This is a genomic window from Microcoleus sp. Pol14D4 (assembly GCF_036701245.1).
Classification (GTDB): Bacteria; Cyanobacteriota; Cyanobacteriia; order Cyanobacteriales; family Microcoleaceae; genus Microcoleus.
Genome location: NZ_JAUBQM010000042.1, coordinates 1 through 53,708, shown reverse-complemented (window position 1 = coordinate 53,708; position 53,708 = coordinate 1). Strand labels below are relative to the sequence as shown.

The following is a 53,708-nucleotide window of genomic DNA, read 5'->3' as shown; positions in this document are numbered from 1 at the left end:
TGATTGTCGGTATGATCGAATCAATGACGTGGCGATCGGCTAGCTCACTCTTTTAAGATACAAGGGGCGGGTTTTACAAACCATCTTTGCCTAACACTAATAATCTCGAAAACCCGCCCCGCCCAATGTTAAATCGCAATCTACCTTTTTGTTTTTTAATACCAATTATAAATTATGTGTGGACGATACACTTTAACTACTTCAGGTCAAATCATCGCCGAATTCTTCAAACTGTCGGAAGTTCCCGATATCAAACTGCGATACAATATCGCCCCCACTCAATCAGTTGCCACAGTAACAGTTGAAAAAGAAAAAATGCAGCGACAGTTTCAATTTATGCGGTGGGGTTTGATTCCCAGTTGGGCAAAAGACATGAAAATAGGTAGCAAGATGATTAACGCGCGATCGGAAACTGTAGCCGAAAAACCTGCTTTTCGCAGCGCCATCAAGCACAGGCGATGTTTGATAGTCGCTGACGGTTTCTACGAATGGCAACAGCAGGGAAAGAACAAACAGCCTTACTATTTTCAAAAGGCAGACGGCGAACCTTTTGCTTTTGCCGGTTTGTGGGAAAATTGGGAATCTCCAGAAAAAGAAAACATTGTATCTTGCAGTATAATTACTACCGCTGCTAACGAAACAGTGCAGCCGATGCACGATAGAATGCCAGTGATTCTCCCCGACAGCGATTGGGAACAGTGGCTAGATCCTGCTGTTAAAAATGCTCAGGAAGTTTTGCCCCTGTTAAAGCCGTATGCTTCGGAAGCTATGAAAGCAAAAGCCGTAAGTGCGATCGTCAATAGTCCAACTAGAGACAGTCCCGAATGTATTAGCGATCGGCAATAAATCATTGCAGCGGACAAAACCGAGATAGTTTGAGTTATGATGTAAAATGATGTTTGAGTTGTAGCTTGGGTTTTCTAAATCGCAGTTTAACTCAGTTGTTATTTGCTCAAACATTTTTTAAATCTTAACATCAGTTAGAAGACAAAAAATATGATCGGATATGTTACACTGGGTACCAACGATATTGAAAGTGCAGCAAAGTTTTATGATGCTTTGCTTGCTGAAATTGGCGCTCGAAGATTCATGGAATTCGACGGATTTATCGCATGGAGCGTTTCTCCCGCTCGACCAGCACTTGCTATTACAAAACCCTTTGATGGTAACACAGCAACTGTTGGCAATGGAGTAATGATAGCTCTTCAAGTTGACAGTCCAGAAAAAGTCAACTTAGTTTATAACAAAGCGATCGAACTTGGGGCTAAGGATGAAGGGGCGGCGGGGCCAAGAGGCGTGTTGCCGGGGTTTTATGCGGGATATTTTCGCGATCTTGACGGGAATAAGCTGAACGTGTTTTGTATGACTGAGCCAAACACTTAAGATTTTTATTTTTCGTGAGGCTCTCAGAAAAAAAGCTCTTTCCGATAGTTAGCTATTAGTTATCAATCCATAAATAAGAGTTGATAACTAATAACTAATGACTAAGGACTAAACTAACTGTCGTACATCCGCGCTTCAGCCGCCTCGGGATTTTCCTCGCAATACTCGTCAAAAGCCGTTTTCTCAAGCTTCATCGATCGCTGGTGAGAAGCCTCAGCCTGCATTTCCTCTACAATATCCCACGCTACCGCGCACTCTCTAGAAGTAGCGCCTTTCTCGGCACAGATAGTTCTGGCATCTGCGATCGCCTGTTCGATTTGTTCCTCAAATAAAATACTCTTCGGCTTCTCCAGAAAATCGCTTTTTGTCAAGATATCCGTGACCGAAATAATGCCCACTAGCTCGTCCTTAATCACCGGTGCCCGACGGATGCGGGTATTCGCGAACAACCTAGCCACGTATTCCACGCCCAAGTCAGGATTCACCGTAATGCAAGGTTTGGTCATAATCTCGAAGACGCGGACTTTTTTCGGGTCTACTCCGTAGGCTGCTACTTTATAGACAATATCCGTTTCTGTCACAATGCCGTAAGAATCTTGTTCGTGGCGGCGTTCCACAATCAACGCGCGCAAACACAGATCGTTCATCATCGCCACTGCTTCAGCTACAGTTGCTGAACCGCGAATGGTAACAACTTCTGTGGTCATAATATCTTGGGCTTTCATCATCATTTTTTATTGCTTCCTGCTTATAAAGTCTAGTGCGTCCCGATTGGCGGCTGTCCATGTGATTCGTCATCATTAGGACTTACCCTCAGAAACCCGATTTGTACCAAAATATTGGGTTTAGTAACGATAAATCCGGTTAGCAACCGGGTTTCTGAGAAATCGTGCGATCGCAAACTAATCATAAAACCTTTAACGGCATTCGGGATGACAAGTTGCCTGAAATAACCGCTCGCTGCCCCGGAACCTCTGGAGTCCGGGATTTAGGGCTAATAAGACGGGGCTAGCGTGCGATCCTCCAAGCAAGAGTGAAGTATTGGGGCGATCGATCTTTGAGCTTGTTGGGATCGGATTTTCCAGCCCCAGTCTCAAAGAAGCAAAAGTTAACACAAACTAAGCAAGTGCTTGCGCTCGCAGAGATCCCCGCCTCTGATAAACTTGATGGCTGGGAGTGCAAAAGAGCACAAGGCACGCATCAGCAGTTGGGAGGATCTAGTTCGTGGACAATGTAATCGGTTTAGAGATTATCGAAGTAGTTGAGCAGGCAGCCATCGCCTCCGCTCGCTTGATGGGCAAAGGCGAGAAAGATGAAGCCGACAGAGTGGCTGTAGAAGCCATGCGGGAGCGCATGAACAAAATTCATATGCGCGGCCGCATCGTGATCGGCGAAGGCGAGCGCGATGACGCACCAATGCTTTACATCGGCGAACAAGTAGGTATTTGTACCCGCGAAGATGCCAAAGATGTCTGCAACATAGATGAATTGATCGAGATTGACATCGCTGTTGACCCCTGCGAAGGTACTAACCTGGTCGCTTACGGTCAAAACGGTTCGATGGCAGTTTTGGCAATCTCTGAAAAAGGTGGTTTGTTTGCGGCACCGGATTTCTACATGAACAAATTGGCTGCTCCTGCGGCTGCTAAGAATCATGTAGATATTCGCAAAACGCCGACTCAAAACCTCAAAATTATCTCTGATTGTCTCGGCCGCAGTATTGAAGATTTGGTGGTGGTGGTCATGGATCGCCCCCGACACAAAGATTTAATTAATGAAATTCGGCAAGCGGGTGCAAGAGTTCGGCTGATCAGCGACGGCGACGTTTCGGCAGCGATTTCTTGCGCGTTTTCTGGTTCCAACATCCACGCACTTATGGGTATTGGCGCTGCACCCGAAGGTGTGATTTCCGCTGCAGCAATGCGCTGCTTGGGCGGTCACTTCCAAGGGCAGTTAATTTACGATCCGGCAGTTGTAAAAACTGGTTTGATCGGTGAAAGCAAAGAGAGCAATATCGCTCGACTTAAAGAGATGGGCATCACAGACCCAGACAAGATTTACAATGCTGAAGAGTTGGCATCGGGAGAAACAGTTCTGTTTGCAGCTTGCGGGATTACTCCCGGAACGCTGATGGATGGAGTTCGCTTCTTTGGCGGTGGCGCTCGCACTGAAAGTTTGGTAATTTCTTCTCAGTCGAAAACTGCTCGGTTTGTGGATACAATCCATATGTTTGACCAGCCGAAATCTTTGCAATTGAATTAGTGATTAGTTAGTGGTTAACAGTTAAATGTTAACAATTAACAGTTAACGGTTAACAGTCACCGATGATTAGCAATTAGCGATAAACTAAGAACTAATAACAGGTGACTGTTAACAACTAAGAAAGAAATAGTGACAAATCACAGATATGAATATTGCAGTCGTAGGTCTCAGCCACAAAACAGCGCCGGTAGAAGTTCGCGAAAAACTAAGCATTCCAGAACAGAAAGTTGAAGCGGCGATCGCCCAATTGCGCGGCTACCCGCACATTCAAGAGGTTGCCATCCTCAGCACTTGCAACCGCTTAGAGATTTATATTGTTACCAGCGAGTCGGAGCCGGGTGTACGAGAGGTTATTCAGTTCCTTTCAGAATGCAGTAAAGTTCCTTTGCAGTCTTTGCGTCCTCACCTGTTTATTTTGCTGCACGAAGATGCGGTGATGCACTTGATGCGAGTGGCTTCTGGTCTCGACAGTTTGGTGCTCGGTGAAGGACAAATTTTGGCTCAGGTGAAACAAACTCACAAACTAGCCCAGCAGTACAAAGGTGTAGGCAGAATTTTAGAGCGCTTGTTCAAGCAAGCTCTTACAGCAGGGAAGCGAGTTCGCACGGAAACTAGCATCGGTACCGGTGCAGTTTCGATTAGTTCGGCAGCTGCAGAATTGGCTCAAATGAAGGGTCAGCATTTAGCAAGCAGCAAAATTGCAATTATTGGTGCTGGCAAAATGTCGCGGCTTTTGGTACAGCATTTGCTCTCAAAAGGAGCTAGCCATATTTCGATCGTTAACCGCTCTGTGCGTGGCGCCCTGGAGTTGGCCGGTCAGTTTAAAGATGCTGAATTGCACCTGTATCAGCTCTCGGAAATGATGCAGATAATTGCCAGTTCTGACTTGGTTTTTACCAGTACGGCAGCTACCGAGCCACTGTTAAATAAAGCTAAATTGGAATCGGTTTTAGACCCGAATCGCCCTTTGATGTTGGTGGATATTTCTGTGCCGCGCAACATTGACTCGGATGCGAATGAACTCGCTAATGTGCGATCGTTTAATGTGGACGACTTGAAAGCAGTGGTAGCTCAAAATCACGAAAGCCGCCGCAAAATGGCAATGGAAGCTCAGGGCTTGCTGGAACAGGAAGTAGAGGCTTTCGATCTCTGGTGGCGCAGTCTGGAAACAGTTCCTACTATTAGCTGTTTGCGGGATAAGATAGAATTGATTCGGGAACAAGAGTTAGAAAAAGCTTTATCGCGTCTGGGTTCGGAATTTTCGGAGAAACATCAAGATGTGATTGAATCTTTAACAAGGGGGATTGTGAATAAGATTTTGCACGATCCGATGGTACAGTTGCGCGCTCAGCAGGATATTGAGGCGCGGCGGCAAGCGATGCAAACTTTGCAAACACTGTTTAATTTGGATGTGGATGTCAATCAGCAGTACAGCTAGTTTGTCATTAGTCATCGGTCATTAGTCATTAGTTCAGTTGACAGGAAAGCAGTTAGCCGTTGACTGGAAAGCAGAAGTCATATTATGTCCGGTCAATTACCATGAATAAAAATGCCTCCAACCCTTGTGGCAAAAGCATCATTCGGGAGGGTAAATTGCTCGAACCTGATATCAGTTATCATTCAACCAATAACTAATGACTAATAACTAATGACTAATAACTAATGACTAATAGGCGAATTTATCAAATAATCCTACTGATTGCGGGGCTATGGCTGGTTTTTGAATTGGCATCCCGCATGGCTGCAGAAATTCTGTGGTTTCAGGAAGTTGGATATCTTCAGGTTTTTTTGTTAAAGCTGAAAACTCAAGGGTTGCTGGGGACGATCGCAATTGCTGTTTCTTCTGTCTTTTTGCTCGGAAATTTGGCTTTAGCCAGCCGCCTGCAACATCCCGCAGCAGAAATGAAATCGCCGGTTGGGGGGGCGCTATTCGCTTCACTGAAGGCGAACAACACCGGGAAGAATACCGGGAAGAATTACAAATTACCTCTTGCTAAATCCCAAATTACTTTTTCCTGGCTGCTGTTGACGGTATTCGGATTGAGTTCGATCGCAACTTTGACAGTAATTCACTGCGGGCTGTTAGCTGGAAACAGCCTCACCTATTTCGGTATAGCTGACAATTTGCCTGCACCGCCCGTGCAGTTGGGAATTGAGTCAATCCAGCATGGGGCGGTGCAGCTATTTTCTCACTGGTGGCAGTTGGGCTTGCTGCTTGGGACAATGTTAGCTGTGGCAATTAAGCCTGATTTTTTGCTGCGGGCGATCGCCCTTTTTCTCAGTTTAGCGATCGGGCTTATTTTCGCCAGTCGCTGGACAAATGTTTTGCAATATTTTCACCCTATTAATTTTAACACAACCGACCCTCTTTTTAATCAAAATATTAGCTTTTATGTATTTATTTTGCCAATCTTAGATTTGCTAGGATTCGGGCTGACAGTTGTATTTTTGTACAGTTTAGTATCTTGTGCTTTAACATATTTGCTGTCGGGAAATAGCCTGAGTCAAGGGATATTTTTGGGGTTTTCTCGATCGCAGCAGCGGCACTTGTACGGGTTGGGTGCAGCTTTAATGCTAGCTGTCGCATTCCGCTACTGGCTGGGGCGCTACGCATTGCTCTATGCGCGGGGAGACGTTAGTTACGGGGCGAATTATGCTGACGTGACTGTGCGGCTGCCCTGTTATGAATTTTTGAGTATTTTAGCGGGGGCGATCGCACTTTTGATGCTGTGCCAGGTTTACCCATTCAAAATAAAAAATGAACTCATAAAAAAGATTATTTTAGGGTGGCTAACTTTAAGTTTTTTGGTAACTTGGCTGCTGCCCGCAATTGTGCAGCAACTCCTAGTTAAACCCAACGAATTAGCACGAGAAAAGCCCTACATCCAGCGCAGCATTGCCTTCAGTCAAGAAGCGTTTGACCTCAAAAAAATCGAAATAAAAACATTCGACCCCGCCGGCCAACTCACTTATGCCGACTTAGAAAAAAATAAACTTACTATTAGCAACATCCGGTTGTGGGACAAGCTGCCGTTGCTGCAAACCAATAGACAGTTACAGCAAATCAGACCCTATTATACCTTCCCTGATGCCGATATCGAGCGCTACACAATCAAAAATGAAAAAGCAAAAAAGGGAGATTCTGAAAGCCAACAAGTGTTTTTGGCAGCGCGGGAATTAGATTACACAGCAGTTGCCCCCGAAGCTCAAACTTGGGTGAACAAGCACCTGGTTTACACTCACGGTTACGGGTTTACTCTTTCTCCGGTAAATACAGTCGGTGTCGGCGGTTTACCAGATTATTTTGTCAAAGATATTGGAGTTGCAGCCCACAAAGGAAAGACTGCTTTGGAAGTAACTAGCGATCAAATTCGGGCCAGTATTCCGATCGGCTACCCGCGAATTTACTACGGCGAAATCACCGATACAGACGCCATGACGCCCACAAAAGTCAAAGAGTTTGATTATCCTAGCGGCGAAGAAAATGTTTACAATACTTACAACGGTAGGGGCGGAATTGCGATCGGTTCTATGTGGCGGCGCTGGCTGTTTGCTAATTATCTTAAAAATTGGCAAATGGCACTGACGCGCAATTTTACGCCAGAAACTAAATTGCTGTACCGTCGCAATATTAATAAAAGAGTCCGGGCGATCGCTCCTTTTTTGCGCTACGATTCCGACCCGTATTTAGTAGTAGCAAACGCCAATCTTAGCAATGATGATATAGAAAAAGAAAGAGATGAAAAGGGCAACGAGATTAAACCTTCACCCTCAGCTACTGATAAATCCCCCAACTATCTTTACTGGATTATCGATGCCTATACAGCGAGCGATCGCTATCCGTATTCCGATCCGGGCAGTCATGAATTTAACTACATCCGTAACTCCGTCAAAGTAGTGATTGATGCCTACAACGGGTCTGTTGACTTCTACGTTGCCTATCCCTCCGATCCGATTATTAACAGTTGGATTGCTATCTTTCCCGGACTCTTCAAACCCCTTGACAAAATGCCTCCCGCTCTCCGAAAACATATCCGATATCCAGTAGATTTGTTAAGCATTCAATCAGAACGCTTGCTAACTTATCATATGGAAGACCCGCAAGTATTTTACAATCGAGAGGATTTGTGGCGAGTTCCCAATGAAATTTATGGCAGCGAACAGCAGCCCGTAGCACCGTATTATTTGATTACAAAACTGCCAACGGAAACAGCAGAAGAATTTATTTTGCTCCTCCCATTTACACCAGTAAGTCGCAATAATTTAATTGCTTGGATTGCAGGGCGATCGGATGGTAGCGAGTACGGAAAATTGCTGTTGTATTTATTTCCCAAACAGCGATTGGTTTACGGTCCGGAACAAATAGAAGCTTTAATTAACCAAGATCCCATTATTTCCGAACAAATATCTCTCTGGAATCGCCAGGGTTCCAAAGCACTTCAAGGAAACTTATTAGTAATTCCCATAGAACAATCTTTACTGTATGTGGAACCTCTTTATTTAGAAGCCGAACGCAATAGTTTGCCAACTTTAATTAGAGTTATTGCTGCCTACGAAAACCGCATCGTCATGGCAGAAAATCTTGAATTGGCACTCAAGGCACTTTTTCAGCAACAATCTACTAATAAACCAGTCATTATTCGACCTCTAGAAGGAACAGCACCAGCGTTAAATAAATGATATCAATTCGGGTTGCACTCATCATGATTGTTGAATATTGACTGTTGACTCTGGGCTGAAAAACTGAATGGTTGAGTGTTAAGTATTGACTCGATTTTATTATTCCGATGCCAGCGGAAACGAGATAAATTACTGCGATTTCTGTTCGCTAGCAGCCTTAATATCCTGCCACCACACATCGACATAGGGCCACGTCAATCTCTCGTCTCTTCCAGAATCTAGTTTCACTGTCACCTCATAACGGTTAATATGCGTGAGTTCGCCTGTTTTGCCATTCAAATACAATTGTTTGGGATTGTCGGTGATAATTTCTACCCTTTGATTTAACAGCGGTAGCATCTGGGTAGAAGAACCCTGAAAGGGGTTTTTGCCTTTGAGCAGATAGCCGCCAATCAAAGAAAAGTACATTGAAGCTAGGAAAAAAGCTGTACATAAACCCACAATTACCAGTGTTTTTTGTTGTGAAAAACTGGTATAAACGCCCGTATATCCTACGATCATAGTTCCAAAAAACAACAAATTTGGCAGGTACAGCCCATCTTCCAGAAACACGCTACCAAAAAGCATCAGGGCTACCTGAAAACCAAATAATGCAGCCACCCAACTCCAGCCAGTTAACAACGATGCAGATAGTAGCCAATTCATTGCAATAGTAAGGGCGATCGCCATTGCTATTGCCCCAAGTGGTGCTGCATAATCGTAGTGTCTGAAGGGAAGAAGTACAAAAAATACTAAAGCATAAGCAAAACCCGCCAAAGCCAGTGCTAATCCACTAATTATTTCGTTCCAGTTCAGCATGGCGATGGATTTTTGGAGCGGTAAAGTGAAGCGTTCATCTTCTGTTGTTATAAGCCGTTGAAAATTCCCAGCGGACTAAGGCCAGAAATTCTAACCCTAGGGGACGCCACAAGAACCTTACCGCTATATTTAGGGGAGGGAAGCGATTTGTGAACCAAGCGTGCTATCCCAGTTTCCCAAGGTGCAAGATTAACGATGACCGCAAGCACAACTTAGCCGGATCAGAAGGTGATATTTTCAGAAAAGCAGATTATTTAGGGTCGATCGACTTAACAAATTGTTGCACAGGCTGCGGTAGAGCCGGCACAAAAGTCTTTCTAAAACCCCTAACATCGAACACTCGCCACAAAATACCTACCGCTACCGTTAAGAAAAATAACGCTCCCAAAAAATTGAACACAGTAGACAGAAAACCGCTGTTCCTTTTTTTCGGAGGTGTAATATGTTTTATGCGATATACAGCCGGCTCGTAATCTCTCGACTCCTCGCGATTGCGCCGCGGCGTTTTGGGTCGCGAACTCGCACTGCGCTTCTCAGTCAAACCCGTTTTATGAGTTTTAGTAAAACTGCTGGCCGACTTCAATTCAGAAGCGCCACGGGTTCCCGTTAACTTGCTAACAGAAGCCCCCGTTTGACCAACAGCAGCATCCTGAATTCTGCTGTTAGGGCGCTGAGTCGATTTGCGTTCGGCGAGGGTACGCATCAAACTTTGCAATTGCTGAGTCGCCGCCGGCGGGCGTTCTCCTTTCCTCGCCCAATTTAACAGCATCGCCCCGGTAATCCCGCAGAGATTCGTAGCGCCTACAGAAGCCAGCCGCTTCAGCAGAGGCTGGCTGTTGGACACAAAAATCACCAATGCCTCCGGGTGTTCGGTCGCCAAACCGTAAACGCACTGAGCCGTCGCCACTACCAGCATTGCTGGCTTGCTTTGATTTTTGATCGAAGGTTCGAGAGCTCGGTGTGTTTCCTGAGCGTCAGTTGCAATCCAGCCACTGTCGGCAAAAAATCGCATAAACTCTCTAGCTACTTGCTCTTGCTCTTTTTCCACCGCTTGCCCGGTCAGACGATCTATTTCGTCGTACACTACTTCCGGGATATAGCAAGTTCCCACCTTGGCATATTCTTGCCACACTTGGGTTCTGCCAGTCATTAAAACATCTGCATCAAAAGTTACCAATACAGGAGGAAGTTGATTAGCCATGACTTTATCCTATAGGCTTAGATAAGTTATTTAAACTTAATCGATCAAGTTTAAACAAATTTTGGGTTATAAAAAAATCAACTTTTGGTAGTAGATAAATTGCCCTGGGCGGCGGTCTTAATTGGAAATTAGTAGTTAGGAACCCGATCGCCCTTCAGTTCCCCAGTTCGATCGGTCAATTCCTAGATTCCACTAATTTACCGCAACCCAAGAGCCTATTACCAAAGATGCCAGACTACTGTTAGTTCCCGATGCCCAGACGGCCCGCCAAAGCCGGAGTCAACGGCAACAGGGCAGCAATCATCAAGAACAAAGCTAGCAAACCCAAAGCCGCGCGAGCGTCGTCAGGCTCAGTCAGCTCGTTGAGGCTTGGCCGTTCCAGATTCCGCTGTAAAATCAGAATCACGATCGCCCAGTACAGGGCCAAAGGATTAACTAAAGAAGCTATCGCCAGGACCACAAATGTCGCCAAAGTAGCGCGGCTTGCTATTTTCCGACCGTAGATGGCTTGCACAATTCTACCCCCGTCCAACTGTCCCGCCGGCATTAAATTAATTGCCGTTATTACCAAGCCCAACCAACCGATAACTACCAGCGGGTGAACGTCAACTATCTGCTGCTGCAACCCCGAACCCAAAACCACTTTTGCCAAAGTTCCCACCAAAACCGATCCCTTAAAAAATTCTGCGGGAATTTGAAACAGACTGCCGGGGTGAGACAGCAGCAAACCCGTTACCAGCATTAGCAGAGAAACTATTCCCCCAGCCGCTGACCCGGCAAAAGCGATGTCAAACAAAACTTTACGGTTGGGCAGCAGCGACTCAAAACGGTCGATCGCTCCAAAACAACCTATCTGCAAAGTTGGTATAAAAAACGGCCAACTCAAGCGAACTTTGTACCGGTTAGCCAGCACTCGGCGAGCAATTTCGCCAGAGCCTAAAACCGCCCAAATTCCGGCTGCAATTGGCAGAACTTCTAGATATCTAGCCGGCGAGTTAAAGAAATCGAAACCTAGCAGTAAACCGCCTGTCTCTAAGCTAGTAGCAATTGTTGCCAGCAGCAGCACGACGGCTAGGATTTTTTGAGACACGGTTGTTGGCTGCGGGTCGTTGGTGCTGGGCAAGATAATAACTATCGGCTTATCGTCCTGATTTTCTACTAAAAATAGGCGGTAGCGATCGTTTAATCTTTCTTCCAAACTTGCCGTCAAACGTGAGTGTACTTGTTCTGGGTCTCCCCGGAGATTGCCTTTCAAGATTACCCCATCTTGATAGGGAATCGTTTCTGTGGCAAAGAAAGTATCAATTCCAAATATGCCTTTAATTGCCTTGAGGTCTTCCACTGGAACGGGAATTATTTCTGATTCATTATTCGCAGGCGAGGAAGTGACGATTTTAATGGTTTCTTGGCCTGGTGGTCGCTGCGACTCAGGAGCGGAGAAAGCATCGCTTTGGGACTTTACCTCAGCAGTATCCGGGCGCGGGAGAACTGTATCGGATGCAGCCTTACGCAATTGCCGGCCCAGATAAATGTACAATCCCGTGGAGACCACGAGCAGCAACAATACCGCAACTAGATTGAGGTAAATTCCGGCGGCGAACAAACCAAAGAACAGCAGCCAGGGACTCATCAGCGCAACAGACTGCAACCAAGCCAAAATTCCCAGTTTGCCAAAAGGTCTGGCGCGATAAAATCCCCAACCCAGAATTCCCAGAGCAACCAATACGAGCGCAATTGTTGCCGTATTTTCCGATGCAACTATAGGCATTCCGGTTGCTTGCGCCAATAAGGGCTTTAATCTGTCGATCGCGCTGCGGTCGAGTAATAGCATTAAATTTTGGGGAATATGAAAGAGAGTTGTTGGGAACATATCCAAACCTATCGGAAACTAGCCTGATTACTAAGGATAACCTCTGAGGGCTACTCGGCCCACAACCTGCTGCTGGTGCTGTTTGAACATCACAGGATATAGACTATTGACACAATAGACTTTTTATGATATCACATCGGCTGTGTCAAGAATGTACTCAGAAGGGTATCAGTGTCGATCGCCCTGAAGCAGGAAGATTCGCCCAGTTTGGCAGGCGGGGCTTGTGCTTCGGATTTGTTTCGGATTCAGGCATCGGAAACAAATCCGAAGCACATAAGATCTCAGCCGCTCTTTCCTTGGCGGTATAAAAGTGCTGAAACCCTTGAGATCATTAATTTTGTGTAACGGGTACGGCAGGACTTGAACCTGCGGCTCGCTGCTTAGAAGGCAGCTACTCTATCCAACTGAGTTACGCACCCAACTCAAAAATTCCTAACAACATTATTGTATAGGTGCAGTGTGCGATCGAGCAAGTAAATTATGTGATGACTTACGCAGAAACCGCTTTGATCTACAAAAATCTGGCGTGCAGCGGGATGGTTCGGGAAAAAAACCAAGGTTATGAGAGTTTCTGTGCCTCCAAGACTGTATCTGACAAAAATTGGAGGGACTCACCTGCAAACAGCACAATTGTAAATTTACAATCAAAACTAGGTAGGACGAGAACTCGGGTAAAGTATGTAGAGGTCGAGGTAAAACCCAAATATTTGGTCGATCGCATCTCTCCCCAAATTAAGACCCAGCTCAGACTGGACAAGAGTCACAGGTGCTTTTTTCCAGATTTCGGTTATGTTAACATCCCCTAGTGACAAAGCCTAAAACACTGACCGCCTTAGCGAAAAACCAGAGATCGTCCCCTAATCTTAGGTATGAGTTGAGACAGAATGACTAATTGGCTGATGTTTAGTTATGTTTGCTAACATTCTGCTCGACTTGATATTTAATAAAAATGTGGTAGAACTAGATTGAAAGACTCAGGTGAAAATCCCTGATGGTACGGAGCCTCTATATAAGCTTCCTCTACGGCATCAAAGCAAAACAGTCAATCGACCGCTCGGCACGAGCGCGAAAATCAAGCGTTGCCAGTACAGCAGTTGTAAATTGTGGGCGGGGGATTTTCCTTCGTGCATTGATTGATACGCAAGGTTGAGAGACAATCTCAGCTTAGATACTTGTTAGCATTGGTTAGCAAAAAAGTATCGGAACGCTTGAGGAGAGAACCATCTCTGGGTGATCGGGAGCAATCCTGCTAATTTAAGTGGACTCGCTGAATCAAGAATCCCCTCGCCTTTAGGCATGGGGAGTGTCAAAAGCACAGCACCTCGGCCATGACAGGAGTCAAATCGCAGTGTCATGTTTATTCTGAAACGGCAGGATGTTGAAATAACCAATTTTCAACACCCAAAACGGGATCAACAAATTCCCATTCTCAATTATCAGGGGCAGACTTTTCGCCTAATCAGCGCCTTCAACGGCAAGCAAGCAGAAGACGCCAGAGCCTTGTGGCGGGACTTAACCGACAACCGAGGCAAAGCCTGTGTTCTGCTAGAAGAGCCGGATCGATATAGCGTCTGGGGAAAAGTCCGTTTAGATCAGCTTGCCGGTGAAGAACCGGCAGGTAATGAAGCAGCCAAAGCACCGCTGTTCGCGCAGGGTTGTCTGCTGCTTCTCCAAGCTGTTTACTTCGATGTAGAAGACCTCTTAGGCGCAAGGCAAGCCACATCGTTTCAGAAAGATATCGCCAAGGTATTTCAGCAGGGAAACTTCCCCCAGGCAGACTCCCCTGATGCGATCAAAAATTGGCTAACCGTTAGTCCCTTGCAAAATCACAAGGTGCCTGCTTGGCAAGAGCAACATCTCAAAACTTTATTGCAAGAACTCCACCGTTTGGGGAAATCATATTTTGGCAATACGGACTTCGCTGAGGGAGTCAGCGATGTGCTGCAAGATATGCCAGCCCCGGATCGGACTCAGTTTCTAGATTGGCTGAAACAATCAGCCCTGAACAAATTGTGGATCGTAGGATAGAAAATCTTTGACAATTGCTCAGACAATTGGACTGAGATAATTTAGCTTAGATAATTGCACTGTAGGGGGTAGGGGATATACAGGTTGGGTTGCCAACTTGTATTGACCAACCAAATTGTTGATTCGGTTTGGATGCCACCTATGGTCTGGCAATTTAACTAAGTTTCGATCGCATTCCCCACCCCGAATTATTGATATGAGTGGGGGAGTGTGAAAGCCAAAAAACCGATACCTCAACCTTTGAGGTTAGAATTTCAGAGATAGATTGGGTACTGTAAAAACCTTAAGGGTGGAGACATATACCGTATTTCTATCATTATATTTCCGGGTACAAGATCGACTAACGACTAATTTATTGAATTAGTAAATAGATATTATTCTTGCTTAGTCTTTCTAGAGTGTACGAGGCTCCAAGTCCCGACTACACACTGAGGACGCCAGTTATTCCGGAAGCGTCAGAGCAAGGTTTTTTAAGGTTTTTTGGCGAAAGAATCCTCATCTACAATCAAAGATTGAGATGGGGTGCGTTCAACCGCTAGTTAGGTCTCGTGGAATCCCTATGAGTAGCACTTCAGAAAAGTCATCTACATCTTCATCTTTACTGTCAGCTCAGACCCTAGTGATTGCGGGCATTGTCTGGGCTGTAATGGCGCTGCTGTTCTTTTTGCTGTTCAGCGTCCCCCTCTCAGCAGAAGAGGGTTTACCTCTTTGGTACTCGATCGGCACTTATATTTTTGAATGCGGAGCATATTTCGGGGCGGCTTTAGTCTGTTTTAGAAACTGGCAAAGCCCCCACATGGTCAGTGGGCGCAACGTCTGGCTGGGCATAGGTCTGGGGATGCTGTTCTATTTCATAGCCGGCGTGCTGTTTGGGATTTGGGAACTCTATTTCGGGTTAGACCCGGACGTGTCTCCCGCAGATGCGTTTTATCTGGGCAGCTATGTAGTCCTGATCGGGGGCATGGTTGTAGCTGTGACTTCCAAGCGACTGAATCTAGAAATTTGGCAGTGGGGTTTGTTAGCGGGAATTGCAGCCTTTGGGATTGCGGTAGCTATCTGGGTTGCTGCACCTGACTCTTGGAGAGCCCAGCTAGGAATGGCTCCGGCAGCCACTCAAGAAGAAGTAGTGACATCTGCACCAGCAACCGCTGCCACAGAAAGAGCGCCCGGTTTGGAAAATTCGTCCAAGATACAGGCAAAAGGAGCAACAGCGACCGATCCTGCATCCGCACTCCAGGAAGAAGAAGCAGCAGCAGAAATCAAAGCTCCGGCATGGGTGATGGCACTTGACAAGCAACTGGCGCCTCACAAAAACGCAATAAATTTGTTTTACATCGTTGGGGACGTTTTTCTGCTAATTATTGCTACGGCACTGCTGCTGGCATTTTGGGGAGGACGTTTTTCCCAATCTTGGAGAATGATTGCGGCTGCAACTTTTTCGCTTTACATCGCAGATATGTACTTTAAATGGCGCGATACTCAGGCTGAGGGTAGTTATCAAAGCGGCAGTTTGCTGGAAGTCTTTTTTGTTTTCAGCGCCATCCTGTTCGGAATTGGAGCTATCTTGGAACATGACATCTCAACCCGTTCTCGCCAGAGCAGGCGCACTCGTCGCGCAGCGTAGGGATTGGAGATTGGGGTTGCTTTGGCAAGCGATGGGGATGCGAAAGCTTTTTTGCCCTTGTCGGCATCTCTGAGCTTGAAATCGAAAACGAAGAATCACAGTTCGCTGACCGCTAGCCTGCGTCTTTTCACGTCTTTTTGCTGGGAAACTTGGCATGACGCCTACAAAACTCTCCGATTCAGACAAACGCGAACTCATCAGGCTGTACCGACAGTCCAACGAGAATACTATCACTCTGGCAAAGCGCTACGGAGTGAGCAGTTCGACTGTGAGGCGCATCCTTCAGGGTGCTTTGTCGGAGCCGGAATACGAATTTCTAGTCCAGCAAAAACAAAAGCGTTTGTCCGATCGCAGCAGTGTTTCTGAACCCACAGAGGCGACTACTGAGTCGTCAGCAGATGCCGCAATCAATCCTGTAGCTGTTCCCCTGTCGGAGTCAGCCCCTGTCCTGCAGTCAGCCTCAAATTCGAGACCGACAATCCGAAAGCGTTCTGGATCAGTCCCTGAACCAGTTGCAGAACTCGAAATTCGAGGGAATAGAGAGTCGGATTTGGATGTTTCTGATTTGCCAGATGCCAAAGCAGCCAATATTGCAGATCGAAGCCACCGCGCTGTTGTGACTGGTGAACTAAAGGCAATGCTGCCAGCAGAAGGGCTGCTGGCAGGTGAAGACTTTAGGGATTTCGAGGACGACGAGGATGAGGATGATGAAGACGATTTAGATGACGACTTCGACGAAGATGTAGAGGATGAAGACTCTCTGTTTGAAGGCAGTCTCCTGGGTTCACTATCGTCGGGCGAGTTGATCGAGCTTCGGGGGACAGGACTAATTCAAGTTTTGCCTTTAAGTGAAGCATCTATGCCCAAAATTTGTTATTTGGTGGTCGATCGGGCAGCCGAGTTAATCACCAGACCTCTAAAAGCTTTTGGCGAACTGGGTCAAATTCCGGCGGCGGAAATTCGCGAGAAAACCCTGGCAGTTTTTGACAATCACCGAGTGGCGCGCCGATTTGCTACTCGCAATCAAAGGGTTTTCAAGATTCCTGACAGCAGTATGCTGCAAAAAGCAGCGCCTTATTTGCGAGCTAAGGGAATTACTCGGCTGCTGATTGACGGTCAGGTATATTCCCTCTAAGGGATCAAATCTATTTAATATTGTACGGTGTCCGATTCTTCTGGATTTGCCTGAAATTTAGGACGTGAGTTTTGGGAATCTGAAATGTTCCACAGCGGTTGCAGTAGCGCACCTCCGATCAGTCCTGCACTCAGGCTCATTGCTAATACTATTCCTACCGGCAGTTGTATCGATTGAAAAAAGATAAAGTTTAAGGATACTGGGGCGGCGTTCTGCACTGAGATAATGCCGATCGCGCTTACTAAAATTGCTACTAAAAAACTAATGGCGAGCAGAGGAATTGTTTTCATAAATCGGTTGACAGGCTAATAATTTAACTCGCATACTTTTTTTATAATTAAAATATGTAGAAAATTTTTATTCTTGCAAACACCCAATTATATAATAATGTACAATAAGATTAGGGGAAAAGTCAAGTAGAAACGGAAAAAATAGAGAACTTTTCTTAATTAATTAAAAATTAAACAAACATAAATAAATTTACAATTCCCAAACTCAAACAAATCCAAGTGTATTGCAAATATATAACTGGCCCAGCAGTATCGATGATTAATGTTCAGAGGCTTTGCCAGAGTTATAAAAAATACGTAAGGTGCGCTTGGCGCACCTCACAATCCCAAGTGCTAGGGGAAAAACCCCCGTTGGAATAGGTAGAAATTTAAACAGGTTCTAACTGGGAAATTACCTTTTCCATGTGTTGGGCAACTTGGCTTTCTTTTTCCACAGAATTGGTTTCCATGTAAACGCGCATCAAGGGTTCGGTTCCCGAAGGCCGCAGCAGTACCCAGCCACCGTCTTCAAGATAAAGTTTAATTCCGTCTTTGCGGCCGATTTCCTTAACGCCGATACCTGCTACTTCTGTGGGGGGATTCTTGGTAAAAGATTCCAAAACGGCTGCTTTGTGGGCTTCTTCTAGGTGCAAGTCCAAACGTTTGTTGTACAGTGGGCCGTCGGCTTCTTTAATGGCTTCTTCGACTAGCTGAGAAAGCGGTTTGCCTTCATAGGCGATCGCCTCAGCAACTAGCATATCAGCCAAAATCCCGTCTTTTTCGGGAATGTGACCCAAAACGCTCAAACCGCCAGATTCTTCGCCACCGATGAGCACCGCAGTTTCCCGCATTTTTTCGCCGATGTATTTAAAACCGACTGCGGTTTCGTAGATTGTTAAACCGTACTTGGCGGCCAAATTGTCCAGCAAGTGGGTAGTTGCGACTGTACGGACGATCGCCCCAGTCAATCCTTTATTCTTAACCAAGTGACGCGCCAGCAGCAACAGTACAGTATTTGGAGTCAAGACATTTCCCAACTCGTCAACAATACCAAAGCGATCGCTGTCGCCATCGGTAGCTAAACCCAAATCCGCCGAATCCTTCTTAACAGCTTCCACCAACTCGACTAACTGTTCGCCCTTGGGTTCCGGCATTCCGCCCCCAAACAGCACGTCGCGGTAGGTATGAAAACTTTCGACATCGCAGCCGCAGTGTTCCAAAACGCCGTCGAGATAGCCGCGAGAAGTCGAGTAGAGAGCGTCGTACTTCACCTTCAACTTAGCAGAGCGAATCCGCTCCACATCGATCAAAGTATAAAGAAACTTCAGATATTCAGGTTTCGGGTCAAAACTGGAGATTTTATCGTTGTGGCTGCCTTTGGCTGGGGCATCAGAAGCACCAGCAATATTTGCCACAATTGTATCAGTAATTTCCGGGGTTGCCGGGCCCGCGTAGTCGGGGATGTATTTGATGCCGCAGTAAGGTGCGGGATTGTGCGAAGCAGTGAACATCAGGGCTCCTGCAGAGTTGAGATGCTTGGCGCTGTAGGCGATGACTGGTGTGGGGCAATCTCGATCGACCACTTTCACAGTCCATCCCAAATCTGCCAATACTTCGGCCGAAGTGCGGGCGAATTCGTCTGCCAGAAAGCGGGTATCGTAGGAGACTAGAACTGGGCGGTCTTTGGTGTAAGCGGTTTCTAGGTAACTGGCGATCGCCCGAGTGACTTTTCGCACGTTGGCAAAAGTAAAGTCATGGGCAATCAGTCCCCGCCACCCATCGGTTCCGAACTTAATTTCTGTTGAATTGCTGCTAGCGCTCATTTTATCCACTTCCTCTCGTCCTACTAATCCTACCCGAACGCATAGCCTTAAAGACATACTGGTCGTGCTGTTTGTGAGGATCGATCGCCCGTGGGGCCCGCATCAACCTCATCCTATCGTTGTAGGGGCAGGCTTGGGCCTCCGACCTCCGGGATCGAACCAGTCAGAGTGGGCAAAATGTGGGAGAGATCGGGCGAGTCACTCGCTAATTCCGGTTTTGAAGGGTTGTTTGCCGATAGAATGGACGACGGACGATCGGTTGTGCGCGATTCCCTACGGGATAGCTTCGCTTCACGGGGAAACTAAAAAACCGATCGCAAAAAACGGCCCTGGCAATGGCCTTAACGAAATCCACATAAATCTCATCCTCATCTCAAATTTAATTTTTTATTTAGAAAAGCCCATCGTTAAATTTGTTAGGATTTCCTAACAATCGCCAGACTCAAAATACATTTTTAATTCAGCTATACAAATAAATTAACTAAAGTCACCCCTAGATCGTGCTGTAGCCTAGCTTCTTGAAGAAACGAAGGCGCTCAACCAAAGCGATCCAAAATAAAGATCAGGTATTTCAAGCAGCAGTTTTTTTTAAGCAGACTTAACTTTAATTTTCAGCTTTTAAGACAAATTAAATTTATTTCCAGCCTTCTTTGATACGTCAAAAAAATACATTAGGGTCGCGATCACAGGGTAATAGTGATCGATCGCACAATAAATAATGTTATTAACGTGCAGCTTATAAAAGATGCAGGCAGTCGAGCCAAATGGCTTATAGCTTTAAGCGTAATGGCTGATGACTGTCAGCCTACAAATGCAGAAAATTGTAGTTAACAACATTAAAATTTAGGGGAATCCATCGGGTGCGACTTAATAAAAAAACGAGGTTTATCATGACGGGTATTTCACAAATATCTTCAAAATCTTTACCAGCAGCCGACCAACTTCAACAGGGCGCAACTCAGGCGTCTCAAGGTATTACCGGATCGGACACTGACAAACTCCCAAAAGCTAAAGGTGTCAGCGTTTCTTCCTTCGCAGTTAGCTGGGCAAAAAAATATTATAGTACAGTTGCGACACGAGAGAACCAAGCGTCACGCCAAATTCTCCCAAGCCTCGATTTAACTAATTTTGAGGGAAATAGAGCCCAAATAGTTGACAAATTGACAGGTACCCTGAAACTAGCCAGCGAGATAGCTTGGAGTAGAGTAGAAGCTCTTTTAGAGAAACAAATAGAGCGACACGCTATCGATCCAAGTTTAATTAATTCTTTAGAAATTGCCGCCGATTCTCGCACCTTATATAAGAAAGCAATAGACGCTTATGCGGATAGAGAACCTGTTTTCCGGTTGTCAGTGCTGGTGGGAAAGGATATTATTAAAGTGAGGCGAAAACACTCAAAGACAGATCCGTTAGTGCTGGGATTTGTGACAATGGAGTTTCAATACACTAGCAAAATCTTGTTAGGATGTCTTTCAGAGTCAGAGCGAACGGAATTTGCGCCCTACTTAAAAGTTGTAGACGACTACCTGCACATTCCCTACGGAGAGATTAACGAGGCTGCGGCGAATCACTCCCCGAATTCAAGAGCTCTATTAGCCGTTCAGCATTTATTGCAACAAACGACTCAGATTGCTAGTGCAGTGTACGATCGAGCTAGTTCCCAGCATCAAGGATACCGCAGTAGCAGCGGGTATTTGAGCGATCGCGAGGTAAAAATTTCTGGTATCCGGGATGTCGAGATTTTTCAAAGCTATTTGTGCTGGTGCGTTTTGGAAGGTAACATTCACCCGGTACAGCAAGAATTGTTTCCAATTTGCGTGATGTTGTACCCCAAACTTCATGTAAGTTGGGAGTTAGTGCAGGATATGCTGCTGATTTTATTTTGGGAAATATGCGAGCGGCTTCCTGCTGAAGATTTAACGGTATTTGTACCTTACTTGCGTACTCTGACTGAGATGTTTTCCAGCGATGTTTTTGAAAATTAGATAATTGGGAATTGGCAATTACCTCAAATTTACCAATTGCCTATTTAAAACTAAAAGCTGCAACTGCCAAACATCCCCAACCGGCAATAAAAGCAACTCCCCCCAGTGGCGTAATTGCACCCAGCCATTTGATATCGCTCAAACTCAGGGCGTACAAACTGCCTGAAAAGATGATTGTACCCGCAATAAAAGCCCATCCAGCGACTGCAAAAAATGTTTGAGACTCTTGGGCGCGGCTCAGGAGTAAAGCGACGAGTAATAAAGCCAGGGCATGGTACATTTGATATCGGGCGCCGGTCTCAAAAATGGTTAAAGCTCGATCGCTCAATTGATTTTTCAAAGCGTGAGAGGCGAAAGCACCGCCTGCAACGGATAAACCTCCGAATACTGCTGCCGTTGCTATAAAAATGCGAATTAAAATTAGCGTTGACATAATATTTATTGAATTGGGAAGAAGGAAGTTCGGCAACGAGCACTGTACAAGATGCAACGGATGTCAGGAAGAATGAACAAGAAAGAAGAAAAAAGCAGGAGGGAAAAACATTTAATTGTTGATATCGAATGTGCGCGGTGCGTGCCTTACTTGTAATTGCGAGCCTCCGCGAAGCAATCGCATAGTAGAGATGTTCACTGGCCTAACTCTGGGAAGGGAAGGTGCGCGGGGCGCACCCTAGGCTGATGATAAATTAACTTTTTTGCAGATATTTTTAACCTATTTTCGCACAGCTTCCAGCAAGCGAGAATAGTAAAAGCTAGTGCTAGTCATTGCTGTTCTGTTAATAACAAAACCATTGCTTTCTAGGATTTTGATAATATCAGCTTCGCGGTGCTGGTAAGCGCGGGTAGTTTTGCTGGGGCCTGGGAAAAGTTCACCAATTTTTTTGAGGGCGGTGAGTGCTAAAGTTTTCGGTGCAAAACTAAGAATTAGTCGCGATTCGGCGATCGAACTTAGGTGAGCGATCATTTCTGCAGCCTTATTTTGAGGATAGTGGATTAGGACATCCAAACAAATCACTGTGTGGAATTTGCCGGTTAAAGCTTCCAAATCTTGGGCGGCGAAGGAGATGTTGTAGAGCTTGCCGGGAACTGCTGTCGATCGATCGTAAGCTTCTGCTACCATCTTTTCCGAGATATCGCTAGCGCAAACAATTGCCCCAGCGTCAGCCAGAGGAATGCTCAGAGATCCAACACCGCAGCCAGCATCGCAGACACAAAGCCCGGACAAATTGCCGTCAGCTTGCAGCCATTCGATGACTGTATCCACCGTTTTCTGGTGCCCGGTGCGGATATCTAGCTGAACTTTATTGACTTGGCCCTCGCCGTAAATTCGCTGCCAGCGATCGAAGCCCGTCGAGTTAAAATACTGTCTAACTATAGTCTTGTCGTCTACCAAATTCATCGATCTGCCTGCTGCTGAGTTATTGCCAACGGTTAGATATTATATAGCAATCCGGTTCCGAAAATGTGCAACTTGCAACTACAGATTTTAGATTGGCGATTTTAGATTTTCCATGAAAACGGCACATCTAAAATCTGAAATCTATCAAGTAATACCAGTTCGCGGATTCCTTCTTTTTCAATTCTTTAATTTAGAATGGTATAACAGGCTAAAAAAGTCGATGCCAAGTCAATTCCTTTGTCGTCGCATTTAAATTCCAGCGCAACAATTGAGTTGCCGATTTGCCCATAATTCCCGAAATTCCGATCGCCCTTCTCGGAGATTCAGTTGCCAGGGCGATCGCACTTTCGGCATCGCAAATCCCCCATTCCACCAAATTCTGCACTCCCGCCAACAGTGGCAGAGTTGTACCCGCCAAAGTAGCAGATTCCAGAGGCGAGTGGTAATCTAATCTTACCCAAGCTGTACCTTTTCTGACTTCAATTTGTCTGGAATCCCAAGGATAAACACCGTCAGGCAAACCCAAAGGAGCCAAAGCATCGCTCACTAAAAAAACGCCTTTTTCATACCTACCAGCGCGCAGAAAAAAATCAATCATTGTCGGAGAAACGTGCTTCCCGTCAGCAATTAAACCGCATTTTACGCCCGGATGAACAATCGCCGCTCCCAACAAACCCGGTTCTCGGTGGTGCAAACTCGGCATCGCATTAAAAGCGTGAGTTACCATTGAAGCTCCCCGCTCAAATGCTTGTTGGGCTTGCTCTGCCGTCGCTTGAGAGTGTCCGAGACTCACGGAAATTCCCAAACTTTGCAAATAGGAAATTACTTCGCCAGTGCTGTCTAACTCCGGCGCTAAAGTAATTATTTTGACAATATCGGCACAATCTCCTAAAACTTGCTTGACATTTTCTATAGTGAGCGGTAACAAAAACTCAACTGGGTGAGCTCCTCGCTTCTGGGGGTTTAGAAAAGGGCCTTCGAGGTGAACACCGAGAATTTCCGCTGTTTTGGGCTTAATTGTTGCCGGAGCAGCGGTTTGTACGGTGCGGATATAATCAGCTATAGTCGAGAGCGATCGCCTAAACTTATCCAGCGAAGTTGTCACCAAAGTCGGCAAAAAAGCATCGACTCCCTGATTCCACAAAAATTGACAAATTTTCGGCAACATTTCAATATGCTTGCTTTCTAAATCGGGAAAAGCAAAACCTAGGGCGCCGTTAATCTGCAAGTCAACACCGCCGAGAGAAAGCCAATCGCCTGCTACATCAAGCACTTGCAAATCGGGAGGACAAATCCGTTTAAATACGGCGTCCATAGGCCAAACTTCTTGAATGATGCCCATTTCGTCAACAGCAAGCATCTGCAAATCCTTGCAACCGGGGAGGCGAACATTGAGAATATCTGTGCGGGCGGCAGGTAGGGTTTTGGCTTCAGTCATCCGATTTTAGATTTTAGATTTTAGATTTTAGATTTAATATTCGCTACGGATAAATCCGGTGGGTGGCGATGAGGAGGGGGAGCTTTTTGCTTTTTGCTGGCTCCAGGGTGGCTCAGACAGCGACTTGTGGCCAAATTGCTTTTAAGGGTCAGTTTTGGTACAAAATATCTAAATTGGAGTTAACGCAATCATTTAAAATTAGCATTTATCTGAAATCTCAAATCTGAAAATTTTATGAATCAAGCGACAGTTGGAATTATCATGGGTAGCGATTCGGATTTGCCAACCATGAAAGATGCGATCGCAGTTTGCGAAGAATTCAGTGTTGCTTGCTCCGTGGCGATAGTCTCGGCGCACCGCACCCCCGATCGCATGGTGGAATACGCCCAAACCGCGCACCAACGAGGCTTGAAAGTCATTATTGCAGGAGCCGGGGGAGCAGCGCATCTCCCGGGTATGGTAGCATCTTTAACGCCCTTGCCAGTAATTGGCGTGCCTGTACCGAGCCGCCACCTGCAAGGCCTAGATTCGCTGTACTCGATCGTGCAAATGCCAGCGGGGATACCCGTAGCAACAGTGGGGATCGGCAACGCTAAGAATGCTGGCTTGTTGGCAGTTCAGATACTGGCAGCTCATCAGCCGGAATTGCTAGAGCGAGTCTTGCATTACCGCAAAAATTTGTCCGAATCTGTACTGAAAAAACAAAATCAATTAGAAGAGCTAGGCTATCATAACTATCTCAATCTCAACAAATAATCCATAAACTTTTGTAGTAAGATTGGAAAGTTTTCCGAATATTGCTGAGCTTACTAGCCGTAAAGAGGGTAAAAGTGATTAAAATTACTGTCGGAAAGAAAAAGTCGAAACAAGTCAGGCGGGAGACTTTAAATTTGCCAGCAGCTAAATTTTTTACGAAAGTCAACAGGTTGAAGAAGTTAGCACGGGCGATCGCCCGGCTCACTCCCAGTTGGCAAGCCTGCATACCTTTAGCTGCAATCATCGTCTTGGTGTGGGGATATGCGGCGGTAGCCCAAACAGCTCCCGCGCCAACCACCGAGGAACAATTAGCCAGCCTTAAAGTGGGCATGGATACCATGTGGGTCATGGTGGCGGGGATGCTCGTGTTCTTTATGAACGCCGGTTTCGGTATGTTGGAAACAGGTTTTTGCAGGCAAAAAAATGCAGTCAACGTGCTGTCCAAAAACTTGATTGTTTTTGCGCTTTCTACGATCGCCTTTTGGGCGATCGGCTTTGCCTTAATGTTCAGCGACGGCAACGGTTTTATCGGCAGCAGCGGCGGATTTTTCCTGTGGAACGTAGCTGACAACAGCCCCGCCACAGGAGACGCTTATCAAGGCATTTTCAGCGCATTAAACTGGACGGGAGTCCCCCTCAACGCTAAATTCTTTTTCCAATTAGTTTTTGCGGGAACTGCTGCCACGATCGTTTCAGGAGCCGTTGCAGAGCGAATTAAATTCCTTGAATTCTTAATTTTCAGCTTGCTGCTAGTAGGCATTGCTTACCCGATTACCGGACACTGGATTTGGGGCGGCGGCTGGCTGGCAAAAGCCGGCTTCTGGGATTTTGCAGGTTCGACAGTGGTTCACTCGGTAGGCGGTTGGGCTGCTTTGATGGGAGCGGCATTTTTGGGGCCGCGGATCGGCAAGTACCGCGACGGCGATACTGTGGCGATGCCGGGACACAATATGAGCATTGCCACCCTGGGCTGTTTGATTCTGTGGTTGGGTTGGTTCGGGTTTAATCCCGGTTCGACAATGGCAGTCGATCCAAATGCGATCGCCCACATTGCGATCACCACCAACACCGGCGGCGCCTTCGGGGGAGTTGCTGCAACGATTACAGCTTGGCTGTACCTGGGCAAACCCGACCTTTCCATGATTATCAACGGCATCCTTGCCGGCTTAGTCGGCGTAACAGCTAGCTGCGCTTGGATCAACGTGCCCAACTCTGCCATAATCGGCACGATCGCCGGTATCCTGGTAGTTTTCGCAGTAACTTTCTTCGACAACTTGAAAATTGATGACCCTGTAGGAGCAACTTCAGTTCACTTAGTCTGCGGCATCTGGGGAACTCTGGCAGTTGGGCTGTTTGCTGACGGGCCTACAACTGGACTTTATACCGCAGGCCCGGCAGCCGGATTGCTTGTGGGCGGAGGTTTCGGTCAACTCTGGGCGCAGTTGGTCGGCATTATCTCTGTAGGCGGGATGACCGTGCTGCTGAGTACGATTTTTTGGATGGCACTCAAAGCTTTGCTGGGTATCCGCGTTTCTGCTTTAGAGGAGGCTGAAGGTTTGGATATCGGCGAACACGGGATGGAAGCTTACACCGGGTTTGTGAAGGAAACGAGCTTGGACAACAGAAGTGAGAGCAGCTACGGCGGTTATGCTGGGGGTTCTGGAGGCAAGACTACCAAACTGTAGAGCGTGCGAAGAGATCGCTCAATTCAGCTTTCGTTTCTTAAATTAGCTATTTATCAGCTAATTGACCCCTTTATTCAGAAAAACCCAATCTGAAATAGCCGCCAACTTATGGCTGTCTATCGTTGTGCTCGCGTTTCAATCTTCAATGCGAACGCGGGCATATTTTTATTGTTAGTTTACTTTTAATGGCGTACATATAGCAGTTTTTGATTTCATGAGAGCTGCGTCGATAATTGTTAATTGGTAATGGGGAAATAGGAATTGAGAAGCTCTAACAGACGAGCTTTGTAAACTGGTGTATTGATTAGAGTTTATCGCCAATTGCTTTAAGTTCTTCAACGATGCGCTTGTTTTTGGGATTCCTGCTGCCATCAAGGCGGGCGGAGACAACAGTGATTATTTCTAGTATATCTTTAGCTAAATCCTCGTCACAGCTAGCATTTTCGGTTTGATTGATAATCACTACCTCTGTCCCAAAGTGTTCGCACAAATTAAAAATTAGTTCCGAACCAAATCTCAGCAGTCTGTCTTTGTGAGTTAACACCAACCTTTCTACTTGATTGTCTGCGATCGCCCGAATGAGATTTTGTAAACCCCGCTTACTGTAATTAACCCCAGAACCCACATCATCAATGATTTGGAATTGCCAGCCGTGAGATGCACAAAACAATTCCAAAACTTGTTTTTGTCTGTCTAAATCATCTTTTTGGTCGTTACTGCTAACCCGAGCGTAAGCTATGGTTAAAGCGCCGTTGGGTTTTAAGCCGAGAAGATGAGCTAGGTCATACCGTCTGTGACCGTTAGCCGTGCGTTCTGGTATTAGTTTGCCTTCGGCTTCCCACCTGCGTAAGGTAGAAGCGCTTACACCTTTAATTTTGGCTGCTTCAGTTATAGTTAATTTTTTCATTTTTGGATTTTAGCATCCGAACTGAGTAAGTTCGATCACTTTTAGATATATTTTTGTGCATTGCAGCAGCTTTGACAAATCCGATTGCGGTGCAATAAAGTTTGGTAGGCAGATTTTTTATGGTAAAGTAGTGCCAAAAAGCAAAGTTCTGCATCGCCACCCTTGCCCAACACAGCACAGTGCTTGATTCTTACAAGAATTGAGGCTTGAATTGAGCGGTAAAATTTGATGCAGCAATCAGTGCACATTATTCGGTGTGAGGCCTGCAAATAGCTTGAGTTTATGGAGAAGTTTGGAGGAGGTAGCAGAAGTAGAACTCATAAATCCCTCTTAGGAATGGAAGTTAGCCGATCGAAAACTATTCCGGTTTGGGCTTTGCTATCTTTGGTGACGAACGGGGTACTGATGTTCACAGTCGCTCAACTACTGCTGCGGGGACACAACTTGACAGAAAGTTTCCAGGCGAATGATGCGGTGACGGCAGAAGTGGCTGAGGAACAAAATGACAAACCGATCACCTCTGCAAACGCATTGCTAGACGTGCCCGTTCCAGGACCGCGACATAAATGGACTTACCAGCAGTGGGTGACGCAGTTGGGTCGCGAAGCTGAGGCGGCGGCTGCGAATCGACCATCAAGACTGAGTGTTTTGGCTGGGGATTCTCTAAGTATGTGGTTCCCAACCAAGCTGTTACCAGTCGATCGGTTTTGGCTGAATCAAGGGATTTCGGGGGAGACTTCCGTGGGTTTGCTCAAGCGGTTGCAGTTGTTCGATAGAACCGCGCCGGATACGGTATTTGTGATGATTGGGATTAACGATTTGTTGCGGGGAACCAGCGACGAAGGGATTTTGGACAACCAGCGGCAGATTATTCGCGATTTGCGGTGGGCTCACCCCAAAGCACAAGTGGTTGTGCAGTCGATTTTGCCCCACAGCGGGGAACAAGCTACTTGGGAAAATCGCGATCGGCTGTTGGCGATTCCTAATAGTCGGATTAGGGCAATAAATCGGCGCCTGAAAGAAATTGCTAGTTCTGAGAATGTTTTGTATCTGGATTTGTACCCGCTGTTTGCGGATGCTGACGGCAATTTGCCAACCGAACTCAGCACAGATGGCTTGCACCTTAACGATCAAGGTTATCTGGTTTGGCGATCGGCCCTGCAACTGTTCGATCAGATGCAGTTGAAAAATTAATCCTTAGTCCTTAGTTAGAAAGATAAAGGATGAAGTCATATTCTCCCCAACTCTCCCCCTTTCCTTCTCCCACTCTCCCCAACTCAATAGTCTCCCCCTCTCCGATTATTTTGCGATCGCGGGCTATTTCAAGTAGCCACGGATAGATTAAGAAATATGATAGTTAGCTATTTAGTATAGGGTGATACAGAATAACTGTGGGTACAAATGGTGCAATCCAAAAGGCATAGACCATTGGATGGATAATTGACGAATTTAGATGAGTCCGGCTATACGAAGTCGGGGGGTTGAGGATTGGGGAATTATCTATTGAAGATTTGTTCCGCTAAAACAGGGACTTAAAACCAAATAACTATTGCATCTAAAATCCTCCCATCTAACATCGGCTCGGTCTTCCCTGAAAATTGCTGAGTATGAGAAGGTACAACTAACGTGATCAAAAAAAGTTTAACGATCGGCATCATGGCACTGTGGCTGTTAAGCGTACCGCTGACGGACAATGCCTTAGCTCAAGATGCTGCTGGTGCTGCTGCGGTGGCGCCGAATCCGATCGACAGCGGCGATACGGCCTGGATGTTGGTCTCCTCAGCACTGGTATTACTGATGACACCGGGGCTGGCGTTTTTCTACGGGGGACTGGTGCGATCGCGCAACGTCCTCAACACCATGATGATGAGCTTAGTCATGATGGGACTGATCGGCGTCACCTGGACCCTGTGGGGCTATAGTTTGGCTTTTGATGTCACCCCCAGCAACCTCAATGATAAAGGGTTTGCTCAAGGGATAGAAACCTTCATCGGTGGCTTCGACTGGATGTTCTTGAACAATGTCACGGCGGACAAACCAGATCCGATCGGCTACGCGCCAACAATACCCCACCAAGTCTTCATGGTGTACCAGATGATGTTCGCCATCATCACTCCAGCCTTGATTTCAGGGGCTATCGTCGAACGGGTAACATTTAAAACCTATTTCTGGTTCGTGCTGCTGTGGTCTACCTTCATCTACTCTCCTCTAGCCCACTGGGTTTGGGGTAAAGGCTGGCTGGGGGCCATGGGAGCTCTCGACTTTGCCGGTGGCACCGTCGTACATATCAGTTCCGGCGTATCAGCCGTAGTCGCAGCTTGGATGATCGGGCCCCGCAAAGATCACTTGAACAAGCCCCACACCCCCCACAACGTACCCTACGTCTTGCTTGGAATTGGGATACTGTGGTTCGGCTGGTTTGGCTTCAACGGCGGTAGCGCTTTGGGATCTGGTTCTTTAGCAACAGTGGCTTTTGTCACCACCATGATTTCAACAGCAGCCGGCGGTTTAACTTGGACAATTGTGGAATGGGTTCTCAGAGGCAAACCGACAGCAGTCGGAATTGCCAGCGGTTTCCTAGCCGGATTGGTGGGCATCACACCTGCGGCTGGATTCGTACTTCCAGTGGGGGCCCTTTTGATCGGATCGATCACTTCCGTTTGTTGCTTCTTTGGCGTGAGCTTGCGAGCTAAGCTGGGATTTGACGACTCTTTGGATACCTTCCCAGTTCACGGTCTCGGCGGGACTGTAGGGGCGCTGCTGACTGGGGTATTTGCAACTAAAGCTGTGAACGCGGCCGGAAATGACGGGCTGTTTGCCGGGAATCCGGGGCTAATCGTCACCCAGTTTGTAGGCATTCTAGCTACTTACGTGTTTGCGGCTGTCGGCACTTTTGTGATTTTGAAAATTCTGGCGCAGTTTATGGAACTGCGAGTGCCGTCCTCTGCTGAAGACCAAGGTTTGGATATCGGTCTGCACGGGGAAGAAGCTTACGGTGAGGATTTTGCCGGCGGTTTCAGTTCGTTTGAATCGGGTTCTCCTTTTGCGCCGAAAAAGGTTTGAAACTATCATAAGACTGACGCACTCCAGCCTGTGAAACCCGGTTTCTCGGTAGAATTATCGGCTCCCAAGCAGATTTTTCTAAGAAACCGGGTTTATTTGCCGAATTTTGCGCCGAAGAAGGTTTTAATCTGTGATTGGCCGTTAGAGTCAATAATATTTGGGTTGCCCCGTTTTGCAATTGTTGCAGGCGGGGTTTTCAAATTTGAGATAGGAATTCTCCAATGGTTCTAAAATCAAAGGTAATTAACCTAGATTTCAACTCGATACCGCATGGATACTAAAGCTTTTAAACGATCGCTCCAACAGTCTGAAAACTACCACCGCAAGGGTTTCGGACACGAAGCTGAGGTAGCTGGCGTGATGCAGACAGCTTATCAAAGCAGTCTGATCCAGCAAATTCGGGACAATAATTACAGGCTAGAACGCGGCGCAGTCACGATCCGGCTGGCTGAGGCTTTTGGATTTTGCTGGGGGGTGGAACGCGCTGTAGCTATTGCTTACGAGACTCGCCAGCATTTCCCAACCGAACGGATTTGGATTACTAATGAGATTATTCACAATCCGTCTGTAAATCAGCATTTGCGGGATATGGAAGTTGGTTTTATTGCTGTTGAGAAGGGACAGAAAGATTTTTCGGTTGTCGGTAGTGGCGATGTGGTAATTTTACCTGCTTTTGGGGCGAGCGTCCAAGAAATGCAGTTGCTTAATGATAAGGGCTGCAAGATTGTTGATACTACTTGTCCTTGGGTTTCTAAGGTTTGGAATACTGTTGAAAAGCACAAAAAGAGGAATTATACTTCGATTATTCACGGTCAATACAAGCACGAGGAAACTGTTGCTACGAGTTCTTTTGCTGACAAGTATTTGATTGTATTGAATTTGCAGGAAGCTGAATATGTCAGCAATTATATCTTGCATGGGGGCGACCGCGATGAGTTTCTTGCTAAATTTAGCAAGGCTTATTCTGCTGGTTTTGACCCAGATGTGGATTTGGAAAGCGTGGGTATTGCCAACCAAACTACTATGCTCAAAACTGAGACAGAGAACATTGGTAAGTTGTTTGAAAAAACGATGATGCGGAAGTTTGGTCCTGAAAATTTGAACGAGCATTTTCAGAGTTTTAATACTATCTGCGATGCGACTCAGGAACGGCAAGATGCTATGTTGAGTTTGGTTGAAGAAAAGTTAGATTTGATGCTGGTGATTGGGGGTTTTAATTCTTCTAATACTACGCATTTGCAGGAAATTGCGATCGACAAAAATATTCCTTCTTATCACATTGATTGTGCAGAGCGCATTTTACCGGGAAATCGCATCGAACACAAGCCTTTGGGGGCAGATTTGGTCGTAGCTGAAGGTTGGCTACCCGACGGTAAAATTGTAGTCGGCGTGACTTCGGGTGCTTCTACGCCTGATAAGGTTGTTGAAGATGCGATCGATCGCATTTTGAGCATGAAACCCGCTGCAGTTGCCTAATTATATCGTTTTCGCTGCCATCGGAATCATCCTTTTGCGAGTGCTGTGCGATCCTCTCGCAAACAGAGTATAATTCCGATGTTACGGGATTTGATATTAAATTAATTTCAATCGATGAATCCTCCGCAATTACCCGATAGCTCGCATTTTTGATACTATCGATCGGTATCATCGCTCCTGTGAATTTATCCCCTGCTTCCCTAGGTTATTTTTAAATAAAATATTAAAAACTCGCTTTTTTTTGGGGTAAAAAGCTTGACTTGGCTAGCTTGACAATGTATACATTAAATAATCGGAATAGTGACCAAAATGTAATTTATGTCACCACTCCCATTATTTAATATATACTCCAAAAATAAACTGAAATAAATAGGTAAAAACTCCTTTTTTTGAACCGCAATTTGAAACTGCCAAAGGAAAACGAACGATACAAAAATCGATGTAAAAAAGGTGAATTAAGCTTTGCAGGCTATCCTAGATTGTCTGGTGTCTGCCTGAATCACAAGAGGCAAAAAAGCGATTTCTATAATCTCAGACTTAAGGCCGATGCAAGGAGTAACCCGACTAAAATAAAAAAATCCCTCGCACACTTGAGCCTTAAATTTATAGGCTTTAGTCGCCGTTTCTGAGCGTGCCAAAAGTTTGGGTATTCTTAATCCAGCTACAATTAAAAAAGCAGGACTTGCACGCCGAGTATTTCATGAAACAATCGCTGACTCCCCAAATCACCGCAGGTATCGGAATGGTCGTGGCGCTGCTAATTTTCAATGCGGCAACTTCCTACCGCAACACTCTCAAGTTGGTCGAAAACGAACGCTGGGTAAGCCACACTCACCAAGTTTTAACCGAACTCGAAGCTACGCTTTCCACGTTAAAAGATGCTGAAACCGGACAGCGCGGTTATTTGCTGACGGGAGAAGAACGGTATTTAGAACCGTATTACAGCGCGATCGCCCGCATCAACCAGCAAGTAGCCGGATTGCAGCAGCTAACGGCTGACAATAACCGGCAGCAACAGCGCCTTCGCGATTTGAAAATTGCGATCGGTTCTAAATTAGCCGACCTTGAAAGAACCCTCAATCTGCGACGCAAACAAAACTTAGCAGCAGCCGTGCGAGAAATAAAAACTGGTAGGGGAAAGCAAATCATGGGGGACATTCGGCAGCAGATAGCCGCCATGACAGCCGAAGAAACTCAGCTATTGCAGCAGCGCGCCCGAGAATCTAAAAAAAGCGCTAATTTGACCATCCTGAATTTTACCGTTGCGAGTTTAGTAAATTTCCTGTTGATGGTGTTGGTTTACTATTTGGTGAAGCGCGATCGAACTTTGCGCGACAAGGCCGAAATTAAGCAAAATCAACTTTTAGAACAGCTAGAGCACGATCGCCACTCCCTGCAATTAAGCGAAGAACGTTTCCGCAGCGCCATTCTCAACGCACCGCTGCCAATTATGCTGCACGCTGAAAACGGAGAAGTTTTGCAAATTAACTGCGCTTGGACAGAACTCTCAGGCTATGAATACTCAGAAATTCCCACAATTGAAGATTGGACAGAAAAAGCTTACCACAGGCGCAAATCCCTAGTGCAAGCAGATATCGATCGGCTGCACCGCTTAAACGCCCGCATTTCTGAAGGCGAATATATGATTGCCACAGCCAGCGGCGAAACTCGAATTTGGGAGTTTTATTCCGCACCTTTAGGCCAGCTTTGCGACGGCAGAAGTTTAGTAATTAGTACCGCCATTGACGTAACTGCGCGCAAACAAGCAGAAGCGGAAATTCGGATGCTCAACGCTACCTTAGAACGGCGAGTAGAACTCCGCACCAATCAACTTCAAGCAGCTAACGAAGAATTAGAAGCTTTCGCCTATACCGTAGCCCACGATTTGCGTGCCCCCCTGCGGGGAATGCAAGGATTGGCTGAAGCTTTATTAGAAGATTACCGTGACCTCCTCGACGAACTAGGTCAAGAATACGCCCAGCAAATTGTTAATTCTGGGCAACAACTAGAAGAATTGATCCAAGATTTGCTAGCTTACAGCCGCCTGAGCAGCAAAGATTTATCTATGCAAGTTTTAGACTTAGAATCTACTGTTGCCGAGGCAATTGCTATGGTACAGGCTGACGCTAAATCCAGGCACGCTCAAATCAGTGTTCGATCGCCCTTGCCTGCGGTAATTGCCCACCGCGTTACTTTAGTTCAAGTAATCGCCAATCTGCTCACCAATGCTATAAAATTTGTGGAAGGCGCACCACCCCAAGTACAGATCTGGGCTGAGGAAATTGAGCAGCCTCAAGAGGGAGAGACACAGAGCAATACAGTGGGAGAATTGGCAAGGGCGACAGTGGGACAGTGGGAGCATTCCCAGTTACTGATGGTCAGTAGCCTATTGCCAGTCTTCATCATCCGTCTGTGGGTAGAAGACAACGGCATCGGTATTGCTCCTGAACATCAAAAACGCATTTTTCGCGTTTTTGAACGGCTGCACGGTATCGAATCTTACCCCGGAACTGGTATAGGATTAGCTATTGTAAAAAAAGGAGTCGATCGCATGGGCGGTCAAGTAGGAGTGGAATCTCAAGTAGGACAAGGCAGTCGATTTTGGATACAATTGAGGAAGCATGAGGCAAATGCAGACGATTTTGCTGGTGGAAGATAACCCCGTTGATATTCTATTAATGCAGCGGGCTTTTCGCAATGAGGCTTTGGCTAATACTTCGCTGCAAATTGTTCGAGATGGAGATGCAGCGGTTTTTTATTTAAATGGTGACGGAGAGTACAGCGATCGCGATCGCTATCCTTTACCTAGGATAATTTTACTAGATTTGAAGTTGCCCAGGCGCTCCGGTCACGAAGTTCTGGTTTGGCTGAAGCAGCAGCCGGAACTAAAACGCTTGCCGGTGGTTATGCTTACTTCTTCTAGCCAAACACTTGATGTCAAGCGAGCTTACGATTTAGGGGTAAATTCTTATTTGGTTAAACCGATCGGGTTTGCTTCTTTAGTGGAAATGATGCAGAGTTTTAGCCAGTATTGGCTCAATTATACCGAACTGCCGGAACCTCTATAATTTGCGCGTTTGTAGTGGCGATTTATCGATTTTTATTGCTTGTTTGCTCGTTACCAAGCTTTTTGTGGTAGTGGCGGTTTCTCTATTTTTATTACTTGTTTCCTCGTTACCAGGGTATTTTTGATAACGAGCAAATTAAGTTTCGAGTGAGTAATCGCGTCCTCTATCATTTTAAAGAGTTTACCTCCAACATTTTTATTGGGCATGATTGCTCGGCACCCTAACGAACAGCCAAATTATAATTTTTTAAAGTGGTACACATTCTAGTAATTGACGACAACCCCACGGATCGGCTGCTCGTCAAACGCGAATTAGAGCGGCAATTTTCGCCATTGGAAATAACGGAAGTTTCCGACAATAGATTGTTCGTGGAAGCAGTGAATCGAGGTCGATTCAATCTGGTGATTACCGATTACCAACTGCGCTGGACGAACGGTTTAGATGTGCTGAAAACTATCAAAGCACGTTATCCACAATGCCCGATTATAATGTTTACAAATACTGGCAATGAAGAAATTGCTGTAGAGGCGATGAAATCCGGATTGGACGATTACATTATCAAGTCGCCTAAGCACTACGTCCGCCTTTGCGTTGCTGTTCGCACAGTGCTCGATCGAGTTGCCGCCTGGGAACGAGTCGCCAGACTAGAAAATCAACTTAATTCTCTGTTAGAACGCTTAAATGTCGGAGTTTTTCGAGCGAGTTCTCAGGGGCAGCTTTTGGAAAGCAATCAAGCTTTTTTGCGCTTGTTTGATGCCAGCAATTTAGCAGATGTCCAAGGGATTTATCAGCAGCAATTATTTTTGCAACCGGTAGATTCAGGGGAGTCTCGGTGCCAAAATCTAGAAATTACATTTCCTTTGGCAGACGGTCGAGTAAAATGGATTCGGTTTACTCAATATGTTTACAGCACAGAAGGTGAAAGTACGATCGACGGATTGGTGGAAGATATTACCGAACTCAAGCAAGCTGAACTTGCTTTGCGCGAATTTAATGAAACTTTGGAAGAGCGGGTGAGAGAGCGTACTGCTGAGTTAGAAGAAGTTAATGCACAGCTAGAATCGTTTACCTATTCAGTTTCTCACGACTTGCGCGCTCCTTTGCGGGGAATTTTGTTTTTTGCTGAAATATTGCTCAACGATCGAGTTAGCAACTTGGATGCTACCTCACAAGATTACTTGTACCGGATTGCGGATGCTGCAAGTATGATGAATACTTTAATCGAAAATTTACTAGAGTACAGCCGCCTCAGCAAAGCTAACTTGCCACTAAAAGCAGTCTCTCTTAATTTAATTGTGGCTCGATCGCTCGCGCAACTAGAGACCGAAATTGCCCAAAAACAAGCTCGCATAACGGTTGTCGAACCGCTACCTGCGGTATTGGCACATCCTCCTACGCTGCTGCAAGTTTTGGCTAACTTGCTCTCCAATGCTATTAAGTTCGTGCAGCCTGGGATAGCTCCCCAGGTGCGAGTTTATGCAGAAGCTGAGGATGAATATATCTATCTTTGGGTAGAAGACAACGGCATTGGTATTGACGAAAAATTTCATGGTAGGATTTTTGGATTGTTCGATCGCCTGCACGGTCAAGAAGTGTATCCAGGGACGGGAATTGGGTTGGCGATAGCGAACAAAGGAGTCGATCGGATGGGTGGTGCGATCGGGCTGAAATCGACTTTGGGCATGGGTACCCGCTTCTGGGTAAAATTACGCAAGTACGAGAGTTGAGGAAGCAGTGCACGGGATTTAAAAGATGAGGTTCTAGACAAGAGGGTTTTAACAGCAATATTCTGCTGTAGCTCAAAGAATCAATCAACCCGCTTGTTCACACCCGAAGACAGAATAAACAATTAGTATAATGATAGTTAAGTAATCTCTTGCACCTTTCCTGCCTGAGCTGGCTTTCTGATGTGTTTTACAACAACTTAGTTAATTAATTTGCTTGTGGGCACGCCCCTAAAAAGCTGGTTGAGGATATTACAAGCTGTAAAATAAATAAAATACAAGCAAATACAATAAAATTATTTGCAAGTCTAATTAACCCACCAAGTACATATTCAAATTGTCTAGATTGCTTAAGAACATATTATTAGATTTAAGAATGTTTGCGCCCCTATAAAAACTAAAAGGCTAATGCTGTCTATTCTGTTAATCGACGACAACCCGAACGATCGCCTGATGATCGAGCGAGAACTGAGGAAAAATTTTTCGGATTTAGAAATTAAATCGGTTATTGATATCCAAACTCTCGAACAAATCCTGGCAGTCGGGGGTTTTGATATAGTAATTACCGACTACCAACTGCACTGGAGCGACGGATTAACTATTCTCCAAAAAGTTCACAGCCACTACCCAAATTGTTCGGTAATTATGTGTACTGACAGCGGCAGCGAACAAGTGGCAGTCGAAGCTATGAAAGCCGGCTTAAGCGATTACGTGTTCAAAGGGCGGTACTTAAAGCGGCTGGCGGGGGCCGTGGGCGAAAGCTTGAAAAAACAGCAGTTGCGCGAAAAATACGCGAAAACGTCGGCGCAGTTGGCAATTTCGGAGGAAAGGCTGAGATTGGCGATCGAAGCCTCGAAAATGGGAACTTGGGATTGGAATGTATTAACTGGCGAGGTCGTTTGGTCGGAGGGACACGAACTGTTATTCGGGTTGGAAAAAGGCAGTTTTCCGGGAACTTATGAAGCGTATTTTGCCTGCATTCATCCGGATGACCAAGCCTCTATCGCCGACGCTGTTGCCTTTGCTTTAGAAAACAAAATAGAATACAAATACGAATTTAGAGTTTTTTGGCCCGACGGCAGCTTGCACTGGATATCGGGTAGGGGCAAGTTCTTTGATGATGATACAGGTAAATCGGTGCGATCGATCGGCGTGGTTTGGGATATTACGGATCGCAAATTATCCGAAGCGAGGGTGCAAGAAAGCGAGGAAAATTTGCGCTTTGCTCTAGAAGCAGCTAACACGATCGCTTTTACCTGGGATGTGGCATCGGGGGAAGTCCGCCGTTCGTCTAATGCCGAAACACAGATGGGTTTGGGGCCAGACAGCACCTTTGGTACTTTTGAGCAAAAAAAGAATGCGGTGCATCCAGAAGACCGAGAAAGGTTTTTGGCAGATGTGGATGCCGCATTCAGGGGCACGGGAGTTTACGAGTCGGAATACCGCAAAGTGCGACCCGACGGCTCAGTGATTTGGCTTCACGAAAAAGGGCGAGTGGTTTTTGACGCATCCGGTACACCCCTTCGGCTGTCCGGCGTGGCGATCGACATTACGGAGCGCAAACAGTTAGAATACGACCGCGCGCGCGCCTTGGCCCGGGAGCGGTCGTATTTGCGCCGCCTGCAAAAGTTAACCTCCGCGTCAGTGGCTATCAACTCCACGCTGTCGGTGGCAGAAATACTTCAGTTAGCAGCAGATAGCGCCCGCCAAATTCTGGAAGTCCACCAGGTAGCGGTCAACCTTAACCCGGCAGCCAACTGGGATGAGGGAATTAGCAAGTTTTCCATGTCAGAAAAATACGCCGTGTGGCAAGATTACTGCGAGGAGCCAGACGGTACGGGCATTTACCAAAAAGTTTGGCAGCAGCAACAGGCGATGCGAATGACTCAAAACGAGCTAGAGGCTCACCCGGCATGGCGGGGGTTCGGCAAGGCTGCGGGGAAGCACCCGCCAATGCGGGGCTGGCTGGCTGTACCGCTGACGACTCGGGACGGCAGAAATCTGGGATTGATTCAGTTGTCGGACAAGTATGAGGGGGAGTTTGCCGAAGATGATGAAACTATTTTAATGCAGTTGGCTCAGGCGGTGTCGGGGGCGATCGACAATGCCCGACTTTACGAGGAATCTCAGCAGGCAAATCGCATGAAAGATGAGTTTTTGGCAACTCTTTCTCACGAGCTGCGATCGCCCTTAAACGCGATTTTGGGCTGGGCGCAACTGCTGCAGCAACGCAGTTTGAGTCCGGCTGCTACGGGGCGGGCTTTAGAAACGATCGAGCGAAATGCTAAATTGCAAACTCAATTGATTGATGATTTGCTGGATATTTCGCGAATTATTCGCGGCAAGTTGACTTTGAATCCTTGTGCGGTAAATTTAATTTCGATGGTGGAAGGAGCGCTGAATACGGTGCGGTTGGCTGCCGATGCTAAGTCGATCGAGTTGCGGTCTGCAATTGTAGATTTGGGCTGGGAGACTGCTGAATTTTCCGAACTTGGGAAGGTTTCTGGCAATCCTGAATCTCAGTTAAATCCGAGATTTTGGGTATCAGGAGACCCTGGCCGCTTGCAGCAAGTAATTTGGAATTTGCTGACGAATGCGATTAAGTTTACGCCGCGCGGGGGGCGAGTTGAAATCCGGCTACAGCGAATTGATTCGGAGGTTGAGCTGGCTGTTACCGACACGGGAATTGGGGTTGCACCGAATTTTTTGCCTTACGTGTTTGACTCTTTCCGCCAAGCGGATGCTACGATTACTCGCAATTATAGCGGTTTGGGGCTGGGTCTGGCGATCGTGCGGCAGTTGGTGGAACTCCACGGCGGCACGGTTTGGGCTCAAAGTCCGGGACTGGATATGGGATCGACTTTTACTGTCCGTCTCCCTTCGATGCAGGTAAATTCGATCGCCGACGAGGAAGCGCAGGTTTTGGCTGGCGCTGGTAATTTACTGGGAGTTAAGGTTTTGCTGGTTGATGACGAGGTTGATTCGCGGGAATTTATGAGGTTTGTCTTGGCAGATTCCGGGGCTACTGTCAGGGTTGCATCGTCTGCTGCTGAGGCGTTTGAGGTGGCTTCGCAGTTTAGTCCGGATGTTTTGGTCAGCGATATCGGAATGCCACAGGAAGACGGATATTCGCTGCTACGAAGGCTGCGTTCTTTGAACACTCTGACAGGGAAATTTTGGGCGATCGCTCTGACGGCTTATGCTAGAGATGAAGACCGCGATCGTGCTTTCGCTGCCGGTTTTGACCGACATCTGCCTAAACCTGTGCAACCCGATGTGTTGCTAGAGACTATAGTCAAGTTGAGGCAGCAAGGGCTACCAACTTAAAAAATTCTATTAATAATTGGGAATTGGTAACTGGAAAGTGGTTAATTGGAATTGGGAATCGTGGTTTGAGTGACGACTTTAGTCATCGTAAAATTCGCTCGTACAGGCCTTCCTCACTACCAATCTATAATGCTGATTATATCGGACACGACCTGATTAACCCGACTGGATATCGACGGAAATCGCTCAACTGAGAAATATAAAAATTTGTCTTTTTCAAACTTTTAAAATTCTACTTGTGGGGCTTTGTTTCGAGTTTGCCTAAAATATGCAATTTCTATGCCGATTAGGTGATTGGTTTGTGTTAATATCCTAAAATATCCAACAACCACGCGGTAATAATTAGGTGGACAAACTTCAGACAGATATAGAAGCAATTTACTCTCAAATTGAGGAATTGCGCCGGGAACGCCAGCAGCTTAGTATTGCCGATGTTGTCCCATCCGGTGATTCCCCCCAAGCGATCGCCGATGCTTATCGTCGTCACGCGAGGGAAACAGCACAAGTGTCGGCCGAAGTCAAGGGTATAGATGACGCGATCGCGGCTCTGTCTGCTCAACTGAGTCAGAAACAGCAGCAATCGGTAAAATTGCAAAGAATTACTCCGATGGAACAGCAAGTTGAAGAAGGAAGAGCGCTCGCTCACGGACACGCGGAACGGATTAATGAACTGGCGGCGGAACTGGCGGCGGAAGTGAAGGGACTCAAAGCCATCGCCGACCAAATTAGTCCCAGCTACTGGCAGGTTTATTACAAGCCTTTTATTACTGGTTTTAAGAGTATTACTGTTCCCTACGTGCGATCGGACGGGGATGTTTGGACTATTGTCAATCGAGTCGTTTAGAGAGGCTGCGGGAGCAGAAATAATCAGCGCTCAATACAATTTTTTCCTGTCCCTGTTCCTCTACTTCAACCCCGCAGCAGTTGCTTAATAGTGCCGACCAATTCCTGTGGGTGAAATGGCTTGGCGATGTAAGCGTCGGCTCCTTGTTTCATTCCCCAATAGCGATCGAACTCTTCGCTTTTGCTCGAACACATTACCACCGGCAAATTTTGGGTTTTAGGGTCGCTTTTGAGCCTGCGACAGACTTCGTAGCCGTTCATCCGGGGCATCACGATATCCAGAACGACTAAATCTGGGCGGTTAGCCTTGATTTGCTCTAGAGCTTCTACGCCATCACTCGCTACTGTGACGTTGAGTCCTCTACCTTTGAGCAAGTCGGCGATCATCTCCCGCAGAGTGACGCTATCATCAACAACCATAACTGTACTCATAGAATAATCCCTACCAAGTTTCTGGGTTGAAACGTTCTCATTAACGTTTACACTAACGTTCACCTTCAAAGGTGTCTTTTCATGATTGAGATTGCGCTCTGCTAAATGTAGTTTACCCACTTTTGCTGATTTCTCAATCATTTTCTGAGTAATTACCGCAAGATTGAAAGATCCGCGCAATCTCGGTTGACACACGAGGCTACGTCCGTTAGTCTATCATTTTCTTTCTCAAATGGTACTATTATCAAAAAATCAGGGTATGGCTTGGTTGTGTGTTTCCCGTTGAGGACGGCGGCGCTCGGCCGCCTGCATCAACATTTGTCTAATTAGGATTTTTCGTACCTAAAGCCGATAGTTTTTGGTCGTAGAGCGTGTCTAAAACTGCCGGGCGCTGGCGGTAGCTGTGACCGGTGTTTTTGCAGCCATTAGCAACTATTCCCAAGACGGAAGCTCCAGAAATTTTTAATTCTTCTAAAACTTTGCGAACTTGCGATCGGTCTGTTTGCCCAATTTGGACGACCATAATCGTAGCGTCTGTGCGAGCTGCGATCAAGTGGCTGTCTGCCAAGCCTGCTAGTGGCGGGGTGTCATAAATTACTAAGTCAAAAAATGCTTGAAATTGCTCCATGAGATAATGCATTTTTTTGGAAGAAAGAAGCTTGATCGGATCGGGGGGAATTTGGCCGGCGGTGAGTACGAACAAATTTTCTTGGTTCGGGGCTCGTTGAATCGCGTCGTTGAGGCTGAGATCTGTGGAGATGGCCTCGCCCAGACCACGCACGTTGGGCAGTCCTAACTTAACGTGCAGTTGCGGGCAGCGCAAATCTGCATCTACTAGCAATACTCGCTGTCCCACTGCTGCTGCTGTGGCTGCCAGGTGCAAAGCTACTGTAGATTTGCCGTCTCCGGCTAAGGCAGAGCCGACTAAGAGCGATCGAATTGCCGTGCCTGCACTCAGCAAGTGAATGTTTGTGTATAGCGATCGAAATGCTTCTAAAAATTGATAGTCCAAGTCGCTCAAAATACTCGCTCCCCCGCTCATCGGACCGGTATGTCTAGCTTCGACCGGTTCGACTACTTCCACTTTCGAGTTCGATCGAGCCGATGTTAGTTTCCTCTGTCTGGCTGGCGGTCGGCGCTTCACTTTTTTGGTAAACGGAATCACACCGAGTATGGGCAATCTTGTGGCGATTCTCAGTGATTCTGGAGTGTGGAACACAGTATTTAGTACCTCTACGAGCAAGCCGACTGCTATGCCCAGCAGACTGCTTAAAATTACTGCCAGCGCTAACTGTTTTTTGGTTTGTTTGACGGTAGCTGTTAGAGGGTTGCCGAATTTATCTAGCGGAATTTCTGGAGGATTTATCAGCACCCAAGGTATTTGCTGCTGAGCCGCATCAATCCGCAAGGATTCTCGTTTTGCCAAGAAGTCCGACAAACTCTTAGTAACTACTTGCAGTTCCCGCTGTAAATTGTCGTATTCTCGGGTTGTGACTGAAAAGTTTCTAATTTTTTGGTTGAGAGCATTTTGCAAAGCTGTCATTTCGCGATCGCGCGCTTCAACTTCTTTGATTTGGGTCTCTAAATTTCCCATCACCACTTCTTTTGCTTGTTGAGTGGCGGTTAAAATCAGTTCTTCCCGACTTTTTCGCAGCGCTAAAACTGGCAAACTGTCTTCTCTGTACTGAGCTAATTTTAATGACAATTCCGAGTCTATTCTCTGAATTTGACCTAAGAGTCCGCCGTAAGCTTGTCCTTGGGTCATCAGCAGCCCCTGGGGATTATTTTCGTTGAGTAGTTTTTGATAGCTTTGGTAGAGGTTTCGCATCCCTTTTAGCTGAACTCTAATTTCTACTTGCTTACCCCGAATGCTTTGAACTTGTTCAGACAGAGATTTTCCCTCTATCTGAGGTTCAAACAAGTTGCTCTGCTGCCGCAGTCTTTGGACTTGCAGTTGCAGAACTTCCACTCTTTCTCGGAGCTTGGGCATCTCCGTATCTATAAATTTAATACCTTGATTAATGCCCATCAGCCGTTGCTGCAAGCTGTAATCTAGATACGCTTTAGAAATTTTATCCAATACGGTGTAAATTTTTTTTTGGTTTGAATCTTTGTAACGAACTTGTAAAATTTTTGTGCCTTGCTGTTTACCATCTTTCGTGTAGCTGATACGGTTGATCGACATTTTTGAGATCAGTTCGCTATAGTTCATTTTGGGATACCAAGCCCGCAATTCATCAATCACTGGCTGCATCATTTTGGGACTTCGCAAAATCCTAATTTGGGTTTCGTAGTCTAGTAGGCTAATTCCTTCTATATTAATTTTTGCGAAGTCGGCAGCTTGGGTGTTGTTTAATAGTTTGGATTGCAAACCTTCAGCCGTGGCTGGTTCTACTAACAGGGAAAAGGAGCCTTCATACTCGACAGTTATGCTTTTAGAAGTGGCGACGATCGCTGTTCCTGCCAGGGCGCTCAAAGCTATGGTGGCTGCTGCCATGACTAGGAAGCGACGGCGCACGACGCCTAACAGCCAAGACAAGTCTAGCTTTTCTTCTTCTCTCTCTTCTACGAAGTTATCTCTGTAATTCTGAGCAGATAAATCCGGCAGTTTGCCATTCGATTTGGGTGTGAAGGGTTGGTAATCTTGTCTGCTATCCATATTCAGCCAGGGTATTTTTGAGGTTGATATTTTTGAGGTTGATATTTTTGAAGCGGCCAGGTCGCGGTTGGGTAATCTTATTGTTTAGTTTATTCTAGCCTTTGCCAGGAATTATTCACCTCACCCGCCGCCTTCTTACCTGAATAAAAATCGGAGAACGTTTATAAAATTTAACACTCCCGTAGCTGGCCCGACAGGTCCGATTACAGCGTTCATGCGATCGACAAAATTGACGAGACCCCTCCGAGATACGATAATCATGTCGTTGTTGCGAAGTTGAGGATTGGTTTCTTCGTTAATTCCTTGACTTAAATCGACTTCGATCGTCCGTTTAGTAGCTGTACCGTCGTTATTCAGGCGGACTAGCTCAACTTTATCTCTTCTAGCTCTGGTATTCTCGTACCCAAAAAATCCTCTGGAAATTAAAGCTTGATTCAGCGTGGCATTAGCTGGGAGTCTCAAGGGATCGAGGGATGTTCTAAGTTCTCCTACTACAAAAACGTTAATGCCAGTGGGAGCAAAGTTAGTGCTAGCGAGCACACCAGCTTCTGCGGGGTTGACGATCGTAGCTTTGGGCACGATGATCGTGTCTCCTTCCTGGAGGATGGTATCTTGGGCGCCGTCGCCGGACTCTAGGAATTGCCACAGGTTGACGGGGATAATTTGTTCCCCTCTTCTGGTGACGCGCCGCACTTGGATTTGCCGGATGTCGGCATCGGAGGTGATGCCGCCGGCTAGCTGAATCGCCCGGATGACGGTGGGGAAACCTTCGCGGCTGAGGTCGTTTGTGGTGTTGCCCCCGATGACGACGTAAGCCCCTGGGCGGGTGACTTGGCCAACGATGGAGATCGATCGAGGTTTTTCTGGGGGTGGCGAAAAGTTTGCCGTCGCAAATTGACGAGCTTCTGCTTGGTTGAAGTTGGCGACTGTGGGGATCACGATTGTGTCTCTGTCTTGCAAAATGATGTCTTGAGAGATGTCTCCTTCTTGCAAGAATTTCCACAGGTTGACGTTGAGCACTTGATCGGGGCCGTCTCGTTGGGGACGGCGGACGCGGATGTTGCGAATGTCGGCGACACCCGTGACGCCTTCTGCGAGTCTGATCGCTTGGGTGACGGTGGGGTACTGGACACTCGGCGCGGCTCCTGGACCAGGAGTTAGGGTAATCGTGAAGTTTCCGGGCCTGGTGACTTCTCCAATGACGCCGACATTGAGGGGGCGGGCAGCGACGAGGCTGACTGTGACTATGGGGTCTTTGAGGACGCGGCGGTAGGCGTTGCGGATGATGTTGGTGGCTTCTACTAAGGTGCGGCCGCGGACGGAGACCAAACCGATCAGAGGCAGGTTGACTGAACCGTCGGAAAGGACTTCGTAGCCGCGGCTGAGTTCGGGTACTTCGAGTATTTCTACTTGGATGCGATCGCCGCCACCGAGTTTATAGCTTTCGGGCGATCGCCTAACGGGCGCAACATTCTGGACTTGCTCTGCACCTAGCGGGATGGGAAGTTGTGCCGGGGTGCTTCTGGCATCAGTGATGAAAGTCGAAGCAAACAAGACAATACCCACAACCGACCGGGCTATCTGTCTTGGAGAACTGGTGTTAACCATAAGCCACCTAATTTTATTGACTATGATTTATATAAGTGTAGCCTTTTTAGTGCTGGGCAAAAATCTCATTATTTTAAGCGAGCGCCGAAAAATTATTGCTGTATTTTTGCTTTATGGCTAATTTCTGTGTTAGCTTGTTTGCGGGTTGACAGCTATATTTTCTATCTAGATTACTTAAGCTTGTTTTTGATAAAGGAAAGCAATTATGACTCAACCAGTGTCTAAAGCGGCTATGCTGAAAGAGCTGATTTTAGGTAATTCTTTATTTGTATGGATGCTAATGGCTATAATCGCCCTCGCGACTTTGCTTTTGTTTCAATTGGCCAGTAGAAAAAAAACAGGTTTGGCTTTAGAAAAAACTTTTGCTTATTTTTATATTTTCATCTCTCCCTCTCTCACACAACCTCCTTTTAATTACTTGCATTTTAGTAATTTGAAATCCACAGAAGGCGGGATTTTAACAATGCTACCTTATATTTTTTACCCGTGGGTAGTATTAATTTTGTTTTCTAGGATTCAGGCTTTTGGTAGCAAATTTATAGATTTTTTTGCCAAAGTATTGATCGTAAATCCTTTCTTTTTGTTTTATACATTACTGCCATTACTGTCTACCTTATGGTCCATAGTCCCTGAAGAAACGCTAAGATCGGGCATAGCTTTTTCAGGATTTACTGCTTTCGGATTTTACTTGGCAGCCCAATATAAATGGGATGATCTATCTCGTTTTTGGCGGTGGGGATACACGGCACTGGGTTTGGCAAGTTTTATAATGAAACCACCGGGTTCAGGCGACTTTGTAGGCCTAACGCAAGCTAAAAATTCTCTCGGTGGAATCCTAGCTTTATGTACGGCATTTTGGTATTTGCATTATTTTCAAGGAGCTAAAACTCAGAAAGAACGCTGGATTTCTTTGGGAATTATGTTCTTTTCTTTTTACCTGGTGAGAGCTAATAAGTCGGGAGCCGCTCTAGTGATTACTATCATATTAATAATTGCAGTCTCCTCACTAAACTTTCTAAAAAAATTAACTTTTCAGTGGGCATTTACTGCGATTATATGTTTCCTGGTGGTTAGCATAATTATGACGGTTTTTGTAGTAGACAACCTAGAGGATATTGTTGTAGGTGGGTTAGGCAAGGACTTGACTCTAACTGGGCGGACCGAATTCTGGCCGCAGTTAATAGCTGCGGCCAATCAGCGCCCCTGGTTTGGCTACGGATACGAGGGATTTTTTCAACAAGATAAGTTAGGCTCCGCTACTCCTGCTTATTTTATTTATACTACTAATGGATTTCAACCGAAAAATCCTCACAATGGCGCGATCGGAATATTGTTAGCCTTCGGTTGGCCGGGATTAATCTTAATGATGATTTCCCTGCTTCTTAATTTGGCTTACGCAGTCCGGTATTTGAGTCGTAGCAAGCTGGAAGACGCGGGAATCCCTATTTGTTTTCTGGTGTCTATTATTATGAGCAACATCACAGAAGCTCAGATCCTGGGAATCGGAAATGCTTGGCTGAGTTATGTAATGTTGACAGTTAGACTTGCCATAGATAATACTAGTAACACTTCCAACAGTAGCAGCAACCCTCACAGGCGTTCTGTAGCTCGCACTGTCGACTGAAGTAAAGTTTCTTGGGCCGATCAAAGATGTGCCAAGCTTTGCGATAATATCATCTGATACCAATTTCCTAAATATTTGCTACATAATAGTCCGGACAGTTTTCAATGACTAACGGTAGAATGAGGGTTTGGGCCTTCTCAGCGAGGTCAAACGCTAACGGTAGAATGAGGGTTTCAGCCTCTGTCTCAAAAACTGTCCGGAGTATTGCGTTAAGAGACCAGTGACTTTTTTAGCTCTGCTCGCTGAGCGTCCCTATTCCAAAACTGTCCGAAGTATTGACTGGTAAGATCGCACAATTAAAAACTCATTGCCCTTTCTATAAACAGCGGCTCCATCCTGCCGATATCCCGTGCGAGGAACTCTCACAGCACCTCTGGTGTTGAAGTTGTGTGCTTTACGCAGATATTTGAGTGGCTCGAATCCTTTTCGTTGTGCATGGTCTAAGACACTTTGCGCCACACTCCCATAGGTTCCTTTATCCGACTCAGCCAGATATTGCTGTAATTCGATAACTTTAGTGTTGGAATAGTCTTCAAATAGTCGATATAGATAAGGATCTACGGATGATTCGTCTGGCATTCTCACTATAATTTTATAGGATATTTTTTATCATAGCTTCCAGCAAAGAGATCGATCGCCTTTCATCTCTTAACCACCGCCCACTGTGTAATCGGTGCCAGCGGTTTCCAACCCTGAAAAGAACCGATCGCCCCTACTCGCTGAATCCCAATTCTAATTAGTTCCCCGCCATAACGATCGTGCCATTGCAAAACTTTAAACTCGCTCTCAACTGTCACCGCATTAACAACTAATCGCCCGCCTTCACCTAAAGCATTCCAGCAAGTTTCCAGCACAGCTTCTGCGGTGACACCGCCGCCGATGAAAATAGCATTCGGTTGAGGCAAATTTGTCAGGGCTTCCGGCGCTTCTCCCGCAACGATTTCGAGTTCGGGAACGCCGAAAGTCGAGGCATTCTCAGCGATGTATTGCAATCGAGTCGGATGGCGTTCGATCGCGATCGCCCTGCACCGAGGATGACTCCGCATCCATTCGATTGCGATCGAGCCACAACCCGCGCCCACATCCCACAGCAACTCACCCGGAATCGGTGCTAACGTTGACAGAGTAACGGCTCTAACCTCCCGCTTAGTAAGTTGTCCGTCGTGGCGATAAGCAGCATCCGGTAAACCCGATGTACGAGGAAAAATCACTGTTTCGCGATCGGCTGCAACTGCGATCGCGATCGTGTTCAAATCCGCCAAATCCGCTGCATTCCAGGCTGCTGCTACCCCATCGATCCGCCGTTCCGAGTTCCCTCCCATCCGCTCGAACACGGTCATCAAACTGCTGCCAAACCCCCGCTGCGTCAACAATTGTGCCACCTTTCCCGGCGTGTATCTGTCAGCGCTCAACACCAGCAAGCGCGCCCCCGGCGACAAAGCAAGGGCGATCGATGCGATCGGGCGATTTGTCAAACTGAAAGTCTCAACTTGGGCCAACGGCCAACCCAAACGGGCGCAAGCAAGACTAAAAGCCGATACCGCCGGAATCACAGTCATTTCCTCCATGGGAATCTGGCGCGACAGCGTGACGCCGATGCCGTGACACATGGGATCGCCGCTTGCGAGCACGCACACAGACTGTCCCCGGAGGCGGAGGATCTCGTCAATTGTTGTCTGCAAAGGCGATGCCCAAACCAATTTTTCGCGGGTGTCGTCGGTTGGTAGCATTGCTAGGTGACGGGCGCCACCAACAACGATTTGAGCTCGCTGCAGCAGCGTAGAGGCGATCGGGCCGAGCCCCGAAAGTCCATCTTCGCCAATCCCCACCACCGAAAGCCATTTGTGCATTGCGCCCTTACTGCTAATTACTACTTATCGATTCTAAAGAATAATATCGGATTTCCATTCATAATTCTTTCTTCTACTTGTTTCATTCCGAGTCTTTCTGCGACTTTTTGCGACTCAATGTTTGGGCGATCGCAACTTGCGACTAGATAGTTAAAGCCAAGTTCATCAAAACCATAATCCAATATTTTGGTTGATGCTTCAGTAGCGTAACCTTTTTTAAGTGCTTTCGGCAGCAGTGCGTAAACTAACTGCGGCTGTGCTTCTTCAAAAAAATACCACAAACCAACAAATCCAATAGTTTCCCGATCGCTCTTAGTTTCGATAAACCACATACCGAATTGCTTTTGGGCAAACAGCTTTTTGTTTTCGGCAAGCATTTCTTCAACCTTTTGTAGCGACCAGATTTCGCCGTCGCACAGATATCTCCTCACATAGGCATCGATAAAAATTCTATGAAGCGTGTTGAGGTCGCTCTCCACGATCGGTTTCAAAACTAATCTCTCTGTTTCAAATATCATGGGGATTATTTATGTTGGATTCAAGGGCGATCGCACCTATCAATATTAGTCCAGGACGCACGGGTGGTCAGCAACCGGGTTTTTGGCCCAGAAGGCGCCATGCAGCCATTGAACCGGGCCAAAAACCCGGTTTCTTTGATTTTGCAAGGGTGGTCAGCAACCGGGTTTTTGGCCCAGAAGGGGCGTGATAGCCATTGAACGGGACAAAAAACCCGGTTTCTTTGATTTTGCGTAAGTCTGATTAGCAAACAGCACTAAACTACCGTAATCACTGGATAGTTATAACTTTCCTTGACTACCAAACCATCTTTCCAATAGCCGATCGAGATTTGGTTGCTCTTGGAATCAATGATTTGACCTTCAACTTTAACCCTGTAATCATTGTACCAATTAGAAATTACTACAAAATCATAATTTTTGTCTGCTGAAACAGCGATGTCTTGACTAATTAATTTTGATTGTCGAAACTCAACTAACATTTCTTGAAAAAAGATTTCTCTTCCTTGGCGGCAGTTTTCTTTGCCGCTAGTAATCGTACCATCTCCTTCAATCATCACAGTGTCATCCGAGTAGTATTTTTCCAAAGCTACTGATGTTTGGAATGTCTCAACAAGGTGATTGATCTCTGCGAGTTTGATTTGCAATTCTTCAATTGTCATAAATAACGCGATCGCAGGTTGTATAGCCGAAGTTAGAAGTCACGCACAAAAGAGTGATTTTGACTTCGATTAGAGATTATAAAAAATTATTCAGGAATCAGCAAGACAATAAAATGAACTTCCCCCCTAACAGGCGAGCTTGCCCGGAGATTTGTTAAGAAACTCGATCGTTTTGGTTTATGCCGATCGACTTGTGATACGTTTCTAAAACCTGAAAGCGGGAAAGTCCGGTGCAATTCCGGCGCTGTGCCGCAACTGTAAAAGTCAGAATGCCGATTTCGGGGGCGCTTTGTGGGCGTTTACTTTTGGATTCCCTGCGCAGCACGGGGAGGAGATTATTTGTTAGCTTTGACTAATTGGCCGACTTGTCCGGGTTTATTTTACGGTTCGATCGCCCGAGACGGAGTTTTATCGAGAATGCGGATTCCGGGGGGAATTTTAAACGCGCAGCAGTGTTGGACGATCGCCGATTTGGCCGATCAATACAGTACCGGCTGTTTGCAAGTGACAAATCGGGCAAATTTGCAAATCCGAGAAGTGAACTCGGAAATAGCCCCGGAAGTCTGGAACCGCTTGCAGGAATTGGGGATAGCGTCTCGCCGCGTTGAAGTTGACCCGATTCGCAATATAATGGCAAGTCCGACAGCAGGGATCGATCGCCAGCAGTTACTGGATACTCGCCCGCTAGTGAAAGCTTGGGATGATTACCTGCAAACCCATCCCGAATTGTCGGAACTTTCGCCTAAGTTCAGCATTGGCTTGGATGGCGGGGAGTCGGTTTCGATCCAGGCTTTGCGCAACGATATTTTATTAGCAGCAGGGCGATCGGCTAAATCAGAAATCGTTTTTCGGCTGCATTTAAACAGCGATACAGGGATTTTAGTCCAACAATCGCAATGTATTTCAGTCTTAGCCGCCCTTGCTAACGCGTATCTTGAATACACAAAAAATCAGCCTCGAATTGATGGCAAAAAACCGCGTTTGCGTCACCTGCTGGCAGATTGGGGTGTTGAAAGTTATCTAGCACGGGTACAGCAGAATTTACCATTTTTATTGCAATACACATCTTGCACCTTTCCCAAAAACAGGCAAGATGCCTGTTCCACAAAGAGTGAATTTCCTTGGGGGGTGGGCATCTTGCCCGCCGACTCGCTCGACTCATCTGCAAGGGCGATCAAACAATCCCGACATCTCGGAATCCACCCTCAGCGACAGTCGGATTTCTCCTACATGGGAATTGCGCTGCCTCTGGGTAGGCTAGAATCTAATCAACTGCGGAATTTGGCAAATTTAGCCCAAAATCTAGCCAGCGGTATCCTGAGACTTACGCCGTGGCAAAATCTGTTGATTTCTGATATCCCCAACTCCCAGCTTTTTGAGCTCAAACAGCAAATCGCCGATTTGGGATTGCACTCGTCGGCGACTCGCCTAGATTCGTGCTTGGTGGCTTGTGCCGGCAGCAGCGGCTGTGCGTCGGCGGCGACAGATACTCAAAGTCACGCCCTAGCAATGGCGAGGGATTTAGGGCAAAAATTGACGATCGACCTGCCGATTAACATTCATTTCAGCGGTTGCCAAAAGTCCTGCGCCCAGCACCGGCCAATTGATATCACACTGGTGGGAATTCAGATTGAGCGAGGACACGAGACGATCGAAGGTTACGACATTTATGCGGGTAGAAAAGATTTGCCCTTCGGGCGACCAATTTTTCCGGCGGTGAGTGCGGCCGAGATGCCCGGTGCGATCGACCTTTTGTTGCAGGTGTATCAGCGGTTTCGAGAGCCTTTGGAGTCATTGGGTGAGTTTGTCGATCGGCAGGCGATCGACCAATTGCAGGAGTTGTTGAGCACGGAAAATTGGAATTGAAAGTGAAAAAATATCCCATAAAAAAAGACAAATTTTAAGCATTTTTCTTTTTATATCTCTCGATCTTTCTTCCTTGGCGTCCTTTCCCTCTTCGCGGTTCATTCAAAAAATTTATTTCACAAATCCCACAAAATTCCCATAGCAGTTTTAAACAATGATTGACTACATTCGAGACGGAACAGAAATCTACACCAAATCCTTCGCCACAATTCGAGCCGAAGCAGATTTGTCAAGCTTGCCGGCAGATTTAGAATTAGTAGCCGTGCGACTAATTCACAGTTGCGGCATGACCGATATTGTTGCAGATTTAGCAGCTTCCCCCGGTGCAGCCACCTGCGGACACCAAGCCCTCGCCGCAGGGGCGGCGATTCTGTGCGATGCCCGGATGGTGGCCGAAGGCATCACTCGCAAACGCCTTCCCGCTGACAATGCGGTGATTTGCACCCTCTGGCATTCCGAAATCCCGGAGTTGGCGCGACAAATCGGAAATACTCGATCGGCCGCGGCCCTTGATTTATGGCTGGACAACTTGCAGGGTGCGGTTGTGGCCATCGGCAATGCCCCGACAGCTTTGTTCCGACTGCTGGAAATGCTAGATGCCGGAGCACCCAAACCGGCTTTAATTCTGGGTTTCCCGGTAGGATTTGTGGGGGCTGCCGAATCCAAAGCCGAACTGGCCGCCAACAGTCGGGGAGTGCCATTTATTACGTTGCACGGGCGGCGCGGTGGCAGTGCAATGGCAACGGCGGCCGTGAATGCGTTAGCGAAAAAGGATGAATTATGACTAAGGCGAATGGTAAATTGTACGGTTTGGGTATTGGCCCGGGCGATCCTGAGTTGATTACTTTGAAAGCTTATCGGATTTTGCAATCGGTGCCGGTGATTGCATATCCGGCGATGGAAAATGGTAAGGTGCTGGCGCGGGCGATCGTCGCAGATTATCTGCGCCCGGAGCAAATTGAGATTCCGATGCCGTTGCCTTTTAGTCCGACGCGATCGTCTCAACCTTATTATGATATTGCTGCCGAGAAAATTGCCGCACATCTGAGCCAGGGACAGGATGTGGCGGTGCTGTGTGAGGGCGAACCTTTTCTCTACGGCTCGTTTATGTATCTATTCAACCGTTTGGCGGGAACATTTACCACTGAAGTTGTGCCGGGAATTTCTTCGACAATGGCGAGTGCCGCTGCGTTGGGAGTGCCGCTGACTTATCGTAACGATGTGTTAAGTATTATGCCTGCGACGCTGGATGCTGAGGTTTTGCGCGATCAACTGGCGGTTGTGGATGCTGCTGTGATTATTAAGCTGGGGAGGCATTTTGCCAAAGTCCGGGACGTGCTCATTGAGTTGGGACAGTTCGATCGAGCACTGTATATAGAACGCGCAACTATGCCTAATCAGCGAATTCGGGCGATCGCAGATGTCGAACCCGCTGAAGTTCCCTATTGGGCTCTTATTATGATACCTAGCCAGCAAAAGTCTGTATCTTAATATTTCCATGCCTGAAGGCGACGCGCTTCCAGGCTTTACCTACTTTTTTGTGCATTCTTACCTGTTTATCCAGTTTTATTCATATTGATAAGTGAAACTTATAGTTTTGATTAGTTAATCTGTTGTTAAAATACTTTACAAACCTTAGAATATGCTTTATGTTTGTTTACATGGCGGAAAACAAAGCCGTCACGAACATTGAAAACCAAATAAAGCAATCATAAACAAATGACAACAACCTTACAGCAGCGCGAAAG

At 46.5% G+C, this 53,708-nt stretch carries 42 protein-coding genes, 1 tRNA gene and 1 riboswitch; of the genes, 25 read left to right on the top strand and 18 right to left on the bottom strand.

Annotated elements, in window-relative coordinates; translation table 11 throughout:
• The first annotated feature begins 174 nt into the window (after positions 1-174).
• Together QUA33_RS16345 and QUA33_RS16340 are read left to right on the top strand one after the other, a co-directional pair.
• Positions 175-846, top strand: coding sequence for an SOS response-associated peptidase (locus QUA33_RS16345; protein WP_333149523.1), 672 nt, complete (start codon positions 175-177; stop codon positions 844-846).
• A 150-nt stretch (positions 847-996) separates the two neighbouring features.
• Positions 997-1,383 carry a VOC family protein gene (locus QUA33_RS16340; RefSeq protein ID WP_333100118.1) on the top strand — a complete coding sequence of 129 codons (387 nt, stop codon included), beginning with the start codon at positions 997-999 and terminating at the stop codon, positions 1,381-1,383.
• Between the two features lie 113 nt (positions 1,384-1,496).
• Here the strand turns inward: QUA33_RS16340 and QUA33_RS16335 are convergent, their stop codons facing one another.
• On the bottom strand, positions 1,497-2,114 hold the full coding sequence (locus QUA33_RS16335) for a CP12 domain-containing protein (RefSeq protein WP_333100119.1): 618 nt from the start codon (positions 2,112-2,114) through the stop codon (positions 1,497-1,499).
• Between the two features lie 493 nt (positions 2,115-2,607).
• On the opposite strand from QUA33_RS16335, the gene glpX reads away from it, so the two are divergent.
• The 3 genes from glpX (at position 2,608) to QUA33_RS16320 (ending at position 8,325) form a co-directional block, all read left to right on the top strand.
• On the top strand, positions 2,608-3,645 hold the full coding sequence (glpX, locus tag QUA33_RS16330) for a class II fructose-bisphosphatase (RefSeq protein ID WP_333065996.1): 1,038 nt from the start codon (positions 2,608-2,610) through the stop codon (positions 3,643-3,645).
• Between the two features lie 145 nt (positions 3,646-3,790).
• Positions 3,791-5,083 carry a glutamyl-tRNA reductase gene (locus tag QUA33_RS16325; RefSeq protein ID WP_333074356.1) on the top strand — a complete coding sequence of 431 codons (1,293 nt, stop codon included), beginning with the start codon at positions 3,791-3,793 and terminating at the stop codon, positions 5,081-5,083.
• A gap of 224 nt (positions 5,084-5,307) precedes the next feature.
• Positions 5,308-8,325, top strand: coding sequence for a UPF0182 family protein (locus QUA33_RS16320; protein ID WP_333149522.1), 3,018 nt, complete (start codon positions 5,308-5,310; stop codon positions 8,323-8,325).
• Positions 8,326-8,454: 129 nt separating this feature from the next.
• Here the strand turns inward: QUA33_RS16320 and QUA33_RS16315 are convergent, their stop codons facing one another.
• The 4 genes from QUA33_RS16315 to QUA33_RS16300 form a co-directional block, all read right to left on the bottom strand.
• Positions 8,455-9,123 (bottom strand): hypothetical protein, encoded by a 669-nt coding sequence (locus QUA33_RS16315; RefSeq protein WP_333149520.1) that lies wholly within the window; start codon positions 9,121-9,123, stop codon positions 8,455-8,457.
• Positions 9,124-9,373: 250 nt separating this feature from the next.
• Complete coding sequence (locus QUA33_RS16310) at positions 9,374-10,324, bottom strand: PIN domain-containing protein (protein WP_333149518.1); 951 nt, start codon at positions 10,322-10,324, stop codon at positions 9,374-9,376.
• A gap of 241 nt (positions 10,325-10,565) precedes the next feature.
• Positions 10,566-12,194, bottom strand: coding sequence for a site-2 protease family protein (locus QUA33_RS16305; RefSeq protein ID WP_333149516.1), 1,629 nt, complete (start codon positions 12,192-12,194; stop codon positions 10,566-10,568).
• Positions 12,195-12,539: 345 nt separating this feature from the next.
• Positions 12,540-12,613 (bottom strand) — tRNA-Arg (locus tag QUA33_RS16300).
• 934 nt (positions 12,614-13,547) lie between these two features.
• Between QUA33_RS16300 and QUA33_RS16295 the strand changes: the two genes are divergently transcribed.
• The 3 genes from QUA33_RS16295 (at position 13,548) to QUA33_RS16285 (ending at position 16,981) form a co-directional block, all read left to right on the top strand.
• Positions 13,548-14,222: an Npun_F0813 family protein gene (locus tag QUA33_RS16295; protein WP_333100125.1), complete on the top strand. Its 675-nt coding sequence runs from the start codon at positions 13,548-13,550 to the stop codon at positions 14,220-14,222.
• A 559-nt stretch (positions 14,223-14,781) separates the two neighbouring features.
• Positions 14,782-15,846: a hypothetical protein gene (locus QUA33_RS16290; protein ID WP_333066011.1), complete on the top strand. Its 1,065-nt coding sequence runs from the start codon at positions 14,782-14,784 to the stop codon at positions 15,844-15,846.
• 154 nt (positions 15,847-16,000) lie between these two features.
• Positions 16,001-16,981, top strand: a complete 981-nt coding sequence (locus QUA33_RS16285) for a hypothetical protein (protein ID WP_333149514.1) — start codon at positions 16,001-16,003, stop codon at positions 16,979-16,981.
• A gap of 14 nt (positions 16,982-16,995) precedes the next feature.
• On the opposite strand, the gene QUA33_RS16280 is transcribed toward QUA33_RS16285, so the two are convergent.
• Positions 16,996-17,271 (bottom strand): LapA family protein, encoded by a 276-nt coding sequence (locus QUA33_RS16280; protein WP_333149512.1) that lies wholly within the window; start codon positions 17,269-17,271, stop codon positions 16,996-16,998.
• 368 nt (positions 17,272-17,639) lie between these two features.
• Positions 17,640-19,130, bottom strand: coding sequence for a phosphoglucomutase/phosphomannomutase family protein (locus tag QUA33_RS16275; protein ID WP_445243252.1), 1,491 nt, complete (start codon positions 19,128-19,130; stop codon positions 17,640-17,642).
• A 120-nt stretch (positions 19,131-19,250) separates the two neighbouring features.
• Between QUA33_RS16275 and QUA33_RS16270 the strand changes: the two genes are divergently transcribed.
• Together QUA33_RS16270 and QUA33_RS16265 are read left to right on the top strand one after the other, a co-directional pair.
• Positions 19,251-19,379 carry a hypothetical protein gene (locus QUA33_RS16270; protein ID WP_333149511.1) on the top strand — a complete coding sequence of 43 codons (129 nt, stop codon included), beginning with the start codon at positions 19,251-19,253 and terminating at the stop codon, positions 19,377-19,379.
• A gap of 584 nt (positions 19,380-19,963) precedes the next feature.
• A complete protein-coding gene (locus QUA33_RS16265; RefSeq protein WP_333149509.1) occupies positions 19,964-21,058 on the top strand; it encodes a hypothetical protein in 1,095 nt (364 codons plus the stop codon).
• 40 nt (positions 21,059-21,098) lie between these two features.
• Here the strand turns inward: QUA33_RS16265 and QUA33_RS16260 are convergent, their stop codons facing one another.
• The 3 genes from QUA33_RS16260 to nagA form a co-directional block, all read right to left on the bottom strand.
• Positions 21,099-21,491 (bottom strand): DUF423 domain-containing protein, encoded by a 393-nt coding sequence (locus tag QUA33_RS16260; protein WP_333149507.1) that lies wholly within the window; start codon positions 21,489-21,491, stop codon positions 21,099-21,101.
• Positions 21,492-21,770: 279 nt separating this feature from the next.
• Positions 21,771-22,457, bottom strand: a complete 687-nt coding sequence (bchM, locus tag QUA33_RS16255; RefSeq protein WP_333100132.1) for a magnesium protoporphyrin IX methyltransferase — start codon at positions 22,455-22,457, stop codon at positions 21,771-21,773.
• Between the two features lie 208 nt (positions 22,458-22,665).
• Positions 22,666-23,895, bottom strand: a complete 1,230-nt coding sequence (nagA, locus tag QUA33_RS16250; RefSeq protein WP_333149505.1) for an N-acetylglucosamine-6-phosphate deacetylase — start codon at positions 23,893-23,895, stop codon at positions 22,666-22,668.
• A 234-nt stretch (positions 23,896-24,129) separates the two neighbouring features.
• Here nagA and purE point away from each other — a divergent pair, with 234 nt between their 5' ends.
• Both purE and QUA33_RS16240 read left to right on the top strand, forming a co-directional pair.
• Positions 24,130-24,651 carry a 5-(carboxyamino)imidazole ribonucleotide mutase gene (purE, locus tag QUA33_RS16245; RefSeq protein WP_333149503.1) on the top strand — a complete coding sequence of 174 codons (522 nt, stop codon included), beginning with the start codon at positions 24,130-24,132 and terminating at the stop codon, positions 24,649-24,651.
• 83 nt (positions 24,652-24,734) lie between these two features.
• Positions 24,735-26,336: an ammonium transporter gene (locus QUA33_RS16240; protein ID WP_445243253.1), complete on the top strand. Its 1,602-nt coding sequence runs from the start codon at positions 24,735-24,737 to the stop codon at positions 26,334-26,336.
• A gap of 304 nt (positions 26,337-26,640) precedes the next feature.
• On the opposite strand, the gene QUA33_RS16235 is transcribed toward QUA33_RS16240, so the two are convergent.
• Positions 26,641-27,243 carry an IS607 family transposase gene (locus QUA33_RS16235; RefSeq protein WP_333149498.1) on the bottom strand — a complete coding sequence of 201 codons (603 nt, stop codon included), beginning with the start codon at positions 27,241-27,243 and terminating at the stop codon, positions 26,641-26,643.
• A gap of 336 nt (positions 27,244-27,579) precedes the next feature.
• Here QUA33_RS16235 and QUA33_RS16230 point away from each other — a divergent pair, with 336 nt between their 5' ends.
• From QUA33_RS16230 to QUA33_RS16195, 8 genes are all read left to right on the top strand, one after another.
• The gene (locus QUA33_RS16230) at positions 27,580-28,437 is read left to right on the top strand and encodes an SGNH/GDSL hydrolase family protein (protein WP_445243254.1); all 858 of its coding nucleotides are present in this window, start codon (positions 27,580-27,582) and stop codon (positions 28,435-28,437) included.
• 432 nt (positions 28,438-28,869) lie between these two features.
• Positions 28,870-30,306, top strand: coding sequence for an ammonium transporter (locus QUA33_RS16225; protein WP_333066029.1), 1,437 nt, complete (start codon positions 28,870-28,872; stop codon positions 30,304-30,306).
• 270 nt (positions 30,307-30,576) lie between these two features.
• Positions 30,577-31,782, top strand: a complete 1,206-nt coding sequence (locus QUA33_RS16220) for a 4-hydroxy-3-methylbut-2-enyl diphosphate reductase (protein WP_333149496.1) — start codon at positions 30,577-30,579, stop codon at positions 31,780-31,782.
• A 700-nt stretch (positions 31,783-32,482) separates the two neighbouring features.
• Positions 32,483-34,441: a CHASE3 domain-containing protein gene (locus QUA33_RS16215; RefSeq protein WP_333149494.1), complete on the top strand. Its 1,959-nt coding sequence runs from the start codon at positions 32,483-32,485 to the stop codon at positions 34,439-34,441.
• On the top strand, positions 34,413-34,850 hold the full coding sequence (locus tag QUA33_RS16210; RefSeq protein ID WP_333149492.1) for a response regulator: 438 nt from the start codon (positions 34,413-34,415) through the stop codon (positions 34,848-34,850). The genes QUA33_RS16215 and QUA33_RS16210 overlap by 29 nt, the downstream gene beginning before the upstream one ends.
• A 251-nt stretch (positions 34,851-35,101) precedes the next feature.
• Positions 35,102-36,577, top strand: coding sequence for an ATP-binding protein (locus QUA33_RS16205; RefSeq protein WP_333149490.1), 1,476 nt, complete (start codon positions 35,102-35,104; stop codon positions 36,575-36,577).
• A gap of 405 nt (positions 36,578-36,982) precedes the next feature.
• Entirely contained in the window at positions 36,983-39,901 is a 2,919-nt protein-coding gene (locus QUA33_RS16200) for a PAS domain-containing protein (protein ID WP_333149488.1), read from the top strand.
• Positions 39,902-40,247: 346 nt separating this feature from the next.
• The gene (locus QUA33_RS16195; RefSeq protein ID WP_333149486.1) at positions 40,248-40,745 is read left to right on the top strand and encodes a hypothetical protein; all 498 of its coding nucleotides are present in this window, start codon (positions 40,248-40,250) and stop codon (positions 40,743-40,745) included.
• A gap of 65 nt (positions 40,746-40,810) precedes the next feature.
• On the opposite strand, the gene QUA33_RS16190 is transcribed toward QUA33_RS16195, so the two are convergent.
• The 3 genes from QUA33_RS16190 to QUA33_RS16180 form a co-directional block, all read right to left on the bottom strand.
• Positions 40,811-41,176, bottom strand: a complete 366-nt coding sequence (locus QUA33_RS16190; protein ID WP_039886668.1) for a response regulator transcription factor — start codon at positions 41,174-41,176, stop codon at positions 40,811-40,813.
• A gap of 322 nt (positions 41,177-41,498) precedes the next feature.
• Positions 41,499-43,835: a polysaccharide biosynthesis tyrosine autokinase gene (locus tag QUA33_RS16185; RefSeq protein ID WP_333149485.1), complete on the bottom strand. Its 2,337-nt coding sequence runs from the start codon at positions 43,833-43,835 to the stop codon at positions 41,499-41,501.
• A 135-nt stretch (positions 43,836-43,970) separates the two neighbouring features.
• Positions 43,971-45,443 (bottom strand): polysaccharide biosynthesis/export family protein, encoded by a 1,473-nt coding sequence (locus tag QUA33_RS16180; RefSeq protein ID WP_333149483.1) that lies wholly within the window; start codon positions 45,441-45,443, stop codon positions 43,971-43,973.
• Positions 45,444-45,648: 205 nt separating this feature from the next.
• Between QUA33_RS16180 and QUA33_RS16175 the strand changes: the two genes are divergently transcribed.
• Positions 45,649-47,067: an O-antigen ligase family protein gene (locus QUA33_RS16175; RefSeq protein ID WP_333149481.1), complete on the top strand. Its 1,419-nt coding sequence runs from the start codon at positions 45,649-45,651 to the stop codon at positions 47,065-47,067.
• A gap of 252 nt (positions 47,068-47,319) precedes the next feature.
• On the opposite strand, the gene QUA33_RS16170 is transcribed toward QUA33_RS16175, so the two are convergent.
• The 3 genes from QUA33_RS16170 to QUA33_RS16160 form a co-directional block, all read right to left on the bottom strand.
• Complete coding sequence (locus QUA33_RS16170; RefSeq protein ID WP_333149478.1) at positions 47,320-47,646, bottom strand: hypothetical protein; 327 nt, start codon at positions 47,644-47,646, stop codon at positions 47,320-47,322.
• A 62-nt stretch (positions 47,647-47,708) separates the two neighbouring features.
• Positions 47,709-48,917, bottom strand: a complete 1,209-nt coding sequence (cbiE, locus tag QUA33_RS16165; protein WP_333149476.1) for a precorrin-6y C5,15-methyltransferase (decarboxylating) subunit CbiE — start codon at positions 48,915-48,917, stop codon at positions 47,709-47,711.
• Positions 48,918-48,937: 20 nt separating this feature from the next.
• On the bottom strand, positions 48,938-49,435 hold the full coding sequence (locus QUA33_RS16160; RefSeq protein WP_333149474.1) for a GNAT family N-acetyltransferase: 498 nt from the start codon (positions 49,433-49,435) through the stop codon (positions 48,938-48,940).
• 11 nt (positions 49,436-49,446) lie between these two features.
• Between QUA33_RS16160 and QUA33_RS16155 the strand changes: the two genes are divergently transcribed.
• Positions 49,447-49,623: a hypothetical protein gene (locus QUA33_RS16155; protein WP_333149472.1), complete on the top strand. Its 177-nt coding sequence runs from the start codon at positions 49,447-49,449 to the stop codon at positions 49,621-49,623.
• Between the two features lie 66 nt (positions 49,624-49,689).
• On the opposite strand, the gene QUA33_RS16150 is transcribed toward QUA33_RS16155, so the two are convergent.
• Positions 49,690-50,094 (bottom strand): hypothetical protein, encoded by a 405-nt coding sequence (locus QUA33_RS16150; RefSeq protein ID WP_333149470.1) that lies wholly within the window; start codon positions 50,092-50,094, stop codon positions 49,690-49,692.
• Positions 50,095-50,297: 203 nt separating this feature from the next.
• Positions 50,298-50,377: riboswitch (adenosylcobalamin-variant (AdoCbl-variant) riboswitch) on the top strand.
• Positions 50,378-50,433: 56 nt separating this feature from the next.
• Here QUA33_RS16150 and cobG point away from each other — a divergent pair.
• The 3 genes from cobG to QUA33_RS16135 all read left to right on the top strand — a co-directional run bounded on the left by cobG (position 50,434) and on the right by QUA33_RS16135 (position 53,451).
• Complete coding sequence (gene cobG, locus QUA33_RS16145) at positions 50,434-51,960, top strand: precorrin-3B synthase (protein WP_333149468.1); 1,527 nt, start codon at positions 50,434-50,436, stop codon at positions 51,958-51,960.
• 154 nt (positions 51,961-52,114) lie between these two features.
• Complete coding sequence (locus tag QUA33_RS16140; protein WP_333149466.1) at positions 52,115-52,744, top strand: precorrin-8X methylmutase; 630 nt, start codon at positions 52,115-52,117, stop codon at positions 52,742-52,744.
• Entirely contained in the window at positions 52,741-53,451 is a 711-nt protein-coding gene (locus tag QUA33_RS16135; RefSeq protein WP_333149464.1) for a precorrin-2 C(20)-methyltransferase, read from the top strand. Before QUA33_RS16140 ends, QUA33_RS16135 begins: the two co-directional genes overlap by 4 nt.
• Positions 53,452-53,708 lie beyond the last annotated feature (257 nt).

Coding starts and splice junctions, on each gene's coding strand:
- purE (WP_333149503.1), top strand. CDS start 24,130: ATGAATCAAGCGACAGTTGGAATTATCATGGGTAGCGATTCGGATTTG.
- QUA33_RS16160 (WP_333149474.1), bottom strand. CDS start 49,435: ATGATATTTGAAACAGAGAGATTAGTTTTGAAACCGATCGTGGAGAGC.
- QUA33_RS16170 (WP_333149478.1), bottom strand. CDS start 47,646: ATGCCAGACGAATCATCCGTAGATCCTTATCTATATCGACTATTTGAA.
- QUA33_RS16295 (WP_333100125.1), top strand. CDS start 13,548: ATGTTTATTCTGAAACGGCAGGATGTTGAAATAACCAATTTTCAACAC.
- QUA33_RS16345 (WP_333149523.1), top strand. CDS start 175: ATGTGTGGACGATACACTTTAACTACTTCAGGTCAAATCATCGCCGAA.
- QUA33_RS16260 (WP_333149507.1), bottom strand. CDS start 21,491: ATGTCAACGCTAATTTTAATTCGCATTTTTATAGCAACGGCAGCAGTA.
- bchM (WP_333100132.1), bottom strand. CDS start 22,457: ATGAATTTGGTAGACGACAAGACTATAGTTAGACAGTATTTTAACTCG.
- QUA33_RS16310 (WP_333149518.1), bottom strand. CDS start 10,324: ATGGCTAATCAACTTCCTCCTGTATTGGTAACTTTTGATGCAGATGTT.
- QUA33_RS16185 (WP_333149485.1), bottom strand. CDS start 43,835: ATGGATAGCAGACAAGATTACCAACCCTTCACACCCAAATCGAATGGC.
- QUA33_RS16305 (WP_333149516.1), bottom strand. CDS start 12,194: ATGTTCCCAACAACTCTCTTTCATATTCCCCAAAATTTAATGCTATTA.
- QUA33_RS16265 (WP_333149509.1), top strand. CDS start 19,964: ATGACGGGTATTTCACAAATATCTTCAAAATCTTTACCAGCAGCCGAC.
- QUA33_RS16315 (WP_333149520.1), bottom strand. CDS start 9,123: ATGCTGAACTGGAACGAAATAATTAGTGGATTAGCACTGGCTTTGGCG.
- QUA33_RS16270 (WP_333149511.1), top strand. CDS start 19,251: ATGTGGGAGAGATCGGGCGAGTCACTCGCTAATTCCGGTTTTGAAGGG.
- QUA33_RS16155 (WP_333149472.1), top strand. CDS start 49,447: ATGTTGGATTCAAGGGCGATCGCACCTATCAATATTAGTCCAGGACGC.
- QUA33_RS16190 (WP_039886668.1), bottom strand. CDS start 41,176: ATGAGTACAGTTATGGTTGTTGATGATAGCGTCACTCTGCGGGAGATG.
- QUA33_RS16340 (WP_333100118.1), top strand. CDS start 997: ATGATCGGATATGTTACACTGGGTACCAACGATATTGAAAGTGCAGCA.
- QUA33_RS16180 (WP_333149483.1), bottom strand. CDS start 45,443: ATGGTTAACACCAGTTCTCCAAGACAGATAGCCCGGTCGGTTGTGGGT.
- QUA33_RS16325 (WP_333074356.1), top strand. CDS start 3,791: ATGAATATTGCAGTCGTAGGTCTCAGCCACAAAACAGCGCCGGTAGAA.
- cbiE (WP_333149476.1), bottom strand. CDS start 48,917: ATGCACAAATGGCTTTCGGTGGTGGGGATTGGCGAAGATGGACTTTCG.
- QUA33_RS16285 (WP_333149514.1), top strand. CDS start 16,001: ATGACGCCTACAAAACTCTCCGATTCAGACAAACGCGAACTCATCAGG.
- QUA33_RS16235 (WP_333149498.1), bottom strand. CDS start 27,243: ATGAAAAAATTAACTATAACTGAAGCAGCCAAAATTAAAGGTGTAAGC.
- QUA33_RS16280 (WP_333149512.1), bottom strand. CDS start 17,271: ATGAAAACAATTCCTCTGCTCGCCATTAGTTTTTTAGTAGCAATTTTA.
- nagA (WP_333149505.1), bottom strand. CDS start 23,895: ATGACTGAAGCCAAAACCCTACCTGCCGCCCGCACAGATATTCTCAAT.
- QUA33_RS16140 (WP_333149466.1), top strand. CDS start 52,115: ATGATTGACTACATTCGAGACGGAACAGAAATCTACACCAAATCCTTC.
- QUA33_RS16220 (WP_333149496.1), top strand. CDS start 30,577: ATGGATACTAAAGCTTTTAAACGATCGCTCCAACAGTCTGAAAACTAC.
- QUA33_RS16290 (WP_333066011.1), top strand. CDS start 14,782: ATGAGTAGCACTTCAGAAAAGTCATCTACATCTTCATCTTTACTGTCA.
- QUA33_RS16215 (WP_333149494.1), top strand. CDS start 32,483: ATGAAACAATCGCTGACTCCCCAAATCACCGCAGGTATCGGAATGGTC.
- QUA33_RS16335 (WP_333100119.1), bottom strand. CDS start 2,114: ATGATGATGAAAGCCCAAGATATTATGACCACAGAAGTTGTTACCATT.
- QUA33_RS16275 (WP_445243252.1), bottom strand. CDS start 19,130: ATGTCTTTAAGGCTATGCGTTCGGGTAGGATTAGTAGGACGAGAGGAA.
- QUA33_RS16135 (WP_333149464.1), top strand. CDS start 52,741: ATGACTAAGGCGAATGGTAAATTGTACGGTTTGGGTATTGGCCCGGGC.
- QUA33_RS16175 (WP_333149481.1), top strand. CDS start 45,649: ATGACTCAACCAGTGTCTAAAGCGGCTATGCTGAAAGAGCTGATTTTA.
- QUA33_RS16210 (WP_333149492.1), top strand. CDS start 34,413: ATGCAGACGATTTTGCTGGTGGAAGATAACCCCGTTGATATTCTATTA.
- QUA33_RS16150 (WP_333149470.1), bottom strand. CDS start 50,094: ATGACAATTGAAGAATTGCAAATCAAACTCGCAGAGATCAATCACCTT.
- QUA33_RS16230 (WP_445243254.1), top strand. CDS start 27,580: ATGGAAGTTAGCCGATCGAAAACTATTCCGGTTTGGGCTTTGCTATCT.
- QUA33_RS16320 (WP_333149522.1), top strand. CDS start 5,308: ATGACTAATAGGCGAATTTATCAAATAATCCTACTGATTGCGGGGCTA.
- QUA33_RS16200 (WP_333149488.1), top strand. CDS start 36,983: ATGCTGTCTATTCTGTTAATCGACGACAACCCGAACGATCGCCTGATG.